Source organism: Nonomuraea sp. NPDC050451, assembly GCF_044458585.1.
The window spans coordinates 1-57,671 of sequence record NZ_JBITHZ010000002.1; the positions used below are offsets into that span (position 1 = coordinate 1).

Genomic DNA, 57,671 nt, shown 5'->3' on the forward strand with positions numbered 1-57,671 from the left:
GCGGCCCGGTAGCCGCCAACGGCAGATGCGGCTCGATCAAAGCCCACTCGGCATCGGTCACATCGAAGCGCGCCACATCCGAGTTCTACCAGCCATGGCCAGCCCGCCACCGACCCTCACCAAGATCCGAACCCCAAACAGCTCCTAGGCGCCGCTGTGCAGATGGGCCGACCAGAGGCTCGGTACGGAAGGGAAGCGGGTGCGGACCCCGCGGACGGCATGGTGCAGGGCCAGGGCGGGACCCATGCTCAGCCGGTCGTAGAAGTCGGTGGCGATGTCAGCGGCGATCTTGTCGTTGATCGTCCAGAGGGTCCCGACGACGTGCGGGTACCCGGCGGCCTGGAAGGCCGAGGCGAGGTGGATGGCCTCGTCGAGCAGCGTGATGTCGAGGGAAAGCGAGGTTTCGCAGGCCGACAGATACGCCAGCCGCACCCGATCGAGCCGCAGCGTGGCCAGGGCGGACACCGTCAGCGGCTGGTCGTGCAGCAGGAGCCGGCTGTGCGAGGGATCGAGCGGATCACACGTCCCGTGGCAGGCGAAGTGGGCGACCGGATAGCGGGAAAGCTGCTCGCGTACGGTGTCACCGGTCGGAGGCGGATCGTCGAGCACCTTGGACCCAGGCAACCGGGCGGCGATCTGCTCGACCTCGGATTTGACATGATGCAGGCGGCCGGGCACGCCGGGTGTCTCGGACATGGCCACCAGCAGGGCGGGACCGGTGACCGGCGAGGCATGCCTGCGGGCGTGGCGCAAGGCCCTGACCGTCGGGCTGTAGGACGAGACGACCCGGTCGAGCACGAAGTCGCCGTCCCGTCCCGCCGCGTGGAGCGGGAGGAGCCCGAGCAGGCCGCCGGGTAACCACCACACTCTGGGCCAGGCCTCGTCGAGGACGGGCCCGTGGCCCAGGTGCTCCAGGACGGGGTGCATGGCGTGCTCCCACAGCCAGGCCAGCACCTCGCCGATGGTCCGCTGCGCGGCGATCCGCGCGTCCCGTTCTGGCGCCGTCATGGTGGCGGCCAGCGCGTCGTAGAAGGCGACGACCTGGTCGACGACGGTTGCGAACGCCAATCCGGGCAGCGCGAGCGCGTCGATCCCTGAGGGGGTGACGATCAGCGCATGGCTGCCGTACTGGCTGACGTTGAAGGCCACGAGAGCCCCGTGCGCCGCCTCCCGCACCAACTCGTCCACGCTCGGCGGCAGGGCGAAGGCGGAGAAGCCCGGCAGCGCGCGGACCTCGGCGAGCGCGGCACGCCATTGTTCAGCGAGTTCCCTGCGTTCCAGGCCGGTGAGCTCCCCGGGGTCGTCGAGTGAGTCGCGCAGCCGGGAGATCCGCTCGGCCAGGTCAGGATGCGCGGCGTCGAGCTCGGTGAGCTCCTCGCGGGTCTCCAGTGCCTGGCCGAGCAGGACGGCGCGTCCCGCCTCCAGCAGTCCGAGCGCCAAGGAAGGAGCGTCGGGGTCGGCCTCGTCGCGAAGGGCCAGCGCCACGGCGTCCTGGGTGAGCCCCGAATGCCCGGACAGGGCGTGCTGCTGGTCTCCACGGACGAGCTCGCGGGGAACGGTCTCGTGCAGCAGCCGTACGGCGTTGGCCAGCAGCCGGGCCGCCAGACCGGGGTTGGTTTCGACGGCCATCGTGCCTGCGAGTCGGCCGGTCATGACTCGTTCTGAGGGGGTGGCCAGGTCCGATGCTGCGACCGTCCGCAGGTGCCCGATCGCCTCGCCGAGGTCGTCCCGTGACCCGGTGAGCTCGTGCCGGGAGCGCAGCGCGTCGGCGAGGTTACGCAGGCAGATCATCTGCACGGGGTGGTTCTCCGGCAGGAGTGCCAAGGCCTGCCGGTGGATGTCGACGGCCTGCTCCAGGGCTTGCGGATCCGACGTCGTCAGGAAGAGCTGGTGCTGGACGACACCGCGGTTGGTCAGGTACGAGCCGCGGCCGGAGTGCCCTTCGGGCGTCGCCTCGACCGCCTCCTGGAGCCAGTGGTCGGCCTCCTCCAGGTCGCCGTGCTCGCCCAGCAGCCGGAACCGGTCGTAGAGGGCTCCACCCAGGTTCGACAGGTACGTCATCCTGTGCGCGTGCCCTGGCGGCGTGACCTCGACGGCCTGGCGGAAACAGGTGATCGCCCGGTCCAGGTCCTCCTGGTCGTCCAGACGCTGGTGACGGGACAGCAATGCGCTGCCGAGGTTGGTGAGCCGTTCGACGAGGTCGGGGTCGTCGGCCGAGGTGAGCTCCAGCGCCTCCCGCTGCCTCCGTACGGCCTCCTCTAGATCCTCCAGCGCGCCGGTCAGGTCATGACGTGAGTGCAGGGCGTTGCCCAGGTTGGCCAGCCGTCCCGGAAGGTACTGGTTGTCTGCCGGCGTGGCGGCCACCGCTTCGCGCAGCCGGTCCACGGCCGCGTCGACATGGGCGCGTGTCCTGGTGCGCTCGAACCGCAGTGTGAGCATGCCTCCCAAGTTGGCCAGGGCGAACGCCTGGGCCGGGTGCCCTTCGGGGAGCGCCCGCACGGCTTCCTCCAGCATCCCGATCGACTGCTCGAGGTCGTCGATTGAGCCCGTGCGCAGGTAGCGCAGGTGCAGAGCCGTCGCCAGGTTGATCAAGGTAGTGGATCTCGATGGATGTTCGGCGGGGGTCAGCTCCAACGCTTCACGCTGGGCCCGTACGGCGGCCTCCAGATCCTCCAGATCGTTGAACCACTCGAACCGCGACAACAGGGCGATACCGTAATTTGACAGGTGCATCGCACGGCGGGGGTCGTCGGCGGTAACGGCACGAACCGACTCGCCGAGCAGCGATACCGCTTCGTCGAGGTCGAGGGCCTCACCCAGGCGTTCGAACCGTTTCTGGAGAATCGCTCCCAGGTTCGACAGCACGCCCGCGCGGTCGGGCGCGTCGTCGGCGATGTCCGCCACCGCCTCGCGTCCGAGGCGGATCGCCCCGTCGAGATCGGACAGGTCGCCGCCCACCTGGAAGCGCAGGTGCAGAGCGTTGGACAGGCCGGACACCGCCGTCACTCTGGCTTGGCCTTCGCTCAGTTCCGCGGAGCGCCGGAAGGCCGTGATCGCCTCGTCCAGGTCGTCGCCGGTCCAGGACCGATCGAAACGCTGGGCCAGGGCCACGCCGAGGTTCGTCAGCAGGGCCGACCGTCCCTCCGCATCGTCTAGGTCGGAAGCCGCCTCGGCGGCCCGCAGGACAGCGATCGCCTCGTCCACATCCCGCGGCGTCCCCAGCTGACCGAAGCGGCCCAGCAGCGCCTCGCCCAGCCTGGCCATCGCATGCACCCACGCCGGGGAGCCCGGCCGCAGGTCCGCGAGGCGGTCTCGCCAGGCCTGCACGGCCGCGTCGGCATCTCCTGAGAGGTCGGCCTCTTCGCGTTCGGCGTCCAACTCGGCGAACACCGGCAACAGCGCCGGGGGAAGTTGTTCGTGGGGAACACCCTCCCGGTAGCAGTGGTAAAGATAAGTGATCGCCTGTCGCAGGTCGGTGGGGTCGCCGGCGTCGGCCGGCGGTTGGGCGAGGTGGCGATACCAGTGCCAGTAGCCGATCGCGTACAACGCCCGTAGATCGGGATCGGCGGGATCGAGCGCGGCGGCCAGAGCGGCCACGACCTGGGCGAGCTCCGGGTCGAGCACCGACTCCAGCCCCGTCTCGGGCACCCGTGCCAGCGTCTGGGCCAGCCTCCACCACAGTTCCTCGACCGAAGGTTCCTCCGTGGTCATGCGCGTGCTCCTTCAGTCGGGCGGGGGAGGCGTCAGCAGCCCGTAGAGCCGGTCACCGAGCTCGGTGTTGAGCGGGCCGGTGTGCTCGACCCCCAGCTCGGTCGCGAGTGTGACCGCGTGGACCCGGGCGGCGGCCTCCAGACTCTGGGCGTATGCGTCGGCCGAGACGCGGAAGCGATGCCGGGCGACAGCGGCGACGACCGCGCCGACCAGCGCCGCAGGCCACCACCACCAGGCCAGCGGCAGGTACAGCACCGCCCACCCGGCCAGGGTCGCGGCCCGGCTGAGATCGGTACGGGCGGCCGTGACCTCGGCGCGTACGGACTCGGGCAGCACCAGCCACAGGTGCGGCCACAGCCCGAACAGGTCCAAGTGGTACTGGCGGTCCAGACGCAGAGCAACCGCCTGGATGCGGTCGCCGCTCCAGGTCGGCCGCTCGGGCCGTTCGGCCGCGATGCGCAGCCGGCGCTGAGCCGTGCGGCGTCGCAGGAGTGAGTTCGGGCGATCGTCCTGCCCCGGTGACATGACCTTGCGCTGGTGCTCACGTACGGTCTCGCTCAGGTTGTCCCAGCGGCGCCGCCGGAAGCCGACCAGGGCCCCGGCCAGCTTCGCGAACGGTCCCGGCCAGGACTGCCAGCCCGCCGCCAGCACGACCCGTTCCCACAGGCTGCCCAGTGACTGGGCGGCCAGTCCCAGCGCCGCCGCGGCCCCAAGCACAGCGAGCAGCACGACGACCTGCCCGCCCGTGCTCGCGACCGAGGGGCTCGCGGCCTGATCGCCGACCGCCCGGGTCAGCCGGGGTACGTCGAAGGCGTGTTTATGGCCGAGCGCCGTGGCGGCGAAGGCGACGGCGAGGTACAAAGCGCCGGGGAGGACCAGCAGCGACAACCATCGTTCGGCCAGCTTCTTGCCCAGCTCGCTGAGCAGGTTGCTCACCGTCAGGCCAGTCGTTCGCGTCGCAGCCCGCGCCCGCTCATCTCGCAGCGGGCCTCACCGATCAACTGGTCGCGTGTTCTTCCCGCGCACCGATCGAGCGGGCAGCGGTAGACGATCTCGATGGGGGCGACGCCCACGGGAACCGACCGCCCGGCTTCATGGCCGAAAACACCCCACGGGTCACCGGTGGCCTGGATAACCGCGAGGTGGATGGCTTCGAGTAACTCGTGCAGCTCGTCCTCGGACGCTTTCTCCGCCAGCGCGGTGCGAAGCCTCTGCAACGGCTTGTCCGGGTCGGAGCCGTCGTCGTTCAGGTTTCGCCGCAGCTCTTCCGCATGATGGCACACGTACGCCAGGCCAGTCGCGATGCGATCATCACCCACACGGCTACTATGACGCAGCCGCGGGTCCTGGCCAAGGTGCCGAGTGAGGCGGGCGGGTATCGCATTCCGGGCACGGGACCTCCCCGCTGAGACGTCAAGCGCCAATACGACGCTTGATATCTCGATCTACGTGTGAAGGTCGTCGGTAAAGGACCTCCAACCCTCAAAGGCCCCCTCGGCGGGCTGATCAACGAGTACCAGCGAGCCGACTGACCAACGGGGTGCAGTCATGAAGAGGCAGCTCAGGGCCTTGGAGCTAGCTTTGACACCCTTCAGGCTGCAGGACGCCGATCCGGAGCGCCTGACCGCCTTCCTTGCTCCGCATCGGGTGACGCGGTGACCGCGGCCGAATGGTCAAGTACATCCCAAGACTGGCCTACCAGTCCTCGTGCTGAGGTCCGAGGCCACCGGTCAGATGGCCTGGGCCACGCGGAGGAACTCGGTGTGAACCGCGGTCCGTCCATCGCGAAGCAGATCGTCGACGCGCTTGGTGTGGGCGCCCGCCGGGCGCGTGCTTTTACGGTGAGACGAGTGCACCAACCACAGTCACGACCGGAGGCAGGAGACAGGAGGCAGTGCAGTGTGTCCGAGCCGAGGCCCGGATTCTGGCAGAGGTCAGAATTGTCGTTGATCTTTGAAATGCTGCGGGAGCGCGCATCGCCGGGACGGGTGCTCCGCTGCTTGCCGTCGCCGAATGCGTTAACTACGCCATGGCCGACTTGTTGCGCGAAGGAAAGTCAACACATATGGACATGGTGAGGCAGTCCGGTGGTGGTTGTCGCGGTTCTCATGGTCTGAAGGGGTGATGTGAAATTAGAGGGCGTGGACGAGGTGCCGTGGGGGCGGCTCGGGTACTGGCCTGGAGGCCCGGTCGCGGTGCCCGGCCTGCTGCGGGAGTTCGCGGCGGCGCCGTCAGGTTCGCCGGACAGGTCGCCGGTGTGGCGGCTGCGGGGCGGGCTGTTCCAAGGGATGAGCACGCCCGGCGAGGTGTACGCCGCGGCCCCGTACCTGATGCCGTATCTGCTGGAAGTCGTGAGGATCGCGCGGCAGCCCCACCGAGGACTGGTCGTGGACCTGATGACCGACATCGCGTTGGCTCAGCCGCACCGTGACGTGTCCTGGGATCCCGCCGCCGGACCCGAGCCCAACCACGCGGCGCTCGCACGGGCGGCCATGACCGCCAACGTCGACGCGATCGCGCGATGGTTGAAGGATGCCTCCCCGAAGGTCGTGGCGAGGGTGGCACGCTTGCTCGCTCTCTTGCCCGAGGCCGCGCCGAGGAGCTTGCCCGCGTTGCGCGCGCGGGCCGAGAGGGGGGTGAGGCCGGCGGGCGATGTCGGAGCGGTGACCTGCGTGCTGGCCGTGGCGTGGCTGGCGGCGGCCGATCACGCGGAGTGGTTCGCCGGTCTGCGCGATGCCACCGCCGCGCACCGTGATCTGCGCGCCATGGCGTCATCGCTCCCTTGTTGGAGTACAGACGCCCATAAGGGCTCTTCGAATTCAGGCGGGGTTGAGGTGTCCGCGGCCGCGTCGGGTGGTGGCGCAGCTGGTGCGTAATCGCTGGTTTTCGGGGTTGCGGAAGCCGTAGGCGTCGCGGGCGGTGGTCTTGATGACGCGGTTGGTACCTTCGGAGCCGGCGTTGGTGATGCCGGTGCGGATGAAGGCGAGGATTTCGGGCCACCACGGATCGATCGTGGTGGCCAGGCGTTCGAGTTCGGGCAGGCCAGAGGGGGCGCAGCGGTCGTAGAACCGAAACAGTCGGTCGGCGATGGTGCTCCGGTCGGGATGGGTGCGGGCCAGAGCGAGCAGGTCCAGCAGGTCTTCCTTGGCGTTCCAGGCGGCCAGGATCGGCCGACCCAGCCGTGCGGGCAGGGCCTGCAGGTCATCGATCATCGGATCGAACTGACAGCCGTGCATCCGGGCCGCGGAGCGGGGTGAGCCGGTTGCGCCGTTCCCATTCATGGTTGCCCTTGCGGCCGCGCCGCCCCCGGATCTGCACGGTGACGCGGCGGCGGACCTCGGTGAGCGCCTGGTTGGCCGGCTGCACGATGTGGAAGTGGTCGACCACCAGCGTGGCGTGCGGCAACATGGCGCGCACGGCGGACTTGAAGATGGCGCACATGTCGATCGCAACGAAGGCCACCTGCTCGCGCCAGGCCGCCTCACGTTCACTGAGCCAGCTGGTGACGGCGGCGATGGTGCGGCCCTCGACCTGGCCGAGCAGGCCCTGCTCGCCGGACAGGTCCACGAAGCCGGAATGCCAGCGATCCACCGCCGTTGCCCAGGTGCCGGTGGCCTCCTCCAGTACCCAGCGAGGACGGCCGCGGCGGACCTCGTCGATACCCAGCACAATGACCGGTTCGGGCTGGGCGGGCAGCACCCGATGAGCGTGCTCGGTGAACGCGGCGAACACGATCGGCCAGGACACCCCGTGATCCCGTGCCGATTGGATCACCGTTCGCCCGCCATCACCGACAGCGGCACCGGCGGCCTGGCGTAATCGCACCGTCAGCCGCGGGCGCGCGGGGATCTGCGGCACCTGCTCGGTGAACGTTTGACGCGGACAGGACGCCTGATCACAGCACCAGCGACGCTTACGCCAGCGCAACGTACACCGCCGCCCGCCGATCGGGAGGTCCCGCGGGCGGGTGATAACCCATTCCTTCATGCGGACCGCAGCAACCCCGCACTGCGGGCAGCGCCTGGCCTTCTCATCCGCAGTGGCCAGGTGAAGCACCGGCCCCTCCTGCGGTCCCTGTCCTGCGGCGACGACCTTCGTGACGGCCACCCCGTCCAAGCCGAGCAGCAGCGTCGTATCGTTGACCATGCTCGTGGCTTCTCTGATGTGATCTTCTTGCCTCGACAACAAGAAGGACCACCGAGCCACGAGGTCTCTCAAGCCTCCCGAGCCCGGTGAGACCTCAAACCCCGATCAAGTTCGAAGAGCCCGCATGGCGCACTGCCACCAGTCAACGACCTGCCGATATTTCCGGTGTCGGGATTCCACCCCCAGCGAGGCCTGCCACGGCGGATCTTGCCACCCAGCCCCTCCACGATCTCCGCCACGGCGCCGCCTCGCTGATGCCGGCCGCCGGAGTAGAGATGAAGGTCGTGCAGGAAACGCCAGGGCACACTTTTGACTCCTTCACCGCCGACACCTCGGTCTTCCCCCAGGTGGCGATGGCCGCCGCTGAGAAGACCGCAGCACTTCTGCTCGTGACGACGCGTGACGGGGCGTACGAGCACGCACCGAGCACGAACGGCACCATCCACGACAACCCCGCCGACCACAATAGCCTGCGGTCTTCGATCTGCGAGTGCCTTCAGCGGCTCAGGTCACCACCTTGCGGATCAGTGCAGGCTGCGTCAGCAAGGGTCCACCGGAGGAGCTGCCCGTCACGATCTCCGGCCGCCCGACCACCTCCCGCAGAACACGCTCGGTTTCCCCTACTCTGCGCCGGAAGTAATCCCCCGTCCACGTTGACCTGCCGCGTCGGCGCATGTCCACCGCGTACACCCGAAAGCCAGTCAACAGCCCCGGCAGGACCCACTGGGAACTTTGCCACGTTCCGGTCTGAGCCGAGATCAGCACCAGCGGCGGGCCATTGTGCGCAAGGAGGCCCGGCCATCGCGCGATGGCACCCTGGCCGGGCACTTCCTGGGTCGCAACACATTCACCCCTGCACCAGGTGATCGGCGCGTTCGACCTGCGGCCGCGCGGTTCACCTGGAGCATCGGCTCGCACCGTTTCAAGGCGGCCGGCTCGGTGTAGCGCTTTCGGCTGCCCAGCCGAAGTGCAGCAGCCCCGCCAGATGCTGGGGGGCAGCGGATCGCAGCTCGTGCAAGGCGTCATGCAGGGCCTCTGCCCCGGGACGGCCGCGTGCCGCGGCCTGCCGGTAGAACGCCTCAGCGGCCCGTACGGCGAAGTCGTCCGAGAGTGGCCACAGGCAGGCCACCACGTCGGCGAATCCCGCGAGGTGGCACGCGGCGCCGCTATGCAGGGCCTCGTCGGGCAGCCGGTGCCCGGCTTGGCCCGTGCCGCAGACCGACAGATACGCGAACTCGGCCCCCCGCAGCCGGCTACCGGCAGCGGGTACGCGGTCGGCCCAGGACGGTGACCAGGCGGTCGAGTAGGGCGGGGTCGTTGGGCAGCGCGCCGTGCTCCACGCCGGGATTGTCTGTCAGGCTGAAGTGATGGCAGCGCATGGCCCGCCAGGCCAGGATGGCGTTGTTGGTGATGTCCTCCTGGTTACCGTCGCCGTCGCGCCGCAGGAAGCCACCGGGGTCGGCGATCTGGCCGGTGGACAGGTTCGCCAGCCGGGCCCCGACGACCGTGGGCAAACCGGAACCCTTCTCTCCGTAGACGTCCACGTCGGGGTACGACCTCGGATCGGCGAACCGGACGAAGCCGATGTAGTACGCGGCGATCTTCCCGGCCGTCGGCAGCCCCGCGTCGGCGAACAGGCGCCGATAGTCGCGAGGCGTGTAGGAGCGGCCCGTAGAGGACTCGCGGATGACGACCTCACGGTCGCCGAAGACCGCCGGGTCGGCCGCGCTCATGTAGGTCGAGGGGGCGCTCTGGTACATCCGCGCGCTGCTCCGCGCGTTCTGCCTGGTCGTGGGGTAGCCGAAGTCCTGGATGTTCTGCCCGGTGAACATCAGGGAGTACATCAGGCCCTGCCCCGGCAGGTTGCCCGCGATCGGGGTGAAGCCGTGGATGTAGCGGTCTCGCCATGCCTGGCTGGTGTGGGTGAGCAGGTATTGGGCATACAGCGGCCCGTTGGAGTGGCCGACCAGGTGCACCGGCCGCCCGCCGTTGTCGCGGTAGGTGTCCTCGATGAGCCGGCGGGTGCGCTCGAAGAAGCCGCCCATGTCGGGGGTGAGCCGGGCGTCGTACCCGGCGACCCGGATGTCCCGGTCGCGGACGTACCCGTTGGTCTCCAGCCTGCGGTAGAGAGCCTCGTAGTACGGTGCGCTGTCCGTGCGGCTGTAGTCCATGATTTCGACGGTGACGCCCGGTTGCTCGGCGAAGCGCCGCGGCATCGGCAGCGACGGATCGTCGCGGTAGCGCAGGGTGAGCAGCCGGTCTCGGCAGACCTGGCTGAACCTGCTCGGCCGGTCGTTGCGGAACCAGTCCTGGAAGGTGCCAGAGCGCGGGCAGCCCGGCGCCGTGGTCTGGTCGCGTACGGTCGCCTGGAGCTTGGTGAAATGGAACGCGGGGAACAGCACGACCGGGGGTTTCTCCCGCGCCGGAGACCCGGACGGGCCGGGCTGGCCCGCGGTCAGCCCCAGCGGGACCAGCGCGGCCAGCGCACCGTGCATCCAGCGACCGTCAAACATGGCCATCCCTCTCAGCCGCTCAATGTTCCAAGCGGTCGTTACCCACGATCACGTTCTGTGATACCTGCTGGTCGGAGGGGCGGCCAGGACCGCTCGATCGGCCCAGTTGGGCTTCGGCCGGACGACCTGACGCCGCAGCACAGCCAGCTCATGCCGGAGCACCATGATTTCCATGTCTTTGGACGCTTGACCACGTCACAGGAGCATCAGCAAGCCGAACACCTGGATCATGAGCAGACAGAGGAGACGGAGAGGCACGGGAACTGATCCTGGCCCGAGCCGCCACCTCAGGTCGATCCGCAGGTCAAGCACCCTGCGACGGATTCTGAAGCGGTACAGGCCAGCGCCTTCGGCAGCGTGCCGCGGGCGATCTCGGCGGGAGCGCCCGTGTTGGCGCCGGGCCCGCTGCCGGGCACCACGATGAGGTCGGCCAGCTCGGTGCCCCGTCGTTCTCGACCTCGACCGTGGTCCCGTTGGACAGGTGCACCGTGCCCGGCCCGTCGACGCGTATCTGCACCAGCAGGCGCGACCATCGGCTCCTCACCGGAATGAGCAGACGTACGGAGGGCATTCGCCGAGCTGACGGCTACGCCGCCGGAGGCGTGATCTCCACCGCCGACGACCTCAGCGCCTTTCACCCGGAGCGCTGGACACGTACGAATTGCTGACGAAGGAGGAACTAAAGGAGCTCAACGCCGGCCGGCCGCCCACGGATCCCCGCTACCCACCCTCGAGGTGTGCGAGAGCCAGGGTGAGTACAAGGCCGTCAAGAGCAGCTCGCCCGGCTTCACCACCCCCACCTTCGGCTCGCGGGACGGGGCGGGTCCAGCTCGCCATGTCCCTCACCCTGGCCAGCGCCCACCGCGATCCCGCCATCGACCCGCTCGCCTCCAGGACGGGGGACGCCGTCCTCTGCCCCGAGTAGTGACTGGCGACACTCGATCCGCTGTCCATGCCGAGCGAATGCTCAGGTGCCCATCCGGAAACCGGCTCCTGACCAGATGCGCCCTGAAGCCGACCCGAGTGCCCTGCGGAGCGTGACCATATGCCCCTGCTCAGGAGGTCACGCTGCTCAGAGCAGATCTGCCGCAGGCGGATCGTGTCGACGCCGATCCGAATCGCCTCACATGATGGACGCATGAGCGAAGAATCGAAAATTCCCCTGTTCAACCAGCGGATGAGACGCGAGCTTTACGAGCAGCGTGTTCTCGTTCTCGACGGCCCTCTCGACGATGACAACGGGACACTGCTGGCCACGCAACTGATGGCACTCGCCACCCAGGACGCGTCGACCGATATCGCATTGTGGATTCACTCCCCGGGCGGCTCGGTCCCCTCGATGCTGGCGATTCGCGACATCATTCGCCTCATTCCCTGTGACGTATCGACCCTCGTGCTGGGCATCGCTTACAGCGCCGGGCAATTCCTGCTGTCGTCGGGGGCCCGAGGCAAGCGCCGCGCCCTGCCGCACGCACGCGTCCTGATGCACCAGGGCTCGGCGGGAATCGGTGGCACCGCGGTCGACATCGAACTGCAGGCCAACGACCTCCGGCATACTCGCGACACGGTGCTCGGTCTTATCGCCGAGGACACGGGCCAGCCCGTCGAGCGCATATTCGAGGATTCTCTGCACGATCGTTGGTACACAGCGCAAGAGGCGCTCGACTACGGTTTCATAGATGCGATCGTGCAGACCTTCGAAGAAGTCGCGCCGCACAATCGCCCGCGGCCCGGATTCGGCGTCACCGAAGGAGTCGGCAAGTGACCACATATACGATACCGAACGTCATCGCGCAGAATCCCCGTGGCGAGCGGATCATGGATGTCTACTCGCACCTGCTCACCGAGCGAATCGTTTATCTGGGCACCGCGATCGACGCGGGCGTCGCCAACGCGCTCATCGCGCAGCTGATTTTTCTGGAGTCGGACAACCCCGATGCCGAAATACAGTTCTATATCAACTGCGAAGGTGGTGATCCGAGTGCGATGCTCGCGATATACGACACCATGCGCCATATCCGCCCGCGGGTTTCGACAACCTGCGTCGGACAAGCCGTCGCGGTCGGTGCCGTCCTTCTCGCCGCGGGTGCCGAGGGAAAACGTGCCGCTCTCCCCCACGCACGCGTGATCCTGCACCAACCAGCCGCTCAGGGGCGCGGAACGATCCCCGACCTCATCTTGCAGGCCGACGAGGTTGTACGAGTCCGGGCAGACATCGAGCGCATCCTGTCACGGCACACCGGTCAGACGATCGAGACCCTACGCGCCGACACCGATCACGATCGCGTGTTCACCGCGACCGCGGCCTTGGAGTACGGGCTCCTCGATCAGATCATCGAGGAGCACTCATAGGCCCGAGAACAACCCCGGCAAGCCGCTACGCGGCCAGAGCATACGCCGCCGAGCAGACAGCACCCCTCGACCCGCTGGTCTGAGCAGACCGCAAACTCTCTGCGACAGCAAGAGTCAGATCGACCAGGGTCACATCCAGCGCGCCGGCGACCGCGGCGATCATTTCACTCGACGGCTCTTTGACGCCTCGTTCCATCTCGGAGAGATATTGCGGCGAGACTCCGGCGCGACCCGCCGTCTCACTCAACTTCTCGCCCCGCTGTTGACGAAGGCCCCTCAGACACTCACCGAGCACCTGCCGCCACAGCGGCTCGCGAGCCGGAGAGGGCTTGAGGGCGGTCCGATCGATCGCTGGACGTAGCGGCGAGACGGAAGATGGCTGCGGGATGGAGGAGGCCATACTCCACACCATAGGTAGACAGCGCGGTCGAGTTCCGCCGGCTTCGCGCAGAGCGGAACCAGTCCCTGCCTCCTCCGTTCGGCCTCAGGCGCACCTGCGCGCTCACCACGGGGTCACCGCGGCGGCGAGCGCTCGGGTGACGTTGGTGACCAGCCACACGAGCAGGGCGCGCACCGTACTCCGCGCAGCGAGATCAGGCGGGTCGGGTTGCCGGCGATGTGGGCTTGGGCCGGTCGTCTGGGTGGTTCGCAGCGGTGAGGTCCGGTGGCCGTCGCACAGGGCGTGGCCTGCCTGGGCCAGCCGAGCACGCCGCCGCTGGTGTAAGGCGGCAAACCCCTCCCACGCCCGGCAGACCCTCGTCACAGTCCTGCATCCGGCGACGCGACGGCGCGATCACGACGGGGCCGGTTCGACGAGCTCCACGTATGTCGGCCACTCGCCCTGAGGTCGTCCCTGATCGAGTGCAAGTCCTAGCCGGCGCGTCTGTCATCGCACACCGTGGGGGAGGTGGGACAGATGGCAAAGACACGTGTGCAGGTCAGCAGGCAATGCGGCTGTGTGGATGCGGAAACGGGACGTCAGCGAGGCGTCACGTGTCCGCGTCTGCCGGTAGATGACGATCACGGCAGCTGGTATTTCGCGGTCCAGGTACGCGGCCTGGACAGGCAGCGGCAGCGCGTCCGCCAGGGCGGTTACACCGACCCCGAGGAAGCGCAAGCGGCAGGCCGAGCCCTGGCCGCTGCCGACCGCGACGGCGCAGGGGCCGGATGCACCCTCGGACAGTCGTACGTCCATGTGGTCTTCCAGGACGGCCAGCCGTTCTTCTTCGAGGCGGGCGGCTTCGTGCGGGCCCAGAGTCCGGCCAGCTCGCCCAGCCGTGGGCCGCCGCGCCACAGGCTCGCGGCACCGAGGCCACCGGCATCGCCGAGGTCGTGCAGGCCACCGGATTGAGCCGCTCCAGCCTTCATGCAACCTTCGGCGGCAAGGAGCGGCTACAGGCGGCCGCGCTGCGCCGCTACCTGGAGCGGCAGTCGCGGCCGGTGTTCGCCGCGCTCGCCGCCGACGAGCGCGGCCTGCCCGCCGTCACCGGCTTTTCGAGCGACTGGTGGCGGCGCGCTGCACCGGCGAGCACGCCCGCCGGGGTTGCCTGGTCACCGACACCCACACCGGCGCCACCCGAGATCCGGGAGGTTCTGGACGCCCACCACACGTCGTCGCGCGCCGTCGTGATGGGCGGCAGGGACCCATCGGCTCCATCGGGCGCTCGCGGTCAGCTTGATCGCCGGAGCGCGTCGACGTATCGGTGGGCTTCGTGGGCCACCTGCCGCCACAGCGCGAGGGTCGCGGTGTCGCCGTCTGAGGCCGGGAAGGCGATCCATTCCCGCATGGTCCGCTTTCCCATGGTCACCGGCTCGGCGCTCCCAGCCTCGACGTGGCGGCGGGCCTGATCCTTGGGGAGCTTCACGATGAGCTCGCCGTCGTGTCCGAGGAAGGCGAAGATCTTGCCGCCGGTGCGCAGCCCCGGGCTGCGGAACATCGTCGCCAAGACAACCTCTGGCTGGTCGCCGAAGTCGGCGGCGATCTCCTCAAGCCACTCCAGCGGGTCGTGACCGCCAGGCATGGGTGTGTTCTTAGGCTCGGACAAACGTCGAGGTCCTTTCGTAAGGTGTGCGCGATGTCGTCGCGTTGCCGCCAGCCACGATCACCGCCGCTCTCGGTGCCAAGGTCCTGCGGTATCTCCACGGGATGCCGCCACCTCACGACTGACGGAGCGGCCCCGTCAGGCGGCGAAGACGGTGCGGACGACGGACTCGTCGCCGTCGATCTCGACCAGTCCGAGGGCGCGGGCGTCGCTGAGGGTGAGGGCGCCGGCGGCGAGGCCGAGGACGTAGGCGGGGTCGGCGCGGACGGTGGCGTCGAGGTCGCGGCCGTCATGCGGGCCGACCTCGAAGCCGGAGCGCGTCGCGCGGAGCTGGAAGGGCGGGTCGCCGATCTCGAGGCCGACCGTCGCCGAGAGGCGGACCTTGACCCGGGTGTCGAGCAGGGCAGGGAGAGCCAGGGCGAGCCACTCGGGGCGGAAGGAGTCGCCTTCGGGGCCGCGAACCATCAACGGGGTGGACCAGCGGATCAGGCTCTCGATCGGCCGGCGCAGCTCGGCACCCCACGGCGTAAGGGCGTACGCGACCACGCTGCCCTCGCCGGCCAGTCGCCGCTCGACCACGCCCGAGGCCTCGAGGTCGCGGAGCCGGTCGGCGAGCAGGTTGGTCGCGATGCCAGGGAGGCCGTCGATCAGGTCCCGGTATCGGGCGGGGGCGATGAGGAGCTGGCGGACGATGAGCAGATTCCACCGATCGCCGACGACTTCGAGGGACCGGGCGAGCCCGCAGTAGTGACCGTAGCTACGCATCACACCTCTTACTTGATTTTCTCAAGTGTGCTTGACAGACTCAAGCCTACCGCAAACCGAGCCGAGAGGGGACCTCCATGGCCGATGCCATCGAGAGCGCGCGGCCTTCCTGGGTCGACGACGGCCTGTTCCCGTACGAGAGCCGCTTCGTCGATATCGACGGGCACACCGTGCATTACGTCGACGAGGGGTCAGGTCCCACACTGCTGCTCCTGCACGGCAACCCGACCTGGTCGTTCCTCTGGCGCGACGTGATTCGCGCGCTGCGCGACGACTTCCGGTGCATCGCCCTCGACTACCCGGGCTTCGGGCTGTCGACGCCGAGGCTCGGCTACCGTTACCTGCCCGAGGAGCACGCAGAGGTGGTCACCGGGTTTGTCGACGCGCTCGGCCTCAAGGGGGTCACTCTGGTCGGGCAGGACTGGGGCGGCCCGATCGGCCTGGCTGCCGTGCTGCGGCGGCCGGGCGTCTTCGATCGGCTGGTGCTCGCCAACACCTGGGCATGGCCGGTCAAAGGCGTTCTCCACTTCGAGGCCTTCTCTCGCATCGTCGGCGGACTCCCGATCCGCTTCCTGGTCCGGCGGCTCAACCTCCTCGTCGACGCGTTCATCCCCACCGGCCACCGAAGGCGGAAGCCGACCGCAGCCGAGATGACCCACTACCGCCGGGCGCTGGACACCCCGGAGCGGCGCCAGGCCTCCGCTGTACTCCCCGGCCGGATCCTCGCCAGCCGGGCCTTCTTCGCCGAGGTCGAGGCCGGCCTTACTGACCTCGCCCACCTGCCGACACTGATCGTGTGGGGTGACGCCGACATCGCCTTCCGTCCCCAGGAGCGCGAGCGTCTGGAAGCGGCCTTCCCCGAGCACGAGACCGTGATCGTCGAGGGCGCCGGCACCTACGTGGAGTCCGACGCGCCGGAGGAGTTCGTCGCCGCGATCCGCGACTGGGCAGCGACGCAGCCCGGAAACGCGAGTCGCATGGGTGAGACAGACCTATTGGACCACTCTCACCCGCACGGGTCGTGACGGCAGCGCGCAGCAAGACACGCCGTAGGCTCGGACAAGTCGAGGCCTTCCGGTCCGGCGAGCTTGGTCGCCACCGATCTTGAAGGCGTCGACGCCTCTCACACAGTCACCTCACCACCGCAGCTCGGAAAAGCCGGAAATCCACAGCTGGGACGAGACGGCCGTGCTCTACGACGCCCACCTGCCCAAGGGCGTCGTCAGGCTCGCCGAGTTCTTCACCCTCGACGACGGCACGATTCAGCGGCTGCGCATCCGGTACGAGCCCGCCGACCACCTTGCCAAAGGCGGCGGCTGACCAGGCCGGCCCCGCGGGTCCGCCCGGCCATCCTGCCGTCCACGCCTCGGGGCCGAGCGCGGTGCGCAGGCGGTCGATCTCGGTGGCGCGGGCGGTGAAGGCGCGGGTGTCGGCGAGCAGTTCGGCCGGAATGTACGGCTCGCTGACCGTGACCGGTTGGGCCGGCGTGGTCAGGTCGAGGACGGGATCCTTGACCAGGACGGCCTGGTGCAGGCGCCGTAGTTCGGCGCCGGGTTCGATGCCGAGCTCGGAGACCATGATCCTGCGGGTGTTCTGGTAGACGGCGAGCGCCTCGGACGGGCGGCCGGCACGGTGCAGGGCGAGCATGAGCTGGGCGGCGGGGCGCTCGCGTAGTGGATGGGCCCGCACGTGTACGGCCAGGTCGGCGGCCACCGCGTGGTGGTCGCCGGCGGCGAGGCGGAGATCGGCGTGGTCTTCCAGGACGGTCCGGTGCTCTTCTTCCAGGCGGGTGGCTTCGATTCGTGCCCAGGGGTCGGTCAGTCCGGCCAGTGGTTCGCCTCGCCACTACTGCAGGGCTGTGCGGAACAAGGCGTCCGCGGCGGCACCGCCCCCTTGTGTCCGGGCGGTACGGGCGCGTTTGGTCAGGCGGGTGAACAAGTGGGCGTCGACGTGGTCGGGTTCGAGCGCGAGCCGGTAGCCGCCGGGCACGGTATGGATGATCTCTTCGGTGGTGTGAGGTCCGAGGGTTTCGCGGAGTTTGGAGATCACGATGTGCATCAGACTCGCCAGGGTGCCGATCACCAGGGGAGACCACGGCAGGATCGGCCCACGGCGAGTGTGCCGGCATGCGTTTACGCAACCCGCCGACGCGGCGACATAGAGCAGCAAGTCCCCACGCCCATAGGCGGCACCCACCTGCACGCCGATCGGCAAGCTCATCGGCTGCTCGATAGCTGCTCGTACGGGTCCGATCGTCGGAAATGGACCGACAACGTCACTGGAAACAGAAAGGCAGGTCCCCATAGTCCCAGGTCCGCCGAGGTTTCCAGCGGACCTGGGACCTTTCACGGATGGCCGCCCACCGAGGGTGCCTCGACGGCGTGGGCGGCCGGCCGGGTCTCGTCAGCCGACGGCGTAGGCGCGGGTGATCGTTTGGGCGACGCGGCCGCCGGCGGCGTCCGTCGCTGTGGCGCGGAGCGAGACGAATCCCGGGGTGCGGGGGTTGGGGAGCAGCGCCGTCCAGCCGGTGGCGCCGGGGAGCACGGGGATCCGGCGCCAGGTCGCGCCGTCGTCGGCGGACATCTCCAGGGTCAGTGACCGCACCGCGGCCTTGGCGGCTCCGGGGTTCCGCTCGATCCAGATGGGGACCCGGGTCACGGATCCCGGACGGGCGCGGTTGGAGTCGTCGAGGCCGGTCGGCGCGTAGCGTACCGCCATCAAAGGCAGGGGCGACGGTTTCGCCATGCCGGCCGAGCGGAAGGTCCAGACGGCGTCCACCGCCGTGGTGAGGGCCGCCTGCCTGCGTACCGACGCGGTCAGCGTGTAGGTGTCCGCGGCCTCCGGGAGCCGCGCCGACAGCAGGCATTTGCCCGATTCAGCGGGAGCGCAGCCGGTCACGTCGGCTTTCGCGATCACCTCGCCGTTCCTGGCGAGGGTGAGGGCGCCGGTGGCCGCGGCGTCGGCGCCGCTCCGCCCGGCAACGCCGTCGCTGAACAACTGCGCGGCCGAGACGCTCAGCTCGTTGCCGGTACGCTCGCCGCCGGCGGCGGCGAACCCGGGCCCGGTGACCGCGGCGTTCCACACCTCGCGTACCGGTCCCCGATCCAGGCGGCCGCTGGTGCCGGTCAGCGTGGCGGTGCCGGCCTGGAGCTCGCTGTCCCAGACGAATCCCGGGGTCCGGTAGTGCGTCATGGCGCCGGGGAGATCGACGGCGGGCGACGGGACCGTGAAGGCCCAGTCCATACCAGGCATACGGGGTCCAGTGGCCGCCACGCCCTGGCCCGGCACGCCCGAGGCGCGGTACGTCTCGCTCACCTTCACCAGGTCTGCCGTCCGCGCCGTGTAAGCAGGGTCGTCCGGGATGCCGCCGACCCGGTAGTCGACCAGGTCGTACCGGTAGGGGCTGGGCGAGGCGTCCTTCTTGTGCCAGACGGTGCTGGTCATGTAGCGCAGCTCGGGCTGGCGTACGGGGAGCACGAAGAAGTTCCGGCCAGGGTCCCCGACGGCCATCCAGCCGAAGTACCAGGTCCCGTTGGCCAGGGTGAGACCCTGGATCTGCTCCGGCACGGCGGTCGGATCGTCCACCGAGAACCGGATCTGCTTGGCCTGGCGCGCGTCCAGCACCACCTTCTGATCGCCGTCACCGACGTCGACCGGGACGTGCGCGGTCGTGGCGGCGGTGGCTTCGTACACGTCCGCATAGAGGTTCCAGCGGCCCTTGGGCAGGCGGACCTTGGCCGTTCCGCGCTCGAACGTGATGAGTTGGGAACCGCCGGTGTCGAGGTTGTAGAACTCGCCGAAACCCGAGGCGGGGCGTCCTTCCCGGGTGATGGCGGTGACGGTCACGTCGGCCGATTCCGGCTCCACGTACGCGCCGGCCAGGGTGCGGATGACGGTGTCGCCCGACGTGGCGGTGACGACGCCGGTGTGCTCACCGGTGCTCTTGCCCTCGGCGTCGATGGTGAGCGTGACCTGCGCCTGCCCTCCCGCCGGCACCTGCAGCCGGTCCGTGGACAGTTTCAGCACGTCGCCCGTGACGGCGAGGTCCAGGGTGACGAGGGAGTCGCCGGAGTTGGCGTAGGTGAGGGTCCTGGTCGTCTGCCGGCCATCCGTGCCGCCCCAGGGGAAGGCGGCCCAGGTGGTGGCCGGTACGGCGACGACCGGCTGTGCCAGCGCGCGGACCAGGTCCACCCGCCCGCCGCCCTGGTCGAAAGGTGTGGCGCCCGAGGTGGGGGCGGCGCTGCCGATCAGGGCGGCCTTGAGCCGTTCACCGGTCCAGCCGGGGTGCCGCTGGGCGAGGATCGCGGCGGCCCCCGCCACGTGCGGCGCGGCCATCGAGGTGCCGTTGTGCGCGATGTAACCGCCGCCGACGGCCGCCGCCGTGATGTCGACACCGGGGGCGGTGATCTCCGGCTTGATCGCGTGGTCACCCAGCCGGGGACCGCGGCTGGAGAACCCGGCCGGCTGGTCCGTACGATCCACCGCGCCGACGGTCAGGGCCGCGTCGGCGCTTCCCGGGCTGCTCACGGTGACCGGACCGCCGTTGTTGCCCGCGGCCACGACGAACAACGCGCCGGTCCGCGCCGAAAGCGTGTTGATCGCCTGTTCCATCGGATCGAGCTCCAGCGTGTCGGGCCCGCCGATGCTCATGTTGATGATCTTCGCTTTGACCTCGGTGGCCGCCCACTCCATGCCCGCCAGCAAGGCGGAGTCGGTGATGCCCTCGGCGCCGCCGACCTTGCCGACGGCGAGCCTGGCCCCAGGCGCCACGCCGCGGTACTTCTCCCCGGCGCCCGCGATGATCGAGGCGACGTGCGTGCCGTGGCCGAACGTGTCGCGCGGATCGGAGTCGCCGGTGAAGCTGCGCGCCTGCGTGACCACGTTCTTGAGGTCCGGATGGTCGGGGTCGTAGCCGCTGTCGAGGACGGCGACCGTGACGCCCTCTCCGGTCATCCCCTGCTTCCACGCCTCGGTGGCGCCGATCTGCTTGACGCTCTGGTCGAGGGTGAACGAGCGGCGCCCGTCCAGCCAGATCCTCTTCTTGCCCGCGGCCGGCGTCCGGGACTGGTTGATCAGGTCCTTCCAGGACTCTCCCGCGCCCTTCTTGGGCAGCCGCAGGGCGGTCATCCCGAGCGCGGTGAGTCGCGCGGTCTGCTGCGCGGCCTTCAGCGGCGACGCCGGATCCGCGCCCGTCTGGGTGATGAGCGGGATGTCCGCCCTGTCCGCGTCGCCCATCCGCCACCGAAGGAGCTGGGTGACGTCGAACAGGCGCCTGTCCAGAACGCCCGCGGCCACCAGCGGCATCGCGTCGGAAGGGATCACGTGGAGGTGTCCGTCGCGGTGTTGCGTGAAGTACCTCACCTGCCGGCCCGGTCCGGGCTCCACCCGGTGGCCGCGGCCCGTCACGACGACGCGATCGCCGGTCAGGAGGGTGACGCTGCCGGCCTCTTGCGCGGCGCTCGCGCGGTCCCCGGGAACAGGCTGCTGAACGGCCGCCAGCCCGACCGTCCCGGCCATAACCGCGGCCATCAGCCCACTGCCTAAGCTCATGTCCTACCTTTCGGTGGTCAAAGATGATCTGTGCCCAGCCGTTGCCCGGCGGACGGCATGGTCCGCCGGGCAACGGTGCTCAGAGCGCGAAGTCCAGCGCGAACTCCTGGTACACCCGCTCCTCGATCGCCCGCGCCCGGGGCGCGTACCCCGGGTAGAAGGCCTTGCCGCACTCCAGGTCGGCCAGCGCGGCCTTCACCTCCTTGGCCAGGTACGGCCGGGCCTGCTCGGGAGTGAGGCCGGGCAGCGCGGCAGATCCCTCGGGGAGTGAGCCCTTGCTCTGGGTCCTGGCGACCTCGGTGGCCTCCTCGGCGAACTTGGCCCGTCCCCGGGCGGCCAGCACCGTCGGCCTGGTCTCGGCGATCTTCAGGCAGCCGCCGAACTCCTTGCCCAGCGCGGCCAGCTTCGGGTCGGTGTCGAGCTCGCGCAGCCCCTTGGCCAGCGCCGAGTTGACGTCGGCGAGGAAGCCGGCCTGCGAGGTCACCGTCTTGCCCAGCACGCTCTTGACGGCCTTGGCGAAGCACTTGTCGTCCGCCGCCCGCCAGGCCTTGAGGTCCTTGGCCGACAGCGACATGAGGAGCTTGTTGTTCCTGCTCTCCCCCATGTCCCGGTCGACCGCGGGGTCGCCGGGGAAGACGAGCCTGGACCAGACGCCGAAGCCGTACTTGGCGCGGTAGGCCCGCAGCGCCTCGTGGTCGCCGGCGAGCCGGGCGCGCTCCTCCTTCGTGCGGTCGCGCTTGATGACCTTCTCCGGCAGGTACGTGAGCCCCTGCTCCTTCATGCAGGCGGCCCGCGTCGACTCGATCTTGGCCTTGTTCTCGTACGCGGCCTCGGTCCCCGGCGTGGCCGTGGCCAGGCCGCCGAACGAGGTCGCGAGCAGGGCGGCAGCGACCGCCTTGGCAACGAACATGATGATTTCCCTTCGTTATCCGGACATGCGAAACAGAACTCCCGGCGCAAGAGGCGCCGGATCGGGGAAGGTCTCAGCAGGGGATGCGCAGCCGCGACGCCTTGGGCGCCACCTCCGGCAGGGCAGTGACCAGATCGACGGCCAGCACGGCGGTGCCCGTCACCGTCCCCTTGCGGGAGGTGTAGACGCCCTCGGGCATCTTGACCTGGATGTCCCTGGTGTTCACCGTGCGTTCGCCCAGGTAGTGGTAGGTCCGCCGATCGAAGATCAGCTCGGAGCGGCGGCCGTCGCCCGCGTCCATGGTCACGGCGACGCCCGGCCGGCCCGCCGCGTCCACGGCATCGCCGATCAGGCGGATGCCCTTCAGCTCGGACGCCACCTGGAAGAGCGCGGCACTCAGGCTCGGACGCACCACCGACTCCGCGACCAGTTGCTGGAGCTCGGCCCACATCCGCACTGGGTCCCGGCCGGTCCGGGCCGCGAGCTTCGCGCGTACCGCTTCGACGTCGGTGGGCCAGGTGCCCAGCCGCACGTAAGCGCGCTGCCCGGGGCAGGACGACTCGTACAGGGTGTCCTCGGCGCCTCTGTCCCACAGCCACCGGGGCACCGGATCGCCTGTGACGGACTCGGCCCGCTCCCGGAGCAGCCAGGGTTTGCCGGGGTCCGCGGGCTCCCAGCGCTCCTCGACCCCCGTCACCACGTAACCCAGCACCGGCCCGCCCGACGGGTCGCGCGTGTTGCGCAAGTCCTGGACCCGCCTCTTCGTGTGCACGTACTGGCCGGGCCCGGGCACCAGGTCCCGCTGATCGGCGGCGGCCCGGGCGGCAAGCTCCAGCACCGACTGGGCGTTGGCCGGAGGGGCACCCGGCCCGCCCAGGACCACCTGCGTCGCGATGATCACAGCGGTGAGCGCCGTCGCCAGCACGCCGACGGCGGCCAGCCGGAAGGCGTACCGGCGCCTCGTCGGAGTGCGCGGTCGTGCGCGCCGGCCCGGCGGGGCCGCCGCACGGGCCAGCAGCGCGACGCGGGCGGCGGCCAGGTCACGCTCGGTGGCCTCGGGCGTGTCCGCCCACAGGCGGTCGAGCTCCGCCATCTCATCCATGATCGGTTCCCTCCAGGGTCTGGCGGACCTTCTTGCGCGCCCGGTTGAGCCGCGAGCGGACCGTCCCGACCGGGATGTCCAGCGCGACGGCCACTTCCTCGTATGTCAGCCCGACCCACGCCACCAGCAACAACGCGTCCCGGTCCCCGGTGCGCAGCCGGGCCAGCGCCGCGACCAGCGGCCGGTTGACCGCCAGCGTCGCGACGCCGTCCTCGACCAGGCCGCCGCCGATCTCCGCCGGGTCCAGGCCGCCGCGCGCGTACGCCCGGTACCTGGCCAGCTCCCGGCGGTGCCGCTTGCCGATCACGTTCGAGGCGATCCCGTACAGCCAGGGCCGGGCGTCGGCCTGGCCGGGCTGATAGCGGTGCCGGTGCTCGAAGGCCGCCAGGAACGTCTCCGACACCACGTCCTCGGCCGCGTCGGCGCCCAGCCTCCGGGCGGCGTAGCGGTGCAGCGCGGGGGCATGACGGTCGAACAGCACGGCGAACACCTCGGGCTCCTGCCAGGACCTGCGGATCAGGTCCGGGTCGGCGGCCTCGGCCGTCGCCGGTTCTGCCATGAAACGGTCAGCTCCTTCATGCGGTGCCTTCCTTGGTGGGCACGGTCGCCTGTACTTACCGCCACGGCACGAAAGAGTTCACGGACGATTCGGACGAGAAGCCGGCTGCTCCGGCTGGGTGCCGGCCCTGACGACGGTCGCGCGGGAGAAGGCCAGGCGTTCAGAGCGCGTCGAGGCGGAGATCCTCGTTGAGTATCGCGTAGCGGATCCTCGGCGAGCGCGGCCCGCAGGTGGGCGATCGCCTCGTCCAGCAGCTGAGCGCCTGCTCCAGAAGTTCGGCAGCCTCCGCGGGCCGGTCCGCCTCGAAGGCCCGCCGCCCGGCTCCGGCGAGAGTGGTGAAGCGGGTGGCGTCCACGTCGGCGGCAGCGGTGATCCGGTAGCCATGGGGAACCGACTCGATCGCGGCCCCTGGGCCGAGGAGCGTCCTGAGGTCGCTGATGTAAGCGGTCCGTGTACAGCGAGGTGAAGTATCTGCCGCAGGCGCTGGACATCTCCGTGTTCGAGCGCTGAGCGGACTCGGGCGGTGGGCGCCTCCCGCCGCCCGAGGATGCGATCATCCAAGGACACGCCCCCGGCCTCGCCGAGGGCACCATCAACCCCGTCGTCGGCTCCGGAACCCTCATCACCTTGCCATCCTCACCCGGAGCACGGCCGCCCTCCTGCGGGACCGGCCGGCAGAATGCGGTGACATCCCGGCGGCCTGTTCCCTCCGTTCACCCCGCGCGCAGCGAGCAGGCCCAGACGGACAGACCCACTGCCCACGACTTCCGCCGTACCTTCATCGGCGATTTGCTGGACGCCGGCGTCGACCTGGCAACCGAGTGACCACGGCATTGCGCTGGGCCCGCCCGGCCGCGGTGGCCGGCGACGGCGCCCGGCACTTCTTCGAGCACCTGCTCGGCGGGCAGCGCCTGCAGGGCGGCCTGGAACGGGCGTGAGCGTCCGGGAACAGCCGCTGTGCCCGCTCGTCCCTGGCGGTCAGTCGTCGAGTTTGGCCGCCTGCATGGAGGTCAGCCGGTGCACATAGAGAGCGGCGACGACCGCTGTCGGCACAACCAGCACGTGCAGGGTCAGACTGATCCAGGTCAGCGGCTCGAACACGTACCAGCGGGTGGACGCTTCATCGGAGCCCGTTCGGAGGTGTTTCACCTCCATCATCTCCGTCCATGGGGTCCAGAAGAGGGGCCAGGTGAGGAAGGTGGCCAGCCAGACGAACCACCAGGCGTGCAGGAGACCGGCGGGGGCCATACCGCCGCCCCTGCCGGGCAGGCTGGAAGCATGCCAGACGTCGTTCGCGATCTGCTTGGGAAGGAAGACGTTTCCCACCGGGATGAACCAGCCGACCACCGCCATGAACGGGCGGTACCGCAGTTGCCCGGGCGCGAGCCGCTCGGCGACGGTGCGTACCCGGGCGAACCAGATCAGCCAGCCCACCACCAGCCCCACCCCGAAGAGGGCCTGGGCGCCCGTCAGGGCGTAGGCGGTTTCCTCCATTTCTGTCCGGTTACCCCACCATGTGGAGTATCCGAGGTGCCGGTCTGTCGGGTCGGCGGCGACAATGAGCTGCTGGACGGCCGTGAGTACGGAGGCCAGGGCGAACAGGGCGAGGAGCCAGTAGACAGCCGCTCGGTACCCGTCGGCCGGGAGCGTCCGACCGCGCGCCCGGCGGCGTTCGTCGACCAGCCGGGGCCGCGGCGCCATCGGCTGCCCGGCCCGGACAGCCTGCTGATGCGGTTGGTTGCCGGTGGCGGCGGCCTCGGGGTCGGCGACGGACATGGTGAGCCGGGCAGTGGGTGGTTGCGGCGAGCCGGTCAGGGCCGCGGCCGTCGCCTCGGCGGCCTGGGCCGCGCCGGGTGCGGCACCCGCGGCGAGGATCATCCGGGTACGCGGATCCTCCTGGTCGAGAAGCTGCACCGCTTCCTGGCCCAGCCTGGCCAGCACCTCCGACGGCAACCACGGCCCCAGCAGGCGGTACTGCGTCTCTTCTCGTTCCCGTAGCCGGGCCAGGGTCGGACGGTCGGCCGGGTCCTTGGCCAGGCAGTCCTTGATCAACCCCAGCAGCGGCTCCGGCACGCCGGTGAGGTCCGGCGGCTCGTGCACCACCCGGTACATCAGGGCGTGTAACTGGCTCTCCGGCGCGTCGAACGGCAGCCGCCCGGCGGCGGCGAAGGCCAGCACCGTGCCGAGCGAGAAGATGTCACTCGCCTCGGTCAGGCTCTCGCCCCGGATCTGTTCCGGTGACATGAAGCCGGGCGAGCCGATCACCGCCCCGGTGGAGGTCAGGCCCCCGGTGGTGGAGGCATCCAAGGCGCGGACGATGCCGAAGTCGATCACCTTCGGCCCGTCGATGGTCACCATCACGTTCGACGGCTTCAGATCGCGGTGGATGAGCCCGGCGGCGTGGATGTCGCCCAGCGCCCGGCACAACCCTGAGGCCAAGCCGCGTACCGAATGCTCTGGCAGCGGCCCGCGCTGCTCCGCCACTACCTGCTGCAGCGTCGGCCCTGCGACGTACGCCGTGGCCACCCAGGGCAATGCCGCCTCCGGGTCGGCGGCCAGCACGGCGGCCGTCCAATCCCCGCCGACCTGCTGGGCCACGGCGACCTCCCTGGCGAACCGCCGGCGGAAATCCGGGGCCGCCGCCAGCTCGGCGCGGATGGTCTTCACCGCCACCATCCGGCCGCGTGGCGACCGGGCGAGGTAGACCACTCCCATGCCGCCTTCCCCAAGCCTGCCGATGAGCCGGTAGTCGGCGATCCGGTCGGGGTCCTGCTCTTGCAGCGGCTGCACAGCTGGCGGCTCCCTCTCCTCAAGTATCGTCCGGCGGATCAAGACTAGCCTCGGCTCTTCCCCGTCCCACCACGACGGCGGGCTGAGTAACACCGGGGGCTCGGGCTTCACCTCCATCTCCAGGTCACCGTCCTCTTGGCGTCATCCGCGCCACCGATGACGCCGGCGCGGATGCGCTCCGGCAGCGGTGAGGTCGGCGATTCGGAGGCGGATCGTTGTGTCTGCACGCGTCCAGGATCCCGCGCTCGCCGGCCCAGGCAACAGGCCGCTGATCGTCCCTGGGCGGGCACACGGGCAGCCCGCCTTGGCGCGCGAACTCGACCGCCCGGCGCCGGAACTCAACAGGTAGCGCAGGAAGGGATCGATGCGCGAGCCGCGCCACCACCGGCCTAACCACTACTCGACCTGCTCCGGATTGCGCCTGGCTCAGTTCGGCTCGACCGCGGATACCTCGATCTCCACTTTCGTTCGAGGGTCGAGCAGCCCTGATACCTCAGCTCTGGCCACCAGCTCTGCGTCAGCAATGTCGGTGACATACGTAACGGTCCGTACCACTGCGGTCATGCTCGAACCCGCGTCCTGCTGGTACGCGTCGGCTCCATCAAGATGCGGCGGCTGGGCGGTCGTACCTGAGACCTGCACCTGGTCTGCGATTCGGACGGCTCGGCGTGCGACAACCGCTCCGCTCACCATTGTCGGAGTATCCCCCTGCACCCGCCGCCCGATTTTCCGAGGCGAACCGCCGGTACGTCCACGCCGTCAAGGCTGCCGGTGAACAGGCGCTCAACGTCGCCCGGATGCGGATGCTCGGCGCCGAGGTCATCCTGGTGACGTCCCGCTCTCGGACTCTCAAGGACGCCATCCGCGGGGCGTTCAGAAACTGGGTCGCGAACGTCGAGCGAACGCGCCATCCCTTCGGCACGGCCGCGGGGCCGCATCCCTTCCCCGCCATGGTGCGCGACTTCCACCGCGTCATCGGCCTGGAGGCCCGTCGCCAGATCCTGGAGCGGACCGGGCGGCTGCCGGACGCGGCCATCGCTGCGTCGGCGGCGGGTCGGACGCACTCGGTCTCTTCCATGGCTTCCTGCCCGACGGCGGCGTACATCTCATCGGTTGCGAGCGCGCCGGACGCGGCGTGGAGAGCGGTGAGCATGCGGCCTCGCTGTCTGCGGGCATGCCGGGCATCAGCGCTCGCGCTGACGCGTGTGCCGGGCCGCTTGGTCGGCACAGATTCGGCGCGTAGGTAAGCGGCCCGCTTTCGGGCAAGAGGCTCAGCGCGGCGATGGCAGTACGGATAGCTCGCAGGCGTAAGCGTCAGCTGGTGCGCTCAGCGCCCAGAGGATCATCGCGGCCAGCGTCTCCGGCTGGATGCACGCCTCGGGATCGTATGGGCGGCCGAAGGTGCTTCTGACCTCAGCCAGCAAGTCGGTCGCCGTCGCTGCGGGATAGACCGTGGTGACGCGTATCCCATGGGCGGCCTCCTCCTCACGTAGTGAATCGGCCAGTTCCCGCAGCGCCGCCTTACTGGCGACGAATGCCGACCAGCGGGGGACACCGGTCATTCCGGGTGAGGCGTTGACGAAGATCACATGGCCTTGGGAGCGCCGCAACGCGGGCAGCGTCAGCCGTACCAGCTCGGCGGCGGAGGCCACGTTCACCGCCATTGTCCGCCGCCACGTCTCGGGGTCGGCCTCGGCGACGGCTTCGATGGGCGAGATACCCGCGCAATACACCAGCGCCTGTAAATCCCCAAGATCCCCTGCATTTTCCAGCGCTTCCACGGCGGCGGCCAGCGTCCCCGGTTCGGCCAGATCCGCCTCGATCCCCCGCACGTCAAGCCGCCCGACGTCGCGCCCCACGGCGGTCACCCGATGCCCAGCCTCTACGAGCGTGCCGACCAGCGCCGTCCCGATCCCTCCGGTAGCCCCGGTCACCAGCACATTTCCCATGACCACTCCCTTTCCCGCGCGCAGCACCTGATCATCGCTCGGAGGCGGCACACAACATCGTGCGCCTCTGTCCGTACCTGGCTCTGCACTTCTTGTTGTACCGGGCCCTACTGAGCGATCATGGTGACAATAGCTTCAAGCAGCTCCTGGATCTGTCCAGTGACCGTACGGTCCCGCGAGGAGCACGCAAGCTGTCGGGCATCCCGGTTCCGATCCAGCCAGATCACGCTTCAACCGGTGTCGGTCGCGGGCCTGGTCGTCGGTAGAGCCCGAGATCGTACTGTGGTCGACGCGGCGGGCGCAGGCGGGCAGGGGCCTGGCGAGGTTCGTCGGACGGTGGTAGGCGTGGCTGTTCGTCCCGCTGCTCACACTGGAGGGCGTGAGCCGCACGCGGTCGGCGCTTCCTTGCGGCTGCGATGCGTAGGTGCGCTCCTGCTCGCTGATGTCCTGATCGGAAATGGGCATCTGCCGAAGCTGTGGTGATTTCGGGAAGCGAACTTTGATGCGCTCGACCCCTGGTTCGGCCGAGGGTGGGACAGGGATCAGACCGGGGGATCCCTCATGGCGGAACCCGCCCGTCGGCGGAAGGCTGGGGATCATGAACATCAAGCGTCTCGTCACCGCAGCGGCCCTTACCAGCATCGCCATTGCGACCCCGGCCTGGGCCGCCGACCAGCCCAAGCAGCTTCAGCGCGACGCCGACGCGCTCAAGGACACCGGGGCCACCGGCGTCCTGGCCGCGGCCACAACCCCTAGTGGTACCTCGGCCGCTCGCAGCGGCGTGGCCGACCTGAAGACCGGCGAGCCCGTCCCGTGGAACGCTTACTATCGGATCGGCAGCACCACCAAGACGTTCGTGGCGGCGATCGCCCTGCAGCTCGTGGGTGAGGGCAAGCTGCGGCTGGACGACACCGTCGAGCGATGGCTGCCCGGACTGGTGGAGGGCAACGGCAACGACGGGGCGAAGATCACGGTGCGGCAGTTGCTCGGGCAGACCAGCGGCCTGCCCGAGTATGCCGATGACGTCCCGCTGGAGCGAGTGACCAGCGAGGCAGGATTCCGGCGCGAGCGGTTCCGCGTCTACCAGCCCGAAGAGTTCGTGGCGATGGCCATGCGGCACAAGCCGGCGTTCGAGCCGGGCAAGGGCTGGGCGTACTCCAACACCAACTACATCCTGGTGGGTATGATCATCGAGAAGGTGACTGGCACCCCCTGGCAGCAGCAGCTCCTGGAGCGCGTGATCGAGCCGCTGGGCTTGCGGCACACCTACGCGCCGGGTACGTCGCCGTTCCTGCCGCAGCCGCGTATGACGACGTACAAGCGGTTCACGGCGGATGGGCCGATGGTGGACGTGACGACGTATTTCCCGGGCGGATCCGATCATTCGCTGGTCAGCACGCCGGACGACGTCAACCGGTTCTTCAGGGCGCTGCTCGGGGGCAGGTTGCTGCGCCCGGCCGAGCTGGCGGAGATGACGAAGACCGTGCCGGCCACTCCGTTCCAGGCGTTCTGGCGCGATGCCGGGTACGGTCTGGGGATCATGAAGCGGCGGCTGCCGTGCGGTGGGTGGGTCTGGTTCCACGGCGGGGGCGGTTGGAACGCCATCAGTGACAACGCCGTCACGGCCGACGGCCGCCGCGTCGCCTCCGTGGCGTACTCCAGCGCACTCCGCCCTGATCAGGACCCGCTTCCCCAGATCAAGGCCTCGACCTCCCTGATCGACCACGCTCTCTGCTAGACGTGCTGATCATGGGTACGACGCGGCGCACGCGCTCGCAGCCATTCTGGACGACTACGCGTGCGGGCGAGCGGTTGCAGGGCCAGTGGGACTTCTTCGTACAGAACACGCACCCGCGCACGATCCAGCCTGGCGGCGACACCGCGACCGTCCCAGCGGTGGCGGCTGAAGAACGGTGACCACGAGCCCGGTCTGGGTCAGGCAGCTGGTGAGCAGATGAGGCCGGTACTGGGTCTTCTTCAGCGTCCGTTTGACGATCCGGACGAGTCCAGGCCGGTCGGCGGCGGCGAAGTCGGCCAGGGCCCGGCGAAGTAGGGACCGGACGCCCTCGACGGGGTTCGGCTCGGGAGCGTAGGCGGATAACTGGACGATGCGCAGCCAGCACGAGCTCGTAGGCGTATGTCGGTACGCGGGCGGCGAGCAAGCGGTTGGTCTCGGTTGCCGGACTCGCCCAGAGGTGATCGGTCATGACGGACTGCATGGCGAGGCCCGCACGGCTCGTACCAGGTTCGCCGTACTTGTCCAGCGGGTAGCGGGCCAGCACCTTGGCGGCCCGTTCACCGAAGACGTTGTCCCTATCCCCCATGGGCGGCAACCACAGCGCGGCAAAGCACGTTCGTCACGATCGGGCGGGCCAGGCGAAGGAACACAAGTGATCATTCTGCCGCGATCGGCCGCCTTCGAGAGCCAAGGAGGAGCGAGCAAGCCGCATGACCGCGCCGATGACGTTATCGGCAGGAGGCTTGAAATAGGGTCATGGCCGGAAGTCAAGAATGGGCTATTCTCTGCCGTAAGAGAGAATTTCGGACTTGGCCGAAATCTGGAGCCCATGATGCGATTCCTTGCCATCATCCTGCTGCTGTTACCGCTGCTCCCAGCCCCTGCCTACGCCACCGACCTCCCCGGCGGCAAGGCCAACTACGTCGTCACCCTGGGCCGGCTGCGCGCCGACGTCCGGGACAACTGGGTGCGTCTGGGCACATACCAGTTCGCGACCGACGGCACCGTCACGGCGCGCACGTACCTGTGGCGGCAGACCGCGCCTGCCGCCCGCGAGGGCACTGGCACCACACCCGACCTCGACAGCTGCTCGACCGTCAGCGGCGCCGTCGGCCACACCCGCGCTCGCCACTGCGAGGTGCTGACGGCGGGCGGGTTCATGGGCTCCCCGTCCGAGTCGCGCACCGGGACCTTCAGCGTCGCCGGCGACGTCCTGAACATCACGTGGAACTTCGCCCAGGCCTGGTCCGAACAGTGGTACCTGCGGCCCAACAGCAACGGCACGCTCGTCCGGCTGGAAAGCAAGTACAACACCTTCGCCACCCACGCCTACGGCTACGGGAGCAACGCGGCGCTGTCCACGCGCCGGGCGATGAGCACCGTGCAAGCCTTCCCCGGGACGCTCAAGCAGGATCTCGCGTCCTGGACGAAGGGGAGCGTGACCACCTCGACCGGGCAGGTGTTCACCAACACGGCCTATCGCACGTGCACGACGACGACCTGGTGCCTGACCTACGCCCAGCCGTCGTCGGCGAGCGCGTGCCAGGCCGGCGGCGGCTGCCCCAACTACGGCGGCGGCACCGCCACCAATGACAGCTCGATCCAGTACTACCTGGTCAAGGTCTCCAGCGACGACCGGCGCGACACGCTCTGGCACTGGTGCACGTGCCTGGCCAGGGAGCGCGGCGAGTTCTGCTACACCGGCAACTCCCACGTCAAGCCGCTGCTGCAGATCGTCGACGACGACGGCGGCTTCCACGGCTGGGTGGGCGCCGAGGCATCCTTCTACCCTTCGGGCAGCGATCCGCGCTACTCCGACATGCTCGGTGTCCTCCGCCTCACCGATACCCGGTAGCCGCGGAAGACTCCGAACGGCAGGATCAGGTCACCGTTCCTGGCTGGGCCGACAGAAGGGTCTGAGTAGTAGCGCATCGCCCCGTCGGGCAATGGCCGAAGTAGGGCGCCGCCGGTGTGCCCAGTGTTCATCGAAATGAGTCAGGTGCTTCGGATACTGGCCGGCAGGGACCTCGTGACCACCTTCTCCATTGAGCCCTACCGCCCGGAGATCCGCCGATATGGGAGTGCTGAAGGCCTGGAAGCCTGCGAACGCTCCTTCTGCGAAGACAGCAGATCCGCACTTGCCTGCCTCAGGCCACTCCGGCAGACGCAACAAGACAGGGCCTTGCTGGCGGCCGCCTTGACCCATCTCTATCTCGACTCTTTGCGCGCTCCTGCCGAAGTCGTCACTGAGGTGCTGACCCGCATGAGCGCGGGGCCGCCCGCTCGGAAGGTGTCACGACGACGTGCGCATGAGGCCCGCAAGGAGCTCATGAACTTGCTGATGGAGGGGCAAGCGCCCTGGCTCGCGCAAATTCGAGGGTTGTATGAAACCCGCACGGCAGACTCCCTCTCAGATTTAGCCGACAATATCGGCATAGTCCGCAGCCTGACCCATATGCATCTGAACAGACGCGGCATAATGCCGGCCGATGAGCAAGTGGGAGCGCTGTGGCTACTGGAGGTTCAGCGACGGCTTCCGAGCCGTCGTCACTCCACATTCGTAGAGTCGTAACCGTCTACTGAGGCGATCGCCCAGGACGAGGCGATCATCGAGCTCACCCTGCGGCTCGGGCGGCGCAAGGCGGCTGAGGTTCCGCAGGCCACCTGGTACCGCAAGAACCGCCAAAGCCCGGCTCCGGTCCGCCCGGTCATGGCGCGCAAGCCGCACCCGGCCGCGCTGTCGCAGGCCGAACGTGAGCGCGTACGCGCCGTGCTCAACGATCGTTCACCGATGGCCCGCCCCGACCGCGACCTCATTCACCCTGCTGGATGAGGACACCTACCTGGCGTCCGTCTCCACGATGCACCGGATCCTGCGGTCGGCCCAGGGCGCGGTGTCGGTGTTGCCACCGGTCTGTTCCCCTGAATGGTCCACGGAGTGGGAATGGCCGCTCCCCGGTATCGGTCGCGGACGACCGTGACGCTGGATGTGCCGCGGAAGGCTGTCGATCCTTCGGCGAATCTCCAGCCCTGGTCGCAGAATCTCCACAGCTGACTGCGGGGAATGCGGTGTTTACGAAGGAGCCATCGGGCGATCCGGTGCCACGCGTGGTGGTCGATCGCGGCGAAGGTCTTCTTGGACACGCCAGGGCGGAAGCAGTTCGCCCACCCCGGCCAGCATCCGGTTCAGTCCCTCAGCAGGGTGCCCAGGCTCTGGTTGAGGGTGTGTCTGTAGGCCCGTTCCGAGATCCGGTCCTTGATCGCCTGGACGGCTTTCGCGGACGGCCTGGTAGGGACGACGAGCTTGGTCGTGCCACGTTTCCACTGGCGGCGGATGTGCTGGCCGAGGAAGCCGAATCCGTCGTCGATGTGGACCACGCGGGTCTTGTCCACTGCCAAGCGCAGGCCGAGCCGGACCAGAACATCCGTGATCTAGCGTCTGCGCCTGGTGCGCTGGTAGTCGGTGGCGCGGATCGTTCGGCCGGGACGGCCAGCGGAGAGGAGAACAACCTGTGCAGCACCGGCCACGGCGAAAGCAGCGACGAGCGGACCCATCGGCGTGACAGCCACCACACCCGCGAGTGAGACCTCCTCGTGCCCGGCGGCCTCCTGATCCAACGGCCGCAGGGTTCGCCGGACGGCGGGCTTCTATCATGAAGGGGTGGTGCCGCAAGCGTCGTCGCAGGTGAAGGGCAACCTTCCTGCTGACGCGATGGAGATCGTCGGCCGCAGGAGAGAACTGTCCGAGGCCAGGCAGTTGCTGTCGGACACCCGCCTGCTCACGCTGACCGGGCCCGGCGGCGTGGGCAAGACCAGACTGGGGTTGCGGGTCGCCGCAGAGGCGCGGCGCGCATTCCCCGACGGGACGTGGCTGGTGGAGCTCGCCCCCCTCCAAGACTCCACCCTGCTGGCACGGACGGTGGCTGTGAGCCTGGGGTTGTGTGACCAGTCGGCCAGGCCGTCGGCGGAAACGCTGGCGAACTATCTGCGTGTCAAGCGACTGCTGCTGGTTCTGGACAACTGCGAGCATCTCCTGGACGCCTGCGCACACCTGGCGAGCCTGCTCCTTTCCACCACCGGGGAGGTGCGCATTCTGGCCACCAGTCGCGAGCCTCTCGGCACGGCAGGCGAAACGCTGCTCGCGGTGCCGCCGCTGTCGGTGCCCGAACCCGGCTGCCGTGGCACCGTCCGCGAGGCGACCACGTACGATTCCGTCAGGCTGTTCGTCGAGCGCGCGCAACTGGCCGTGCCGGGCTTCACGCTCAGTGCCGCAAACAGCGCGACGGTGGTGCGGCTGTGCCAACGCCTCGAAGGCATACCGCTGGCGATCCAGCTGGCCGCGGTGTGGATTGCGGCGCTGTCTCCCGAGCAGATCCTCGAACGGCTGGACAACCGCTACCGCCTGCTGACCCGAGGTTTCCGTACGGCTTTGCCCCGTCACCAGACGCTGCGCGCCGCCATGGACTGGAGCTTCGATCTGTGCTCGCGTCAGGAACAGGCTCTGTGGGCACGCCTGTCGGTGTTCGCCAGCGGGTTCGACCTGGACGCGGTCGAGCGGATCTGCGCCGGCGACCAGGTCGCCGCGGACGAGGTGTTCGACCTCCTCGCCGCGCTGATCGACAAATCGATAGTGGCCCGCGAAAGCCACAATGCCCATACGCGGTACCGGCTGCTGGAGACCGTTCGCCAGTACGGGTATGAACGGCTCGTCGAGTCCGGTACGGAAGCCGAACTTCGCCGTCGTCACCGTGACTGTTTCCGGCAACTGGTCGAGGAGGCCGAGGCGGCCTGGTTCAGCCCGCACCAGGCCGAGTGGCTCAGCAGAATTCGCCTGGAGTTGGCCAACATCCGAGTCGCTCTGGATTTCTGTCTCACCGTCCCCGGCCAAGCGCGGGCCGCTCTGCGCATGTGCGCCGACCTGTACGAATACTGGGTCTTCTACGGGGCGCACAGCGAGGCCCGCCACTGGCTTGACCAGGCGCTCCAGCAGGAGGATGAGCCGAGCCCGGACAGGTTCGACGCCCTCGCGGTGTATGCCACGATCGCGCTCTTGCAGGGCGATGCGGCCGCGGCGCTGCCATTGCTGGCCGAGTGTCGCGACCACGCCCGCGTGGTCGGAGACGGGCACGCGGATGCGCTCACCATGTGTCTTTCCGGGCTGGCCGCGTTCCTCCAAGGAGATCTGGCGGCCGCGGTCCCGCTGTTGAAGGGGGCGCTCGATCGTTACGGTGAACACCACGACGGTCCCGCCCACCGCAGCGATCGAAACAACGCCTTCCTGACCTCTGTCTACCTCTCCTTCGCCGCGACCTTCCTCGAAGATCCACGCGCCCGCGCTTTCGCCGAGAGCTGCCGGAAGACCGCGGAAGCGGCAGGCGCGGAATGGGCCCTGTCGTGGGGGTCATGGGTCGTGGGTCTCGAACGGTGGCAAGCGGGGGACCTCCAGCAAGCCACGAGCCTCTTCCAGGACGCCCTGTCACGGCAGCATGCCCTGGACGACCGGTGGGGGCCGGCCTGGGTTCTGGAAGCGCTGGCCTGGGTCACGGCCGCCGACTGCCGCGCCGCCGAACGCGCGGCCTTCCTGCTCGGTGTCGCGGAGAACCTCCGGCGATTGATAGGAGTGTCACTCTCCGGCTTCCAGCCCTTCGCGGTCGCGCACGACCGGTGCACGGCCGGCCTGCGCGTATCCCTCGGCGACAACGGGTACGAGACAGCCTTCCAGCGCGGCCTGAATCTCGATTTCCACGACGCCATCGCCCATGCTCTCGGCACACGTCCGCTGTCCGAACAGACTGCGCGAGCGATTCCCCCTGCTTCCTCCATACTGACCTCCCGGGAAAGGCAGGTGGCCGAACTCGTGGCGAAAGGCCTGAGCAACAAGGACATAGCCGCCCGCCTGGTCATCGCTCAACGCACCGCTGAAGCACACGTCGCGCACATATTGACCAAGCTCGGGTTCACCTCACGCGCGCAGATAGCAGCGTGGATGCGGGCAGAGGGCGGATCTAGCCCGTAGCAGACGCGTTTGCGATTCGCGGGGGCTTTCGTGTCGGCATTGCAGGCGGCGAACAGCGCTCCGACACGATCTGGCCGGCACGCTCCTCGGCCTGTGCTGCTTGCCGTCCTGGTCACCCTCTGCCGACGTCTTCGGCAGCGCGCCGCCGTGTTCACGAGCTGCGTCCCACGCCGGCCCTCGCGGTCGAAGGGCAGCGTGACGGCCCTGTCGTCCTCGTCCGCGTCCGCGCACCGCCGCGCCGCGACCGCTCCGGCGGGACGACCCAGAGCCTCAATGTCAGCGGCCTCGGCAACTCAGCCACCCTCAACTCCGCACCGTGGGCGGGCACGCCCATCGGCGGTATCAGACCGCTCTCCTCCTGGCATCAGAGGCGCGACGGGCGACGTCGCGACATGCTGCCCGTCGAGCAGGTGCCTGTGATCGACGTGGCGGCGCAGGCGCTCGACGGCGCCTTCGACGCAGCCGTGGGCCCGGACGGATGTTTACCCGCCCTCTTTGATTCGGCTTGCTGGTGGAGCGATCATCGTGCGCTTCCCCGTTCCAGCGCCCCTCGGCAGACGACACGAAAGATCACCTGTGCTGCTCCGGGGACACACAGTGACCTGCGAAAGGGACGATCTACCGCATGCTGTCGCGCTTATCAGCGGTTTCAGGTGTGATCTCCGGGGCGGCGTTTCTCGCGGCGAAACCCGTCCCTGTCTCCGTGCCCACCGAGGTCGGCCTTCCCTCTGGCGCGTACCAGTATGACGCCACCGAACTGAGGCCGGGCGACTGCATCGACCCCGTGCCTGACAACTTCCCGATGACGGTCGTTCCGTGCGATCAGCCGCACGTGGCGGAGTTCGCGACCACCTATGTCATCCCCGATGGGCCCTTTCCAGGAATGGGTGACATGCAGCGTCTGGCCGAGTCCGGGTGCACGCCGAGAATGCGGCTGGTTGAGGCGAGGAAGGACGAGGTCATCGTGAGCGGCCTGGTGCCGTCGCAGGAGGACGGAGCAGGGGGAGGTGCCGGCCGACTGCGAGTTCTACCTGGGCATGGACATCCTGTCCGGCCGAAGCAGGACGCTACGGCGCGTCAGCGGACCCGGACGGGCAGGGTGTGCAGCCCCCGGATGAGGGTGCTGGTGCGCCACTGCAGGACCGGCGAGCCCAGCTCGATGCCGGAGAAGCGGTCGAGCAGCTTCCCGATGGCGATCTGCGCCTCCAGCCTGGCCAGCGGCGCGCCCACGCAGTAGTGGATGCCGTGGCCGAACGCCAGGTGGCCGCCGCTCTGCCTGGTGAGGTCGAGCCGGTCGGGATCGGGGTAGCGGTCCGGGTCGCGGTTGGCGGCCAGCAGGGAGATGAAGACGAACTCGTTTGCGGGGATCTCGACGTCGCCGACGCGGATCGGCTCGGTGGTGAAGCGCAGGGTCGCGATGTTGATCGGCCCGTCGTAGCGCAGGAACTCCTCCACCGCGCCCGGCAGCAGGGAGGGGTCGGCCCGCAGCGCGGCCTGCTGGTTCGGGTTGCCGATCAGGGCGAGCACGCTGTTGGCGATCAGGTTCACCGTGGTCTCGTGACCCGCCACGAGGAGCAGGAACGCCATGGACACCACTTCGTCCGCTGTCAGCCGGTCGCCCTCGTCGGAGGCGTGCACGAGCTCCGATAGCAGGTCCTCGCCGGGCGCGGCCCGCTTGGCGACGACGAGGCCCGTCAGGTAGGCCAGCATCCACGCATGGGCCGCGCGCATCTCCTCGGCCGACGAGGCCGCCACGAAGGGGGCGGTCCAGGTCCTGAACTCGTCGTGGTCCGCGGCCGGGATGCCGAGCAGCTCGCAGATGACGGCGATCGGCAGGGGGAAGGCGAACGACTCCATGAGGTCGCTCTCGCCCGCCCCCGCCATGCCGTCGAGCAGGCCGTCGGTGATCTGCTCGATGCGCGGGCGCAGCCGTGACACCGTCCTGGCGGTGAACGCCTTGTTCACCAGTTTGCGCAGGCGCGTGTGGTCGGGCGGGTCGGAGTTGAGCATGTGGGCCGACAACGACGAGGCGTACGGCCCCGCCGTCCCCGGTGGGAACAGCTCGACCGCCCTGGCGCTGTCCTTGGCCAGCCTGGGGTCGTTGAGCAGCTCCCTGGCCTCGGCGTACCTGGTGACCAGCCAGACCCTGAGCCGCCGGTGCGCGAGCGCGGGCCGCACCGGCCCCGCCTCGCGCACGCTCCGGTAGGTCGGATGCGGGTCCTGGAAGAAGGCCCGGTCGAGGTTGAGTGCCGGGTCCGTGACCGATTCGCCGTACTGCAACATTCGCCTCTCTCCAGCTCGGCGGGCGCCCGCCGAGACCTCCGTACGATCTCCGCTACCGTCGGGCGGGCAGGTCGTCTGTCACCTCGTCGATGAGGCCGGCCAGCTCGCCCGGCCGCGACAGGAACGGAGAATGGCTCCCCGGCAGGTGCCTGACCACCTCGGCCATCGTGAGCTGCTACGCGCGCTCTGTGGCCTGAGCCGCGCGACGGCCGCCTCCGCCTCCCCCGACGTGCTCGGCAGGTCCACCGTGGACGTGCGCCAGCCGCGTTCTTCCAGCTTGGGTACGAGCCGATCCCAGCACGACGGTCCGTGCCAGGCGCCGTGCACGAGCACCAGCGTCTCCTTGTTCACCACGTTCTCCCCCGTTTTCGCATGCCACCCGGTCAGGATAGAAGGGCCGCCTATACGCGCCGCATATCCGGCATTGAGGCGATGTCAGCGCGACAATGATGCGACCGTCGTCCAGGACCGGCACACGATCGGCGATCTGGATCATTGATGGCCGGCGGACGATCACCCGGTAACCCGATCCGGGTCGTTACGCCAGGCCGGCGCGTGTCCTTCATGCCCGCTCTGCCCACCACGCGGCCCAGGCGAACGCTTCTGCGGCTGCTTGGCACGTTTGGCCCGCGCTGCCGGACCATCCGATCCCGGCGGCATCGAGGACACCTCTAGCTGGACCGGACCCAAGATCCGCAACCCTGAGGAGGCCGAGCGAGGGTGACGCGGTCCGGCGCTGGGTCCGGCGATGTGGCGGCCGATGCCGGCCCTGAGAGCGCGGGGCGGTTCCTGGCCCCCACGTGCTCATCCGGCCTTGAGCCAGCTCATCATCGGGCGGAGCGTGGCACCGGTCTTCTCGACAGGGTTCTCGGCCAGCTCGTCACGGTAGCGCTGGAACTCCTTCTGGCCGCTGTCGAACTCCTCGACCAGCTCGCGGGCGAACGACCCGTCCTGGATCTCGCCCAGGATGCGGCGCATCTCCTGACGGGTCTCGTCGGTGATGACGCGCGGGCCGCGGGTGTAGCCGCCGTACTCGGCCGTGTCGGAGACCGACCAGTACATCTTCGAGATGCCGCCCTCGTACATGAGGTCGACGATGAGCTTCATCTCGTGCAGGCACTCGAAGTAGGCGACCTCGGGCTGGTAGCCGGCCTCGATCAGGGTCTCGAAGCCCGCCTTGATGAGCTCGGAGATGCCGCCGGCCAGTACGGCCTGCTCACCGAACAGGTCGGTCTCGGTCTCCTCGGTGAAGGTGGTGCGCAGCGCGCCGGCGCGGGTGCCGCCGATGCCCTTGGCGTAGGAGAGGGCGAGGTCGAGCGCCTTGCCCGAGGCGTCCTTCTCGACGGCCACGAGCACGGGTACGCCGCGACCGGCCTCGAACTGCCGCCGCACGAGGTGGCCGGGGCCCTTGGGGGCGACCATGCACACGTCGACGCCCTCGGGGGCCTCGATGAGGCCGTAGCGGATGTTCAGGCCGTGGCCGAAGAACAGCGCGTCGCCCTCGACGAGGTTGGGGGCGACGTGCTCGGCGTACAGGTGGCGCTGGATGTGGTCCGGCGCGAGGATCATCGTGAGGTTGGCCTCCTCGACCGCCTCGGCCGGGGTGAGCACGCGCAGGCCGTCGTTCTCGGCCTTCTCCCGGCTCTTGGAGCCCTCGGGCAGGCCGACGCGCACGTCCACGCCGGAGTCACGCAGGGAGAGCGCGTGGGCGTGGCCCTGGCTGCCGTACCCCAGCACGGCCACGTGGCGTCCCTGAATGATCGACAGGTCGGCCTGGTCGTCGTAGTAAATCTCGGTCACTTGCTCAAAACCTTTCAGGCGGCACGGTCCAGCCCTCCTGAGGGCCGGTCATCAATGGACGCGGCTGGTGACAGCCGAGCCGGCCCTACTGGAAGTCACATCCAGGGTTGGGGGCATCGGTGGAAAGGGACGTGCCGTGGGGCATGATGTAGACGACATCGAGAACAACGGGCTTCTTGCCGAGATTGCGACCAATGTGCACGTATTTCGAGCCGCCCGGCTCGGTGATGGTGCTGCCCTTCTTGTAGACACCATCCGACTTGCACGAGGAGTCGAAGTGGCTCAGCGTGCCGTTCTGGACGACGCCGAAGATGGCGTGCTGGTGGTAGTGCCAGCCAGTACTCTGCCCCGGGGGCAGAGTGATCCGCCGGACGATGTAGTCCATGCCGTTCAGAGTGCTTTGCGAGATCACCACGCCGGTGACTCCCGAGCCGCCCGGGGTCGCGGAGGCGGGGCTTGCGATGAGAGAACCACCGGCGATCACGCCTGCGGTCAACCCTCGAAGAAGCAACTTACGCACGTACTCTTGCCTTTCCTTGATTTTTGGCATCACTGTTCTGCCGTGAAGTTCTGTGTGGCTGGTAGTCGGTCCTGCCGGGACCGTCCGGAGTGGTCTGTGAGGATTCAGCGCAGGCGTACGGGCAGCGCGGAGAGCCCGTTCATGATCATGGAGGTGTTCCGGGTCAGGGTGCCGGGATCGGCGTCGAGCCGCAGGCCGGGGAACCGGTCGAGGAGCGCGCCCATGGCGATGCGGGCCTCGACGCGGGCGAGCGGCGCGCCCACGCAGTGGCGCACACCGTGGCCGAAGGCCGTGTGGACGGCACCCAGACGGGTGAGGTCGAGCTGGTCGGGCTCGGGGAAGTGGGCCGGGTCGCGGTTGGCGGCCTGCAGGGCGACGACGACGCTCTCTCCCGCTTTGATGGTCACATTGACTCCCCATAACTGCTCCGGCTCCCGCCGGCATGAGGAGGGGAGCCGATCAAGCGTGTCCTTTTCGTAGACCCCAGTAGCTTGCTGGGAGGCGTTATACGCTGCGCATATTCCTCATGGACGGTGAGAGAGCGTGGCCCGTCGCCCAGTTCCTCGAAGGAGTCGATGAGGAAAACCGCGCCGGAGACGCCGGAGAACGGCTCCGCGAACCGCTCCAGGTGTCCGCGCTCTGGTGATCGCCGGCCCGTGGAGGTGCCATACCCGCCGTTGCGTGGCAGAGGCGTCTCCCGCGAGCTTGTGTGACAGCGTCGACTTGCCGGCACCTGCGGATCCACGGATGAAGAGGAGATCCAGGCGCCGGCGATCAGCTTCAGCCGTTCCAGCCGGAACCGCTCGCGTTCGGCGGCCTCGCCCGGGACCCCCGCCAGCGCCGTACCCGTCCTCGCGAGCAACATCATGTTGCGGCGTACCGAGATCCATCCGCGCGCCGGCGCAATCGAGGCCGGGCGGGCCGAGAACGGTGAACCTGCAGGCGGGCGACCGCGACCGCCCGCATATGAGGATCTCGCTGCGACATCAACTTGTATGCAACTCCCATGTGGTTGCTGGCTAGCGTTTTCCCGTGAGGTTTCCCGGCCCTGTGACCATTCAGCCCATCCACCTGTTCGACGGCCCGTCCTGCGCGAGTCGGCCCAGCCGGTGATCGACTCCGACGCCGAACGCCGGATGAACGTCGTCGCCAAGGGCTACAGCTCACATGGTGACCCCGTCCAGATCTTCGGAAGCGGCCGGCTTGCCCGCTGCGTGCAGCAGGAGACCGACCACCTGGATGGGGTGCTCTTCCTCGACCGGGTGGATGCCCGGAGGCGCAGGGTGGGGGCGATCCGCTCGGCGGGATGGTACGACGAGGCCACCCCGCCGCAGATCAAGGTCAGCCCGCAATGATCGGCCTCACCTGCTCTCGGCCGGGGAACGAGGGCGGGCCGCCCGCGGCGGTGGGAACAGTCGCGAAAGCCATGAATTGCACGCTCAGCGCCTTTGCGCAACAAATTTGGAGCCAGTTCTATGTACATCCACAGCTCCCGCCATGAGGCACGAGAGGAAACCAGCCAGAAACTCGGCGAATCAGGATGGGGGCAGCCGCCGGCCGGGCTCCCGCATTTCGAGCGGGGAGAACTGCCCGTCACTCTTCAGGGCCGGGCTCTGCTGCCGGAGGATGACGGATATTCGGACGAGACCCGTACCTACAATCTGAGGATCGACGTCCGGCCGGGCGTGGTCATCGCCGCGGCGTCGGCGCGGGATGTGCAGCCCGCGGTGCGCTTGGCAGCGGCCAAGGGCGCGCCGATCGCCGCCATGGCCACCGGGCACGCGATGCAGCCGGTGCCGATCGGGCCGGACGCGGTGCTGGTCAGCACCCGGGCCATGCGCGGAATCACGGTCGAGGCCGAGGCACGGACCGCCCGGATCGAGGCTGGAGTGACCTGGGGCGAGGCCGTGGCCGAGATAACCAAGTTCGGGCTCGCGCCGTTGAACGGGGCCAGCCCCAGCGTGGGAGTCGTCGGCTTCGTGCTGGCCGGCGGGCACAGCCCCACGCTCGGCAGGGCCTACGGATACGCCGCCGACCACGTCAACAGTATCGAGGTGGTCACTGCCGACGGAAAGCTACGCACCGTCACCGCGGTCAGCGACCCTGAGTTGTTCTTCGGCCTGCGCGGCGGGAAGGGGAACTTCGGTATCGTCACCGCTGTCGAGATCGAGCTCTTCCCGATCACCACCCTGTACGGGGGCTCCATCTTCTTCCCCGGCAAGAGCGCCACTGCCGTGCTCGACGCCTACCGTGAATGGGTGAAGACCGTCCCGGACAGCATGTCGTCCTCCGCCGCGCTGTTGCGGATGCCGGACGCTCCGACCCTGCCGGAGCCGCTACGCGGCAAGCAGGTGGTCAGCATCCGTATCTCTTGCACAGACCCCTCGGAGAACGCCGCCGCATTGGTCGAGCCGCTGCGCACCGTCACGACACCGATCATGGACACGGTGCGGGAGATGCCGTACGCCGACTGCGCCTCCATCCACTCCGACCCGGTAGATCCGACCGCCGTCCTCGAGCGCGCCGGGCTCCTGCGCGAGCTCACCCCCGAGACCGTCGACGCGCTGGTTGCCGTCACCGAAGAAACGACGGCTCCTCCGGACCTGCTGGAGATCCGGCACCTGGGCGGAGCATTCGCCCGTCAGCCTGGCGTGCCGAACGCGATCTCGTACCGGGACGCCGCGTTCACGCTCTTCATCGCCAACATCGGAGGGTCGATCGACGCCAACGCGATCGAATCCGCCCAGACAATGGCCATCGAACGACTACGGCCATGGTGCACCGGCTACACGCTTCTCAGTTTCATGTCCGACGCCGACACGACGGAGCAGGGCTATACGCCAGAGGTCTACCGCCGATTGGCCTCGCTGAAGCAGCGTGTTGATCCGTTCAATCTGTTCCGGCTCAACCACAACATCTGTCCCGAAGTCTGACCGAGCCTCTTGCGAGGAGTGCTTCCACCTCTGCCGGCCGTTCCTGGTCGAGAAAGTTTTCGCGCCGGACGGCCAGAGCAGAGAGGGGGCAGCAGTCGGGCTCCAACGAGAACACGACCCGAAGCGTTGCCGCTCCCCTCGCGCAGGCATGTCAGTCATTCGCTCCGCTGCTGCCGTCACCGGCACCTGAGCACGCGTGCTCGGCTTCTCCGGCGAGCGGCCCGGCGCCGACAGTCCCGGCGCCGGCCGCCCAAGGCTATCGGGTGTGGCCAGCACCTCGGAGAAGCCCTCGACCCCGAACTTCGCCGTCTGGTACGCGCCCAACCCCGGCGTGCCGGCCCACGCGCCCGCCGATGGAGGAGAACTGCACGAAGATCCCCGACTGCTGCGCGCGCAGGACGGGCAGCGCGGCGCGCGTGACGTTCACGACGCCGAAGAGGTCGGTCTCGATCTGCGCGCTGTTGCCGTAGCCGGCGTTGTTGACGACCACGTCGAGGAGGCCGAAGGCGCCGGTGGCCTCCCGCGCGGCGCGGACGGCCGCGGCGTCGGTGACGTCCAGCGCGACGGCCCTGATCCGCTCGCCGTAGCGGGCCACCAGGTGGTCGAGCTGCTCGGGACGGCGCGCGGTGGCGACTACCTGCTCGCCCGCTTCGAGGACAGCGTCGGTGAGTCGGCGTCCGAGGCCGCGCGATGCTTCAGTGATCAACTATGTCCTGGTCATTGATGTCTCCTCCGTTGAGGCGTTCCTTGAATGGGTGAGGTCAGCGGCCCAGCCCCCGTACAGTGATCTCCTGCAGGATCCAGTCGTTGCCGTCAGGGTCGGAGAACGCGGCGAAGGACCCGTGACTGGCCCGCTGCGGATGCGCGCCGGAGACCCGCTCGCGGCCGCCGGCGTGGTGGAAGGCGCCGGTGGCGTCGTGGAACGGCTCCGTGACCTCGACGCCCCGGCCGGCCAGCTCCTTAAGGGCCTGCTCGATGTCCTCCACGATCAGGCGCAGCCCCTCCGCCGAGCCGGGCGCGGAGTCCAAGACACCGTCGCCGAGGATGATCGAGCACGCGTTCTAGCGGGTGGCGCGGGCGGCGTTCTCGATGACGCCGGCCACGGTCCGGGTGGTTTTGTTCGCGGGAACTGACCGCACTTGCTCGTGAGTTGTGACCGCGCCTCGAGCGGCTGGAGGAGGTCCGGGGTGCCGCGGGAGTGAGCGGAACGATGCTCCCGTCTGACGCGGTCATCGAGCGGGGCTCGGCGAGCGGAGAGGGCGATACGTGAGCGTTTGGGCCTCGATCGGCGGGCGCCGATCGAGGCCGTGGTCGCTCGTCAGGTGCTGTTTCCGTGATCGGTGGTTGGGCCGATGGCTGTACAGACCCGTGGCGGGCCCGGCGCTGGCCCGCATGGCGTGGTGTGTCGGCATGCGGGCCGTGTGCGCGTGGGTCACTTCGCCTGGAAGCCGCCGTCGATGTTCAGGATCGCGCCGGCCACGAACGACGCCTTGTCGGACAGGAGCCAGTGGATGCCCTCGGCGATCTCCTGCGGCTGGCCCATGCGCCCGATCGGGTGCATCGCGATGATGGTCTCCTCGTCGTACTGGCCGAGCGTGATGGCTCGCGCGATGATGTCGGTCTTGATCGCGCCGGGGGCCACCGCGTTCACGCGCACGCCTTGGGAGGAGTATTCGAGGCCCGCGGTCTTGGTCAGCCCGACGACCGCGTGCTTGGTGGCCGCGTACGGGCCGCTGTACGGGATGCCGTTGAGGCCCGCGATGGAGGCGAGGTTGACGATGGCGCCCCCGCGGCCGCCGGCGAGCATCTCCTTGATCTCGCGCTGCAGGCACAGGAACAGGCCCATCACGTTCGTCGACAGCATCTCCTGGAACTTCACCGGGTCCGCGTCGGCGATCGCTGCCGTCTCGTGGGCCAGGCCGGCGTTGTTGACCGCGTAGTCCAGGCGGCCGTACTCGGACAGGACGGAGTCGAACAGGGCGGTGATGCTCTGCGGCGAGTCCATGTCCGCCACCACGAACGACGCGCTGCCGCCGTCCTTGGTCAGCTCCACGACTGCCTGCTTGCCGACGTCCTCGCGTCGCCCGCTCAGGACGACGTGCACGCCGTCGGCGATCAGCAGCTTCGCGGTCTCCTTGCCGATGCCGGTGGCGCCGCCGGTGATGACGGCAATCTTCTTGTCGCTGTTCATGATGGGTTCTCCTTTGAGTGATCGTTGATCGCACGTGTTGTGCGCTTCCCTCGGCCGCTAACAGACCGGCGGGCTCTTGCGATGAAGTTAACGTACCGCCGGTCTGATGTCAAAAGACCGAGGGTCTGTAAGATGGAGGCATGTCCACCTTCCAACGGGCTCGCAGCGAAGAGCAGCGTGAGGCCCGCAGGCGAGCGATCCTCGACACCACGGCTGCGATGCTGAATGAGATGCCAGTCGCCGAGGTCAGCCTCAACGAGCTGAGCAGACGCGTCGGCCTGGCCAAGTCCAACGTCCTGCGCTACTTCGAATCGCGCGAAGCCATCCTGCTGGAACTGCTGGACCGCGCATGGAAACAGTGGATCGACGACCTGCCCGACCGCCTGGCCGCCGAGGTCAGCGAAGGCGGCCCCACGGGAGAGCGCGGCGACCAACTGGCCGCAGTCCTCACCCGATCACTGGAGGAACGCCAGGTGCTGTGCGACCTCCTCAGCGCGCAAGCCGGCGTGCTGGAGCGCAATCTTTCCGCCGACCTGGCCGGCCACTGGAAGAGGACGGCCATCGGGAACGTCGACGCCATGGCCCGCCTGATGCGACACCACCTGCCCGAACTGGGCGACCGCGCCCAGACCTGGTGCGCTCAGGCCATCATGGTCGCCGCCGCAGTCTGGACCCATGCGCGCCCGTCCGCGGCCATGCTCGACGCCTACGAGGCCGATCCATCCCTGGCGGCGCTGCGAATGGACTTTGCTCCTACCTTGCAGGACATGCTGTCCGCCTTGATCGCCGGCACCCTGACCCGCGCCGCCACACCCTGAGAGGGCCGACCCGGCACTTCTTCTCGATCGCACGGCCCGCCATCCCCGGCGTTCAGATCGACCTTGGGCGAGGGCAGGAGGACGCTCCTTCATCACGAAGCGCTGGACGTTGGCCGGGATGTTGAGGTCCAGGATCGTGATGACGTCCCAGCTCAGCTTGTCCGCCTTGATGTAGAGGTCGGCTCCCTTGCCGCCGCTGGGCAGGGTGAACGGGGTGGGGTCGAGGGCGTCGGGCAGCGTCGAGCCGGGGTACTTGTTCGTCAGCTTCAGGGCGGTCTCACCTGGGGCGGGCAGGAAGGCGGCCACGTACACCAGCGCCTTGACCTGGGGTCGTTCGCGCCGGCCACGCTCATGACCGAGCCGCCGTAGGAGTGCCCGACCAGGATCGTGGGACCCTCGACATGGTCGAGCACGCTGCGCGGAGCGGCCGCGTCCTCGGCCGGTCCGCGCAGCGGGTTGGCCGCGGCGACGACGGGGTAACCGTCCTTGCGCAGCTCCTCGATCACTCCGTTCCAGCTGGAGGCGTCGGCGAACGCGCCGTGCTCCAGCACGACGGCCGGCTTGCCGGTCGTGGCGGCGTTCGCGGGCGCGGCGACGGCGAGGACGCCGAACGCGAGACCCGCCGCTACTCCTGACAAGAGCGGCCGCTTGATGCTGACCATGAGGCTTCCCTTTCCACAGGTTCGAGAGGTGCCGCTTTCACTCTCGAACGCGAGGGCATCCGTCACATCCGTCATATGACGGTCAGCCGCGACAGGCCGGAGAGCCCACCGGCGGTCCGCGCCGGGAAGCGTTTAGCCATTCGACTCATGAGCCCGTGCCAGAACGCGCCGGCGAGGCCGGACCGCGCCGCTCCGGCCACCCGCCGGAGCCCGCGATCCACGGCCGGTCGTAGCGGACGGCACTGTCACCTCTCGCCGTCACGTGACTGATGTGCCGTGCCCGCCGGGCGGACGATAGTGGGGCACTGCTCAGCAGACCCCTACCTCAGCGATGGGAATCATGAAAGACTTCTGGCCCTCCTGGCGGCCGGCGTGCCTGACGGCGATCAGCGCCGCGGCGAATCACTGGCGGCAGCACGTCGAGCAGCAGTTCGCGCGCCCGCTCACCGCCGGCCACCAGCCTGACGGACAGGCGGCTGGTCGTGCCGGATCGGCTTGCTGGACGATCACGCAACTATAACCGCCTACGAGATCCTCACCGGGCGGCGGATCATCGACATCGGCGGTGCCTCCGGGATCGGCCTGGAGACGTAAAGGCGCTGCGGGGCGTGGGAGCCGAGGTCACCGTCGCGACCCGCAACCCCACCGGCGGCCAGCGAGCCTTGGACCTGAGCGATCTCGGCTCGGTGCTGCTCGCCGGTTCCCCGCTGCTGGACGGCGTGACGGGCCGATTCTTCTCCTCGGAGAACCAGCAGGCCGAGGTGGTGCGGGGCGGTCCGGGCGCGGCCGCAGGCGTCGCCGCCTGGTCGGTGGACCCGGCCGCCGCGGACCGTCTCTGGGCCTACGCGCTCACAGCGACAGCGGACCACTGAACCGAGGCGTCGTCACCGGCACGTCCCAGCCGAGCTCGCCGATCGCCTCCACCTCGGCACGCATCCGACAAGGCGGCCGTCATCAGCGTGGCCGGGCCGCTGTCGAGAGAAACCCCGGAGGCCAAGTCCGCGCCGCACCGATCACGAGTACGAGTTCGCCGACGGCCGTCGGGCGCCCCCCGGGGGGTCGACAGGCACAGGAGCGTCACCATGTCCGATATATCGCACGAGAAGCTTGGAGCACCATTCATGACTACTGTGATGCTTGTGCACGGCGCCTGGCACCAGCCGAGCAGTTGGGCCCGGCTCGAGGCCGAGTTGCACGCTCTCGGCTATGGCACGCGCACGCCGGGGCTCCCGAGCGCCGGCGAACATCCCACCGCAGGCATGCATGACGATGCCGCCGTACTGGCTGCGGAGCTGGCGTCGATCGCAGGACCGGTCATGCTTCTCGGGCATTCCTACGGGGGCATTCCGATCACCGAGGCCGCCGCCCGAGCGAGCAATGTTGTTCGGTTGATCTACCTGGCCGCCTACATGCCGGACAAAGGACAGTCGATGTACGCCATCCACGGCCTCCCCGACCCCGAAGACACAAGCGGCCTGTTCCCGCGCAGCGACGAACCGCGTGTCTCGCTCTACGGCGATCTGCCCGATGAAGAGGCCGAGCAGGCGGTGAGCAAGCTGGTCAACCAGACCATCCGATCGTTCGCGGAGAAGGTCGACGTAGCCGCCTGGCGGAGCATCCCGTCCACTTACATCATCACGGAGCAGGACAAGGCCATCCCTCTCGCACTGCAGGAGCAGATGGCAGCCCAAGCGGCCGAGACCCGCCGGCTCCCTGGCGGTCATTCGCCGTTCCTGTCCCAGCCACGCCGGCTGGCCACCCTCATCGACGAGATCGTACGGTCGACCTGAACCCTTCCGGAAGGCCGTCTCGCTGACGTTGCCGGCTCGTAGCGACGTGTCCAAGAAGACAGAGATCCTCGTACTGCGGCACCTGGGTCACGGAGTCAGCGGTGCGACGATCCGCCGAGCCCTGAAACGGGCGCGCTTGCGTCCGGCTCCGCGACAGGGCGATGACCGTTGGCGTGATTTCCTTCGTGCCCATGCTGCGAGCACGCCGGCTTGTAATTCTTCACGGTGGACACCGTCACGCGGAGTTCGAGCTCCCACTGACAATTCCGACGTGATCCGGCTGCCGACGGGCCGGATCGAGGTAGAGATCACCACGCCCCATCTCCTGTACCTGATCGCGGCCACAGGCGGCGTCGGAGCCCAGCCATCGAGCACAGCATAACCTCAGGTCAAACCCCGTGAAACAAGAGTCGGCACCTATATACCCTGAGGGCGCGAGTGCTGTGCGACCGTCGAAGCTTCCGGACTGCGAACGGTCTCACCATGCGAGGCCACTCCCTGCCACCAGTGAGAAATTGCCGAGGCCTTTGTGCTCGTGGCATTATCCGCGCTGGTGAAAGGATGTGTTGGTGATGCCGAGCCTCGAAGGCGCGCCCGCCGAGTTGGTCAACCGGATCAGTGAGCGGGAAGCGCTCATCGGGTTTCTCAAGGCCGTTCGCGAGGGTACGGGACGAGCCCTTGTCCTGAGCGGGGACGCTGGGCTCGGCAAGACCGCACTGCTCGACGATATGGCCGCCAGGGCGCACGGGTTCAGGGTGCTGCGGGTGTCGGGCATGCAGTCGGAGATGGAGTTGGCCTTCGCCGGGCTGCACCAGCTGTGCAGCCCGATGCTGGAGCGGGTCGAGGTGCTGCCCAAGCCACAGCAGCTGGCTTTGCGGACCGCGTTCGGGTTGGCGGAGGGTCCGCCTCCGGCACGGTTCCTGGTAGGGATGGCCGTCCTCAGCCTGCTGTCGGAGGTCTCCAGGGAGCGGCCGCTGCTCTGCGTGGTAGATGATCTGCATTGGCTGGACCGGGCGTCGGCGCAGGCACTCGGCTTCGTCGCGCGAAGGCTTGGGGCCGACCCGATCGGCATCGTGTTCGGGGCGCGAACTCGGACCGACGAGGTGGCCGGCGTTCGCGAGCTACGCCTCGACGGGCTGGCCGATCAGCACGCGCACGAACTGCTCACCGCCGCGCTGACGGGGCCGCTCGACACGCGAGTACGGGATCAGATCGTGGCCGAGACGCGGGGCAATCCGCTGGCATTGTTGGAGCTGCCGCGGACGATGTCCCGCGAGGAACTGGCCGGCGGGTTCGGATTTCCGGGAACGGCTCCGCTGTCGGGACGGATCGAGGAGAGTTTCGCCCGCCAGTTGGATGCGCTGCCCGGCGACACCAGACTGCTGATCTGCCTGGCTTCGGCCGAGCCCTCGGGCGACGCGAAGCTGATCTGGCGGGCCGCCGGCCTCCTCGGGATTTCTCACTTGGCGGCCCGGCCCGCGACGGAGTCGGGACTCGCCGATTTCGGGCATCGGATCAGCTTCCGGCATCCGCTGCTCCGAAGGGCCGCCTACCGGTCGGCGACGGCCGAGCAGCGGCGCGCTGTGCATCGAGCGCTGGCCGAGTCGACCGATCCGATCGACGATCCGGATCGCCGGGCATGGCATCGGGCGCAGTCGACGGACGGGCCGGACGAAGAGGCCGCAGCCGACCTCGAGCGCTCCGCGAGCAGGGCTCAAGCCCGCGGCGGACCCAACGCGGCGGCGGCGTTCCTGGAGCAGGCCGCTGCCCTGACCGTCGACCCGGCGCGCCGGGCCGACCATATGCTCGCCGCCGCTCACGCCAACCTGCAGGCCGGCTCCTACGACCGCGTCCTCGAACTGCTCGCGATCGTGCGGGCGGAACCGCTGACAGAACTGCAGAGCGCCCGCGCGGACCTGCTGCGTGGGAATGTCGCCTTCGCCTCCGGGCTGGGCAGCGATGGCCCGCCGCTGCTGCTGAAGGCGGCCAAGCGACTCGAACCGCTCGACCTCGACCTGGCTCGCGAGACCTACCTCAACGCGTGGATGGCCGCGATGTTCGCGGGTGACCTCGCGATCGGCGGAAGCCTGGCGGACGTGTCTCAAGCCGCCCGCAGGCTGCCGGTGTCGGCGCACCCGGATGAGGCCGAACTCGTCCTCGACGCGTTGGCGCAGGTGATCGTGGAGGGCCCGGCCGCCGCGGCACCGGTCATGCGGAGAGCGGTCAGCGCGATCGTCGACGCCTCCCTCACCCCGGACGAGGTACTGCGCTGGGGCTGGTTCGCGCACGCCGCCGCAGTCGGCAGCTGGGACTTCACCAACTGGCGCTTCCTCCTCGAACGGGAGCTCAAGGTGCTGAGAGCGGTGGGCGCGTTCGACCTGCTGCCCATCGTGCTGGCCACGCTGGGAACCGTGACCGCCTGGTCGGGCGAATTCGCGGCGTCCGCGGCCATGTTCGCCGAGGCCGAGACGGTCTGCGAGGCGACCGGAGCACCCGCAGCCGCCTTCGGCCCGACGATGCTCGCCTGTCTGCGCGGCGATGAGGAGAAGGCTGTCCCGCTCATCCACTCGATGATCGCCGAGGTCGCGGTGACCGGCCAGGGCATGAGCGTTACGTACGCCAACTGGGTGGCAGCGGTCCTCTACAACGGGCTCGGCCGCTACGGCGAGGCACTGGCCGCCGCCATCGCGTCCAGCGAGAGCTCCTCCGACCTGTTCGTCGCCCTGTGGGCGCTGCCTGAACTGGTCGAAGCCGCCACCCGCACCGGGGACGTCGGGGCCGCCGAAGCGGCCCTCGCCCGACTCGCGGAGTCGACGACGGCCGGCGGCACAGATGTGGGGCTCGGCCTGGAAGCCCGTTCGCGCGCGCTGCTCAGCAACGGAGACGTCGCCGAGCAGCGCTATCTGGAGGCCATCGATCGGCTCGGCCGGACCCCGCTGCGGCCCGAGCTGGGCCGGGCACACCTGCTCTACGGCGAGTGGCTTCGTCGAGACAACCGCCGTGTGGATGCCCGGCACCACTTGAAGACCGCTCACGAGATGTTCACCGATCTGGGGATGAGGGCGTTCGCCGAACGCGCCCGCCGCGAACTGCTGGCGACCGGCGAACGGGTCCGGCAAAGCGCAGTGGAGAGCGAGAGCACCCTCACGGCCCAGGAGACGTTGATCGTCCGCCTCGCGTCCGACGGCCTCACGAATCCGGAGATCGGCGCCCAGATGTTCCTCAGCGCTCGCACCGTCGAGTGGCATCTGCGCAATGTCTTCGGAAAACTCGGCATCACCTCCCGCCGCCAACTCGCCGCTGCCCTGAAACAGAACGGCGATCTGCCGGACCGCTAGATCCGGGACTCGCCCCTGCCAGTTCGCACCCAGGCTCGCGGGTGTGGCACCAGGCGGGCCGAGGATGACATGCCCGAACTCCTCGCTCACCGCCTGGAACAGCTTGAGATCCCAGGCATGTGTCGTCGATGAGTTCAGCGCAAGCTCCAAGGGGGCGTCGGTGATCCGGACACGGCGTCGGCGGGTCGATGGTCACGAGTCCGGAGACGTGTGGCGGAGGACGAATTCGTGGCCGCCGTCGGAGCCGGGCGGAGAAGCCGCGGGGTAGGTGGCGATCGTGTCCTCCAGGCGAACCGGCTCGGGGAGATGAGTGAAACGGCCGAAGCCGTTGAAGGCGGCCATGTGGTGGGCGTACCAAACGGGCCAGTCGGAACCGAGGTCTGGGCCGGAGTCGGAAACGTGGGCTTCGGCGGCGCGGCGGAGCGCGTCGGCCAGGTCGTGGACGGAGTCGAAGATCACTTTCATGGGGGCTCCAACTAGGCGCGGATGAGAGGGTCGGTGTGGAGGCCGTCCGGGGTGCGGAAGACGTCGGCACGGTGGCGGTGGGCGGTTTTCGGCGGCGACCGTCTCATAGACGGTCTCGATCAGCCACTTCTCCGCGGGTCCGGGAGGCTCGTAGCGCTGCACAGGGGGGCGGTGGTGTCCCGGTAGGTTTCGAGGAGACGGAGCCAGACCTCGCTGAGCGTCGGGAAGGCCGGGACGGCGTGCCAGAGGCGGTCCAGCGGGATCTCGCCGGTGATGGCGAACGTCGCGGACTGGAGAAGTTCGGCGACGCCACGGCCGACGAAGGTCGCGCCCAGAAGGGTGCCGCGGGCAGGGTCGAGGAGGATACGGGCATGGCCCCGATAACCGGGGCTGTGCTGGTGGGCGCCAGCAACGAGGCCGAGGTCGTAGTCGACGATGTCGACATCCCTGCCCAGACGCGCGGCATCGGCGGCGGTGAGGCCGACGAAGGCGACCTCGGGTTCGGTGAAGAGGACCTGGGGGACGGCGACATGGTCGGCCGTTCCGGTGTGGCGGCTCCACGGGCTGCGGTCAAGGGGATGGTTGCGGGCGCGGTCGGCGATGACCGTACCGGCGATCCTCGCTTGGTACTTGCCCTGGTGGGTGAGGAGGGCGCGCTGGTTGACGTCACCGACGGCATACAGCCAATCGCCGGTGACGCCGGGCACGGTGTAGGTGTCGTCGCTCTGCAGCCAGATACCAGGGCGCAAGCCGACGGTCTCCAGGCCGAGGTCGTCGGTGCGGGGAGCGCGGCCGGTCGCCAGCAGGAGTTCATCGGCATGGAGCACCTCTCCGTCGGACAATGCGAGCCGGACGTCGGTGGCGCGGGTCGCGGCGACGAGGGTCGTGTCGAACCGCAGATCGACGCCCGAGGCACGGAGCGCGTCGGTGACCAGGTCGGCGGCAAAACGTTCCATCCGGGGAAGCAGCCCGGACTCCCGGACGACGAGGGTGACCTGCGAGCCGAGGGCCTGCCAGGCGGTGGCCATCTCAACGGCGACGACGCCCCCGCCGACGATGGCCAGCCGGGGCGGGACCCGGGTGGCGCTGGTGGCTTCGCGGCTGGTCCAGGACCGCAGGGCGGCGAGGTCCGGCAGCGGGGGGAGGGCGGCGCGGGTACCTGTGCACACGGCCACGGCGTGCCGGGCCGCCAGCCGTAGGATCGCGCCGTCCGCACTGGTCACCTCCACGATCCGTGGCCCGGACAGCCGTCCGTGCCCGCGGACCAGAGTGATGCCCGCCCGCTCCAGCCATTGCGCCTGAGGCTGGTCGTTCCAGCCACCGGACATTCGGTCGCGATGCCGCAGGACGGCTTCGACGTCCAGTAGACCCGGGTCGATGCCGGGCATGCCGCGTGCCTCGGCGTGCAGCAGGACCGGCCGTAGCAGCGCTTTGCTGGGTTCGCACGCCCAATAGGAGCATTCTCCGCCGACCAGTTCGGCTTCCACGATGACGGTGTTCAGCCCGGCGGCGGCCGTCTGGGCGGCGACGTTCTCGCCGACCGGTCCGGCGCCGATGATGACGACGTCGAAAATGCGCACAGGATCTCCAAAGTGGACGGGGAAGGCGGTGGTCCGCCCTCCCCATGGGGGACAGCGGTTCAGCGGTCGGGAGTGCTGGGTGATCTCCTGGAGGAACCGCTGGTTCCCGTCGGGGTCGTGAAGAGAGGCGAACGAGCCGTAACTGGCACGCTCGGCGTGGAAACCGGGCCGGATGATCGACCAAGCGGAGCCCTGCGGGGTCACCTGGATGGCGCCGTAGCCGCCGCGGACGGGTCGGGGGCCGCGCTGATGACGCTACCGCCGCAGGAGTGTCCGACGAGGCTGACGGGCCCGTCGATGTGAGCGTAAGACTATCGCGGCGGCCCAGGCGAGTGGCCGCCTGTACTGGTTGTTCATGGGGTTCGCCTTCCGAGTAAGCGGTCAGACGCTCCCACCTTCGGCTGTGCCCTGATCGCGCACATCCGTCATCTGACGGCGAGTCAGACGAGAGCCGGAACGACCGAGCGCCTGGTGACGGACCGATGCAGGGTGGAGGCGGAGTCGGTGACTGCGGTGAGCCGCCCGGCGGGCACGTTCCAGGTGCCCGGAGTACCACCGGTGGGCGGGTGGCCCACCGGCTCAAGGGGGATGCCCGATCCACGAGCGCCAAGCCCGGCGCAGTCCCGTGCCCCCCGGGGAGCAGCCCAGGGATACTCCCTGGGGCTCCGAGGCCTCCTGCCGAGCAAAGCTGATCACTAGGCAGGTCAGGAGAACGGGGAGTCAGCGATGGTGATCATCGGTAGGGATCGTGAGCAGGAGGAGATCTCCGGGATGGTGAAGTCCACTGCCAGCCGGGTGCTCGTCGTGCGGGGCGAGGCGGGAGTGGGCAAGAGTGCTCTGCTCGAGGAAGCGGCGGAGCTGGCCGTCCGGGACGGCCACCTCGTGATCCAGATCACCGGGGTCGAGGTCGAGTCCGAACTGCCCTATTCCGGGCTGCACCAGTTCCTCTACCAATTGCTCCCGCTGCACGACGACAGCCGCACGGTGCTCGACGCGGTCACCGGCCGGCGAGCCGACGATCCTCCCTCGTTGATGACACTCGGCATCGCGGTGCTCGAACTGCTGTCGGACATCGCCACGCGACGTCCTCTGCTGGTGACCCTCGATGACGGCCAGTGGCTCGACGATTCCAGCGCCGACGTCTTCGGCTTCGTCGGGCGCCGGATCGGCGGCGTCCCGGTGAAGCTGTTGGTCGCCGTCCGGGACGAGGTTGTCTCCCGGTTCGACACGGCGGTGCTGCCCGAGATATCGGTCGGCCCGCTCGCCGACGAGGACGCGGTGCGCCTGCTCGACCAGCACCACCCTTCCCTTGACGAGCGGGTGCGCCAATGGGTGCTGGACCAGGCTCTCGGCAACCCCCTCGCGCTGTTGGAACTACCGTCCCAGGCCGGCGCCGCGGGACTGCCACGGAGGCTGCACCAACTGTACGGCTCCCGCATCGCCGCGCTCAGTGACCCGGCCCGGATGGAACTGCTGATGGGCGCGCTCGACGGTGTCGGGACCCGGCCGGGCGACGGAGGGCCGAAGCCGCGCCACCAGATGCGGAACGTCGACGAGGCGGTGGCGTGCGGCCTGCTGGACACCGAACCGATCACCGGGGACATCACCTTCCGGCATCCGCTGGTCCGGTCGAGTGTCGTGCAGATGGCAACTCCCGAGCAGCGCCGGGCGGCGCATCGCGCGCTCGCGGACGTCCACCGAGACGACCTCGAACGGCGTGCGACGCATCTGGCCGCGGCCTGTGTCGCACCCGACGAGGAGGCCGCCCAGGCGCTGGAGGCCGCGGCCGATTCGGCGATCCGCCACGGCGGCGCCATCACCGCCGTCGGCTGGCTGACCCGTGCCGCCGAGCTGAGCGAGGACGCCGTGGAACAGACCCGGCGGCTCAGCTACGCGACGTTCCTCTCCGGATACGCGGCCCGGCCCGGCAGTGAGCTTCCCCCGGCCCATCTCACCTCCGGGCCGGACGCGACCGTCAACGCCATCCACCAGGCGTTCTTCGAGGGCGGTGACGCGCGCTCCGCCCACCGACAGGTGATGGCGGCGATCGAGGGCCTGGAAGGCGGGTCCACCGAGACCCTCGCCCGCCTGCAAGTCCTCCTGCTCGCCGTCAACCAGTACGCCGCCGACCCCGCCATGTGGAACGAGACTCATAGGATGCTCGCGTCCCTCGGCGGTCTCGTCACCGAGCAGACACAGATCTACAGCAACACCTGGAGCGACGTGGTCCTGCACGGGCGTGGCTGGGCCGGGCCTCTGGAGCGGGCTGCGGCGAACCTGCGCGACCGGGAGCCCTGGGATGTCACCCGCCTGGCGACCGCGGCTTACCACCTCGATATCGTCAGTCAGTACCGACCTCATCTGGAACGCGTCGTGGATCGCGAACTGGCGACCGGCACCATGTTCAGCGGCATGCTCATGCTGACGATGATCATGCTGGACCAGATGGGGTCCGGCGACTGGGACGCCGCTGTGCGGACTGGAGAACGGGCTCTGGCTCTGGAGATCGAGCACGGCAGTCATCTGCTCGCCCACCAGACACGTGCCCATCTGGCGCAGCTCGCGGCGCTGCGTGGCCAGATCGCCCGGGCACTCGAACTGCGGGCAGAGATCGACGCCTGGGCCAGACCGCGCGGCATCGGCTTCGTCACCGACCTCGCCGACTCCATCGCCATGACGGCCGCGTTGAGCTCGGGCGACTACGAGGCCGCGTACCGCCACGCGGTCGACATCACGACACCGGGTACGTTCCGGCCCTACTGCGGCCCGGCATCACGGACCCTCCTCGACCTCATCGAGGCGGCCCTGCACACCGGCCGCACCGAACAGGCCCGCCGCCACGCCCTCGCCGCCCGCGACGCGGGCTTCGCCGACCTCTCCCCGCGCCTCGCCCTGACGTGCTACGGGGCGCTCGCGATGACCGCGGGCTCCGAGCGGGAGGCCGCCGACATGTTCGCGCGGGCCACATCCCATCCGGCGGCCGCGCGGTTTCCGTTCGAAATGGCGCGGATCCAGCTGGCCCATGGGATCCGCCTGCGCCACACGCGCGAACGCTCCGCCGCCCAGTCGCTCCTCACCCACGCCGCCGAGACCTTCGAACGGCTCGGTGCCGCCGCCTGGGCCGAGCGGGCCGGCATCGAACTGCGGA

At 69.1% G+C, this 57,671-nt stretch carries 46 protein-coding genes and 5 pseudogenes (1 of these 51 running past the window's edge); 17 read left to right on the forward strand and 34 right to left on the reverse strand.

Going from position 1 to position 57,671, the window contains the following annotated elements; all coding sequences use genetic code 11:
- Positions 1-144: 144 nt before the first annotated feature.
- The 3 genes from ACIBI9_RS06040 to ACIBI9_RS06050 are packed head-to-tail and all read right to left on the reverse strand — an operon-like array spanning position 145 to position 5,030.
- Positions 145-3,711: a CHAT domain-containing protein gene (locus ACIBI9_RS06040; RefSeq protein ID WP_397220842.1), complete on the reverse strand. Its 3,567-nt coding sequence runs from the start codon at positions 3,709-3,711 to the stop codon at positions 145-147.
- 12 nt (positions 3,712-3,723) lie between these two features.
- On the reverse strand, positions 3,724-4,647 hold the full coding sequence (locus ACIBI9_RS06045; protein WP_397220843.1) for a hypothetical protein: 924 nt from the start codon (positions 4,645-4,647) through the stop codon (positions 3,724-3,726).
- A 2-nt stretch (positions 4,648-4,649) separates the two neighbouring features.
- Positions 4,650-5,030 (reverse strand): hypothetical protein, encoded by a 381-nt coding sequence (locus tag ACIBI9_RS06050; RefSeq protein ID WP_397220844.1) that lies wholly within the window; start codon positions 5,028-5,030, stop codon positions 4,650-4,652.
- 822 nt (positions 5,031-5,852) lie between these two features.
- Between ACIBI9_RS06050 and ACIBI9_RS06055 the strand changes: the two genes are divergently transcribed.
- Complete coding sequence (locus ACIBI9_RS06055; protein ID WP_397220845.1) at positions 5,853-6,587, forward strand: hypothetical protein; 735 nt, start codon at positions 5,853-5,855, stop codon at positions 6,585-6,587.
- Here ACIBI9_RS06055 and ACIBI9_RS06060 read toward each other — a convergent pair.
- The 4 genes from ACIBI9_RS06060 to ACIBI9_RS06075 form a co-directional block, all read right to left on the reverse strand.
- Positions 6,531-6,923 carry a transposase gene (locus ACIBI9_RS06060; RefSeq protein WP_397220846.1) on the reverse strand — a complete coding sequence of 131 codons (393 nt, stop codon included), beginning with the start codon at positions 6,921-6,923 and terminating at the stop codon, positions 6,531-6,533. The genes ACIBI9_RS06055 and ACIBI9_RS06060 overlap by 57 nt on opposite strands.
- The gene (locus ACIBI9_RS06065; RefSeq protein ID WP_397220847.1) at positions 6,913-7,857 is read right to left on the reverse strand and encodes an ISL3 family transposase; all 945 of its coding nucleotides are present in this window, start codon (positions 7,855-7,857) and stop codon (positions 6,913-6,915) included. The genes ACIBI9_RS06060 and ACIBI9_RS06065 overlap by 11 nt, the downstream gene beginning before the upstream one ends.
- Before the next feature lie 922 nt (positions 7,858-8,779).
- Positions 8,780-9,205: a CHAT domain-containing protein gene (locus ACIBI9_RS06070; protein WP_397221808.1), complete on the reverse strand. Its 426-nt coding sequence runs from the start codon at positions 9,203-9,205 to the stop codon at positions 8,780-8,782.
- Positions 9,111-10,352 carry a hypothetical protein gene (locus ACIBI9_RS06075; protein ID WP_397220848.1) on the reverse strand — a complete coding sequence of 414 codons (1,242 nt, stop codon included), beginning with the start codon at positions 10,350-10,352 and terminating at the stop codon, positions 9,111-9,113. The genes ACIBI9_RS06070 and ACIBI9_RS06075 overlap by 95 nt, the downstream gene beginning before the upstream one ends.
- Before the next feature lie 1,156 nt (positions 10,353-11,508).
- On the opposite strand from ACIBI9_RS06075, the gene ACIBI9_RS06080 reads away from it, so the two are divergent.
- Together ACIBI9_RS06080 and ACIBI9_RS06085 are read left to right on the forward strand one after the other, a co-directional pair.
- Positions 11,509-12,135 (forward strand): ClpP family protease, encoded by a 627-nt coding sequence (locus tag ACIBI9_RS06080; RefSeq protein WP_397220849.1) that lies wholly within the window; start codon positions 11,509-11,511, stop codon positions 12,133-12,135.
- Entirely contained in the window at positions 12,132-12,722 is a 591-nt protein-coding gene (locus ACIBI9_RS06085; RefSeq protein WP_192787173.1) for a ClpP family protease, read from the forward strand. Before ACIBI9_RS06080 ends, ACIBI9_RS06085 begins: the two co-directional genes overlap by 4 nt.
- A gap of 25 nt (positions 12,723-12,747) precedes the next feature.
- Here the strand turns inward: ACIBI9_RS06085 and ACIBI9_RS06090 are convergent, their stop codons facing one another.
- Together ACIBI9_RS06090 and ACIBI9_RS06095 are read right to left on the reverse strand one after the other, a co-directional pair.
- The gene (locus ACIBI9_RS06090) at positions 12,748-13,134 is read right to left on the reverse strand and encodes a helix-turn-helix domain-containing protein (protein ID WP_397220850.1); all 387 of its coding nucleotides are present in this window, start codon (positions 13,132-13,134) and stop codon (positions 12,748-12,750) included.
- A 474-nt stretch (positions 13,135-13,608) separates the two neighbouring features.
- Entirely contained in the window at positions 13,609-13,917 is a 309-nt protein-coding gene (locus ACIBI9_RS06095) for a hypothetical protein (RefSeq protein WP_397221848.1), read from the reverse strand.
- Between ACIBI9_RS06095 and ACIBI9_RS06100 the strand changes: the two are divergent.
- Positions 13,890-14,114: pseudogene (locus ACIBI9_RS06100) on the forward strand (TetR family transcriptional regulator); the annotation flags it as partial. The gene ACIBI9_RS06095 and the pseudogene ACIBI9_RS06100 sit on opposite strands and share 28 nt — an antisense overlap.
- Positions 14,115-14,392: 278 nt before the next feature.
- On the opposite strand, the gene ACIBI9_RS06105 reads toward ACIBI9_RS06100, so the two are convergent.
- On the reverse strand, positions 14,393-14,743 hold the full coding sequence (locus ACIBI9_RS06105; RefSeq protein ID WP_397221849.1) for a hypothetical protein: 351 nt from the start codon (positions 14,741-14,743) through the stop codon (positions 14,393-14,395).
- A gap of 159 nt (positions 14,744-14,902) precedes the next feature.
- Positions 14,903-15,529, reverse strand: a complete 627-nt coding sequence (locus tag ACIBI9_RS06110; RefSeq protein ID WP_397220851.1) for a winged helix-turn-helix transcriptional regulator — start codon at positions 15,527-15,529, stop codon at positions 14,903-14,905.
- 77 nt (positions 15,530-15,606) lie between these two features.
- On the opposite strand from ACIBI9_RS06110, the gene ACIBI9_RS06115 reads away from it, so the two are divergent.
- Positions 15,607-16,554, forward strand: a complete 948-nt coding sequence (locus tag ACIBI9_RS06115) for an alpha/beta fold hydrolase (RefSeq protein WP_397220852.1) — start codon at positions 15,607-15,609, stop codon at positions 16,552-16,554.
- 106 nt (positions 16,555-16,660) lie between these two features.
- Here the strand turns inward: ACIBI9_RS06115 and ACIBI9_RS06120 are convergent.
- The 9 genes and pseudogenes from ACIBI9_RS06120 to ACIBI9_RS06160 all read right to left on the reverse strand — a co-directional run.
- Positions 16,661-17,362: pseudogene (locus ACIBI9_RS06120) on the reverse strand (AfsR/SARP family transcriptional regulator); the annotation flags it as partial.
- Positions 17,363-17,374: 12 nt separating this feature from the next.
- Entirely contained in the window at positions 17,375-17,749 is a 375-nt protein-coding gene (locus ACIBI9_RS06125) for a hypothetical protein (RefSeq protein WP_397220853.1), read from the reverse strand.
- 183 nt (positions 17,750-17,932) lie between these two features.
- Positions 17,933-21,079: a S8 family serine peptidase gene (locus ACIBI9_RS06130; protein WP_397220854.1), complete on the reverse strand. Its 3,147-nt coding sequence runs from the start codon at positions 21,077-21,079 to the stop codon at positions 17,933-17,935.
- A 79-nt stretch (positions 21,080-21,158) separates the two neighbouring features.
- On the reverse strand, positions 21,159-21,989 hold the full coding sequence (locus tag ACIBI9_RS06135; RefSeq protein ID WP_397220855.1) for a hypothetical protein: 831 nt from the start codon (positions 21,987-21,989) through the stop codon (positions 21,159-21,161).
- A 73-nt stretch (positions 21,990-22,062) separates the two neighbouring features.
- Entirely contained in the window at positions 22,063-23,091 is a 1,029-nt protein-coding gene (locus ACIBI9_RS06140; RefSeq protein ID WP_397220856.1) for a CU044_5270 family protein, read from the reverse strand.
- The gene (locus ACIBI9_RS06145) at positions 23,084-23,650 is read right to left on the reverse strand and encodes an RNA polymerase sigma factor (RefSeq protein WP_397220857.1); all 567 of its coding nucleotides are present in this window, start codon (positions 23,648-23,650) and stop codon (positions 23,084-23,086) included. Before ACIBI9_RS06145 ends, ACIBI9_RS06140 begins: the two co-directional genes overlap by 8 nt.
- Before the next feature lie 160 nt (positions 23,651-23,810).
- Positions 23,811-24,005 (reverse strand): BTAD domain-containing putative transcriptional regulator, encoded by a 195-nt coding sequence (locus ACIBI9_RS06150; RefSeq protein ID WP_397220858.1) that lies wholly within the window; start codon positions 24,003-24,005, stop codon positions 23,811-23,813.
- Between the two features lie 623 nt (positions 24,006-24,628).
- Entirely contained in the window at positions 24,629-26,440 is a 1,812-nt protein-coding gene (locus tag ACIBI9_RS06155; protein ID WP_397220859.1) for a protein kinase, read from the reverse strand.
- A gap of 426 nt (positions 26,441-26,866) precedes the next feature.
- Entirely contained in the window at positions 26,867-27,133 is a 267-nt protein-coding gene (locus tag ACIBI9_RS06160) for a hypothetical protein (protein ID WP_397221851.1), read from the reverse strand.
- Positions 27,134-27,216: 83 nt separating this feature from the next.
- Between ACIBI9_RS06160 and ACIBI9_RS06165 the strand changes: the two are divergent.
- Positions 27,217-27,626 (forward strand): annotated as a pseudogene (locus ACIBI9_RS06165) (tryptophan synthase subunit beta); the annotation flags it as partial.
- An 85-nt stretch (positions 27,627-27,711) separates the two neighbouring features.
- Here ACIBI9_RS06165 and ACIBI9_RS06170 read toward each other — a convergent pair.
- Positions 27,712-28,389 (reverse strand): SDR family NAD(P)-dependent oxidoreductase, encoded by a 678-nt coding sequence (locus ACIBI9_RS06170; RefSeq protein WP_397220860.1) that lies wholly within the window; start codon positions 28,387-28,389, stop codon positions 27,712-27,714.
- A 598-nt stretch (positions 28,390-28,987) separates the two neighbouring features.
- Here ACIBI9_RS06170 and ACIBI9_RS06175 point away from each other — a divergent pair.
- From ACIBI9_RS06175 to ACIBI9_RS06185, 3 genes are all read left to right on the forward strand, one after another.
- Positions 28,988-30,127, forward strand: a complete 1,140-nt coding sequence (locus ACIBI9_RS06175) for a serine hydrolase domain-containing protein (RefSeq protein WP_397220861.1) — start codon at positions 28,988-28,990, stop codon at positions 30,125-30,127.
- A gap of 829 nt (positions 30,128-30,956) precedes the next feature.
- Positions 30,957-31,982: a hypothetical protein gene (locus ACIBI9_RS06180; protein WP_397220862.1), complete on the forward strand. Its 1,026-nt coding sequence runs from the start codon at positions 30,957-30,959 to the stop codon at positions 31,980-31,982.
- 123 nt (positions 31,983-32,105) lie between these two features.
- A complete protein-coding gene (locus ACIBI9_RS06185) occupies positions 32,106-32,699 on the forward strand; it encodes a thiopeptide-type bacteriocin biosynthesis protein (protein WP_397220863.1) in 594 nt (197 codons plus the stop codon).
- 245 nt (positions 32,700-32,944) lie between these two features.
- Here ACIBI9_RS06185 and ACIBI9_RS06190 read toward each other — a convergent pair.
- Both ACIBI9_RS06190 and ACIBI9_RS06195 read right to left on the reverse strand, forming a co-directional pair.
- Positions 32,945-33,286 (reverse strand): annotated as a pseudogene (locus ACIBI9_RS06190) (group II intron maturase-specific domain-containing protein); the annotation flags it as partial.
- Positions 33,287-33,313: 27 nt separating this feature from the next.
- Positions 33,314-33,520: a hypothetical protein gene (locus ACIBI9_RS06195; protein WP_397220864.1), complete on the reverse strand. Its 207-nt coding sequence runs from the start codon at positions 33,518-33,520 to the stop codon at positions 33,314-33,316.
- A 268-nt stretch (positions 33,521-33,788) separates the two neighbouring features.
- Here ACIBI9_RS06195 and ACIBI9_RS06200 point away from each other — a divergent pair, with 268 nt between their 5' ends.
- Entirely contained in the window at positions 33,789-36,143 is a 2,355-nt protein-coding gene (locus ACIBI9_RS06200) for an ATP-binding protein (protein ID WP_397220865.1), read from the forward strand.
- A 1,077-nt stretch (positions 36,144-37,220) separates the two neighbouring features.
- Here ACIBI9_RS06200 and ACIBI9_RS06205 read toward each other — a convergent pair.
- The 5 genes and pseudogenes from ACIBI9_RS06205 to ACIBI9_RS06225 all read right to left on the reverse strand — a co-directional run bounded on the left by ACIBI9_RS06205 (position 37,221) and on the right by ACIBI9_RS06225 (position 41,153).
- The gene (locus ACIBI9_RS06205) at positions 37,221-38,426 is read right to left on the reverse strand and encodes a cytochrome P450 (RefSeq protein ID WP_397220866.1); all 1,206 of its coding nucleotides are present in this window, start codon (positions 38,424-38,426) and stop codon (positions 37,221-37,223) included.
- Between the two features lie 198 nt (positions 38,427-38,624).
- Positions 38,625-38,780: pseudogene (locus ACIBI9_RS06210) on the reverse strand (alpha/beta fold hydrolase); the annotation flags it as partial.
- 450 nt (positions 38,781-39,230) lie between these two features.
- Positions 39,231-40,217 carry a ketol-acid reductoisomerase gene (gene ilvC / locus ACIBI9_RS06215; protein WP_397221809.1) on the reverse strand — a complete coding sequence of 329 codons (987 nt, stop codon included), beginning with the start codon at positions 40,215-40,217 and terminating at the stop codon, positions 39,231-39,233.
- A 94-nt stretch (positions 40,218-40,311) separates the two neighbouring features.
- Positions 40,312-40,776 (reverse strand): cupin domain-containing protein, encoded by a 465-nt coding sequence (locus tag ACIBI9_RS06220; RefSeq protein WP_397220867.1) that lies wholly within the window; start codon positions 40,774-40,776, stop codon positions 40,312-40,314.
- Positions 40,777-40,850: 74 nt separating this feature from the next.
- Entirely contained in the window at positions 40,851-41,153 is a 303-nt protein-coding gene (locus ACIBI9_RS06225) for a cytochrome P450 (RefSeq protein WP_397220868.1), read from the reverse strand.
- 702 nt (positions 41,154-41,855) lie between these two features.
- Between ACIBI9_RS06225 and ACIBI9_RS06230 the strand changes: the two genes are divergently transcribed.
- A complete protein-coding gene (locus ACIBI9_RS06230) occupies positions 41,856-42,101 on the forward strand; it encodes a peptide deformylase (protein WP_397220869.1) in 246 nt (81 codons plus the stop codon).
- 120 nt (positions 42,102-42,221) lie between these two features.
- The gene (locus tag ACIBI9_RS06235) at positions 42,222-43,679 is read left to right on the forward strand and encodes an FAD-binding oxidoreductase (protein ID WP_397220870.1); all 1,458 of its coding nucleotides are present in this window, start codon (positions 42,222-42,224) and stop codon (positions 43,677-43,679) included.
- A 256-nt stretch (positions 43,680-43,935) separates the two neighbouring features.
- On the opposite strand, the gene ACIBI9_RS06240 is transcribed toward ACIBI9_RS06235, so the two are convergent.
- From ACIBI9_RS06240 to ACIBI9_RS06250, 3 genes are all read right to left on the reverse strand, one after another.
- On the reverse strand, positions 43,936-44,385 hold the full coding sequence (locus ACIBI9_RS06240) for an SDR family NAD(P)-dependent oxidoreductase (RefSeq protein ID WP_397220871.1): 450 nt from the start codon (positions 44,383-44,385) through the stop codon (positions 43,936-43,938).
- A gap of 55 nt (positions 44,386-44,440) precedes the next feature.
- A complete protein-coding gene (locus tag ACIBI9_RS06245) occupies positions 44,441-44,707 on the reverse strand; it encodes a hypothetical protein (RefSeq protein ID WP_397220872.1) in 267 nt (88 codons plus the stop codon).
- A gap of 404 nt (positions 44,708-45,111) precedes the next feature.
- Complete coding sequence (locus ACIBI9_RS06250; protein WP_397220873.1) at positions 45,112-45,870, reverse strand: SDR family NAD(P)-dependent oxidoreductase; 759 nt, start codon at positions 45,868-45,870, stop codon at positions 45,112-45,114.
- 140 nt (positions 45,871-46,010) lie between these two features.
- Here ACIBI9_RS06250 and ACIBI9_RS06255 point away from each other — a divergent pair, with 140 nt between their 5' ends.
- Positions 46,011-46,688, forward strand: coding sequence for a TetR/AcrR family transcriptional regulator (locus tag ACIBI9_RS06255; RefSeq protein ID WP_397220874.1), 678 nt, complete (start codon positions 46,011-46,013; stop codon positions 46,686-46,688).
- Positions 46,689-46,954: 266 nt separating this feature from the next.
- Here the strand turns inward: ACIBI9_RS06255 and ACIBI9_RS06260 are convergent, their stop codons facing one another.
- Complete coding sequence (locus ACIBI9_RS06260) at positions 46,955-47,350, reverse strand: esterase/lipase family protein (RefSeq protein WP_397220875.1); 396 nt, start codon at positions 47,348-47,350, stop codon at positions 46,955-46,957.
- A gap of 608 nt (positions 47,351-47,958) precedes the next feature.
- On the opposite strand from ACIBI9_RS06260, the gene ACIBI9_RS06265 reads away from it, so the two are divergent.
- The 3 genes from ACIBI9_RS06265 to ACIBI9_RS06275 all read left to right on the forward strand — a co-directional run bounded on the left by ACIBI9_RS06265 (position 47,959) and on the right by ACIBI9_RS06275 (position 52,478).
- On the forward strand, positions 47,959-48,222 hold the full coding sequence (locus ACIBI9_RS06265; RefSeq protein WP_397220876.1) for a hypothetical protein: 264 nt from the start codon (positions 47,959-47,961) through the stop codon (positions 48,220-48,222).
- A 249-nt stretch (positions 48,223-48,471) separates the two neighbouring features.
- Positions 48,472-49,140 (forward strand): alpha/beta hydrolase, encoded by a 669-nt coding sequence (locus tag ACIBI9_RS06270; RefSeq protein ID WP_397220877.1) that lies wholly within the window; start codon positions 48,472-48,474, stop codon positions 49,138-49,140.
- Positions 49,141-49,712: 572 nt separating this feature from the next.
- Positions 49,713-52,478, forward strand: a complete 2,766-nt coding sequence (locus tag ACIBI9_RS06275) for an AAA family ATPase (RefSeq protein WP_397220878.1) — start codon at positions 49,713-49,715, stop codon at positions 52,476-52,478.
- A gap of 192 nt (positions 52,479-52,670) precedes the next feature.
- Here ACIBI9_RS06275 and ACIBI9_RS06280 read toward each other — a convergent pair whose 3' ends face one another.
- Positions 52,671-52,943, reverse strand: coding sequence for a hypothetical protein (locus ACIBI9_RS06280; RefSeq protein ID WP_397220879.1), 273 nt, complete (start codon positions 52,941-52,943; stop codon positions 52,671-52,673).
- 119 nt (positions 52,944-53,062) lie between these two features.
- Positions 53,063-54,523, reverse strand: a complete 1,461-nt coding sequence (locus ACIBI9_RS06285; protein WP_397220880.1) for a dihydrolipoyl dehydrogenase family protein — start codon at positions 54,521-54,523, stop codon at positions 53,063-53,065.
- Positions 54,524-55,249: 726 nt separating this feature from the next.
- Between ACIBI9_RS06285 and ACIBI9_RS06290 the strand changes: the two genes are divergently transcribed.
- On the forward strand, positions 55,250-57,671 hold the 5' portion of the coding sequence (locus ACIBI9_RS06290; protein WP_397220881.1) for an ATP-binding protein. The gene runs 242 nt beyond the window's last position; the window shows 2,422 of its 2,664 coding nt (coding positions 1-2,422); the start codon lies at positions 55,250-55,252; the stop codon falls past the right edge of the window.

Bases quoted from the DNA above. Each gene is read 5' to 3' on its own strand.
- ACIBI9_RS06080 (WP_397220849.1), top strand. From the start codon at position 11,509: ATGAGCGAAGAATCGAAAATTCCCCTGTTCAACCAGCGGATGAGACGC.
- ACIBI9_RS06095 (WP_397221848.1), bottom strand. From the start codon at position 13,917: ATGGACGTACGACTGTCCGAGGGTGCATCCGGCCCCTGCGCCGTCGCG.
- ACIBI9_RS06255 (WP_397220874.1), top strand. From the start codon at position 46,011: ATGTCCACCTTCCAACGGGCTCGCAGCGAAGAGCAGCGTGAGGCCCGC.
- ACIBI9_RS06170 (WP_397220860.1), bottom strand. From the start codon at position 28,389: ATGGGAAATGTGCTGGTGACCGGGGCTACCGGAGGGATCGGGACGGCG.
- ACIBI9_RS06075 (WP_397220848.1), bottom strand. From the start codon at position 10,352: ATGCACGGTGCGCTGGCCGCGCTGGTCCCGCTGGGGCTGACCGCGGGC.
- ACIBI9_RS06105 (WP_397221849.1), bottom strand. From the start codon at position 14,743: ATGCCTGGCGGTCACGACCCGCTGGAGTGGCTTGAGGAGATCGCCGCC.
- ACIBI9_RS06250 (WP_397220873.1), bottom strand. From the start codon at position 45,870: ATGAACAGCGACAAGAAGATTGCCGTCATCACCGGCGGCGCCACCGGC.
- ACIBI9_RS06175 (WP_397220861.1), top strand. From the start codon at position 28,988: ATGAACATCAAGCGTCTCGTCACCGCAGCGGCCCTTACCAGCATCGCC.
- ACIBI9_RS06065 (WP_397220847.1), bottom strand. From the start codon at position 7,857: ATGGTCAACGATACGACGCTGCTGCTCGGCTTGGACGGGGTGGCCGTC.
- ACIBI9_RS06270 (WP_397220877.1), top strand. From the start codon at position 48,472: ATGACTACTGTGATGCTTGTGCACGGCGCCTGGCACCAGCCGAGCAGT.
- ACIBI9_RS06135 (WP_397220855.1), bottom strand. From the start codon at position 21,989: ATGTTCGTTGCCAAGGCGGTCGCTGCCGCCCTGCTCGCGACCTCGTTC.
- ACIBI9_RS06160 (WP_397221851.1), bottom strand. From the start codon at position 27,133: ATGGTGAGCGGAGCGGTTGTCGCACGCCGAGCCGTCCGAATCGCAGAC.
- ACIBI9_RS06140 (WP_397220856.1), bottom strand. From the start codon at position 23,091: ATGGATGAGATGGCGGAGCTCGACCGCCTGTGGGCGGACACGCCCGAG.
- ACIBI9_RS06040 (WP_397220842.1), bottom strand. From the start codon at position 3,711: ATGACCACGGAGGAACCTTCGGTCGAGGAACTGTGGTGGAGGCTGGCC.
- ACIBI9_RS06145 (WP_397220857.1), bottom strand. From the start codon at position 23,650: ATGGCAGAACCGGCGACGGCCGAGGCCGCCGACCCGGACCTGATCCGC.
- ACIBI9_RS06220 (WP_397220867.1), bottom strand. From the start codon at position 40,776: ATGCCAAAAATCAAGGAAAGGCAAGAGTACGTGCGTAAGTTGCTTCTT.
- ACIBI9_RS06275 (WP_397220878.1), top strand. From the start codon at position 49,713: ATGCCGAGCCTCGAAGGCGCGCCCGCCGAGTTGGTCAACCGGATCAGT.
- ACIBI9_RS06090 (WP_397220850.1), bottom strand. From the start codon at position 13,134: ATGGTGTGGAGTATGGCCTCCTCCATCCCGCAGCCATCTTCCGTCTCG.
- ACIBI9_RS06280 (WP_397220879.1), bottom strand. From the start codon at position 52,943: ATGAAAGTGATCTTCGACTCCGTCCACGACCTGGCCGACGCGCTCCGC.
- ACIBI9_RS06130 (WP_397220854.1), bottom strand. From the start codon at position 21,079: ATGAGCTTAGGCAGTGGGCTGATGGCCGCGGTTATGGCCGGGACGGTC.
- ACIBI9_RS06115 (WP_397220852.1), top strand. From the start codon at position 15,607: ATGGCCGATGCCATCGAGAGCGCGCGGCCTTCCTGGGTCGACGACGGC.
- ACIBI9_RS06180 (WP_397220862.1), top strand. From the start codon at position 30,957: ATGATGCGATTCCTTGCCATCATCCTGCTGCTGTTACCGCTGCTCCCA.
- ACIBI9_RS06060 (WP_397220846.1), bottom strand. From the start codon at position 6,923: ATGATCGATGACCTGCAGGCCCTGCCCGCACGGCTGGGTCGGCCGATC.
- ACIBI9_RS06205 (WP_397220866.1), bottom strand. From the start codon at position 38,426: ATGTTGCAGTACGGCGAATCGGTCACGGACCCGGCACTCAACCTCGAC.
- ACIBI9_RS06110 (WP_397220851.1), bottom strand. From the start codon at position 15,529: ATGCGTAGCTACGGTCACTACTGCGGGCTCGCCCGGTCCCTCGAAGTC.
- ACIBI9_RS06125 (WP_397220853.1), bottom strand. From the start codon at position 17,749: ATGAGCTTGCCGATCGGCGTGCAGGTGGGTGCCGCCTATGGGCGTGGG.
- ACIBI9_RS06260 (WP_397220875.1), bottom strand. From the start codon at position 47,350: ATGGTCAGCATCAAGCGGCCGCTCTTGTCAGGAGTAGCGGCGGGTCTC.
- ACIBI9_RS06235 (WP_397220870.1), top strand. From the start codon at position 42,222: ATGTACATCCACAGCTCCCGCCATGAGGCACGAGAGGAAACCAGCCAG.